Consider the following 44,847-nt stretch of genomic DNA (forward strand, 5'->3'; position numbering starts at 1 on the left):
AGCTCTACGGCCGTAACGATGCTGCAAGTTTAGCAACTCGTTTACGTGCTCGTTATCTGCAGCGTCACCGCCAATTACGTAAGAGCCGCACTCTAAGTAGCCAGTTGGCTTATCGGTGTACTTTGCAACCGAATCAACCAATTCCTTATACATAGTTGCAGACTCAAACATAAGAGGATACAACGCTTCTTGCTGATATTGCATTTCTGCGGTAGGAGCTAACATGCCAGCAGCATGGTGAGAAGCGCCCGAGACTGGATCTGGATCAATTATGCTAACTTTTACGCCAGCTTCCGTAAGTCTCCACGCTGTTGCTAAACCAATAATACCTGCACCAATAATACGAATATTTCGCATAATACTCCTTCCCTACGGCGGCATTACCCGCATCAGGTTTACGGTCGGCTTTCGCCCTCTCAGCCTGTATAGAACAAGCTCCCGCGTTTCGTAGCTTTGACTTTCAAAACTGCGATTGTAAAGCTGTAATATTGCCAACTTTAGCGATATTACAAACGCTACAGATAGACGCAACGAAAATATGTGATTTTCGTCACACTACCGTGTAGTATTCTAGCACTTCTGTGAAAAATTGGTTAATTGAGATGGCATGTCAAATCGCAAAACTAAGCAATTTCGCTACTGACGCAGTACGGTTTCTGCGCGAGTAACGTATAACTCCGTTTTTTCGTTACTGGCGCAGACAGCGCTCGCGCGGATTACGCTCGCGCGCGAAACTCGCGTTGGAAGTCCACTGGACTTCCAACTTAAGCGAGTTTCCGCTCCGAGTTGCCTTCGCGCGCTACGCTCTATGCGCTCAGGCAGGTCGTCGCGCTCGCGCTGACGGAATTACTCAACCGAGCGCAGCAAAATCTCCTCAAGCGCGTGCTTTACCGAAACAGGCAGTGTGCAACGCCATTGCGCCCACTTAACTACGGAAGGCTGGTCGGTTGCGTAAGCGTTAAGCATATCAACGCTGTTGCGATACTTTTCTGCTTCCGATTCGTTCTCGTATTCAAGAGTTGAGATTTCAGCAATAGCACTTGCACTTCCGCCAGAATCTCGCACTGCATCAAAAGCCATTTCCTTGCCTCTGTACGGCACTTGCGCTTGAAGCAGGAATCGGTAAGCGTCGCCAACTTTAGGGTCGGCAGCGATTTGCAATCCACCGTCAACAATTACGCAAACTTCCGAACGAGCTGGCACGTCTTTCACAGAAACCGACAAGCTCAAAGTCGCCTCTTCGCCTTCGTAAGAAACCGCAAACTCGCTTGCGTTAAGCTCTCGGCTCCCAACAAACACGCGCACGTGAGCAAAATCTATGCAAGCAACTCCTCTAAATACAACGTTCCAGTTGCGTTTTTGCGGCACAGATTCTACGGCAGCATCACATCCTGCAACACCGGAAATAATAAATTGCGAAGAACCATTGCCGTCTCGCCACACAAAATTCATACGTGTATTAGCAGTATTTCCAGCAGACGCGGCAGCAAAATCGCCGTTATCTTCTCGCATCACAAATTCGCCGTCAGCTCCAGGGAATGCAAGAACTCGCAAAGCCCGCGGATTTTCAATGCTATTAACAGATTCAGCGGCCTCAGCACTACGCTCGCAATCTGCAACTTCCGGCAAAACTTGCAGAGGTACAATCGCTCCAGCGCGCGCAAAAGCCGGCACGCGGTCAAGTGAACGCCACGCTTCAAATCTGCGGCCATTCCAGCCGCGAGACACATACCTGCGTCCGTCAAACAAATCGTACCAATCGCCTTCCGGCAACCAAACTCCAGCACATCCGCGCAAAGCAGCCGCATCGTTAGACGAAACAATCGGTGCTACTATAAGCTCGCTTCCAAAACGGTATTCGTTAGGAATTTCGTAAGCCATGCCAACTTCCGGCGACTGCCAGTACATTGGCTCAATAATCGGCCTGCCTTCAAAAGCTGCACGATAATTCATCGTATAAACGTATGGCAAGAGTTCCGCGCGCAATCGAAGCATTTTCACCATTGCTTCGCGAGTTTCCTGAGGGAAATTCCACGGCTCTTTTCCAGCAAACGGTGAGCAAGTCGAGTGCAAACGATTAATAGGACTAAACGCGCCGAAAGCGTACCATCGCGCTTCTAACTCGTTATTTCTAACGCCAAGCATGTGCCCGCCAATATCGTGACTCCACCATCCGTAGCCAATATTTGAAGCTGTAGAAGTGAAGTACGTTTGGAAAGCAAGGGAATCCCAAGTAGTAACGGTATCTCCCGAGAATCCAACTGGGTAGCGATGCGAACCAGGCCCAGCATAGCGAGAGAATGTAAGCGGCCAGCGGCCGTCGCGCGCAGCATCCTCATAATGCATGTGGTTCAGCATCCAAAGCGGATCCAAACCAGGCTCGCGCGTAACTCCGCCCTGCTGCCAGTCAATCCACCAAAATCGCACACCTTCATCTTCCATACGATGATGCATGTTGAAGTAAGCTTCAACAAACTGCGGGTTCGTTAAATCAAATTCCACAGCTTTGCCGCTTGCCGGATCAATGCCAGCATCTTGCGCAACTTGCGGATAATCTTTTTCAAACGCACGCACGCCGTCGCGCGGATGCAAGTTCAAAGTTGGAGCCAATCCAGCCGCGTTAAGTTTACGCAAAAAAGCACGATGATCCGGGAAAAGTTCCTCGTTCCACGTGTAACCCGTCCAACCGGAACCATACTTCGAATCAACGTCCGTCACATGCCAATCCATATCAATAACAGCCGTGCTAAAAGGTATGCCTTCGCGCTTAAAACGATTATGCAATTGCAAATATTCGTCTTGACGGTAGCGATAGTATCTGCTCCACCAATTACTTAACGCAAAACGCGGCAGTAGCGGCTGAGCGCCCGTAAGCTTATAAAAGTCTTGAATTGCTTGAATGTAGTGGTGCCCGTAGCCGAAGAAGTATAAGTCTTTATATCTTCCTGATTGCTCGCTAACTTTTTGCGCACGCGACTTAACCCAAGCCCCATACGGGTTTGGTTTGCCATTTATTTCCTCAGCTGGCACAATTTCGCAAGTTGCAGAATCGTCTAAAACAGACCATCCGTCGCGCGAAAGTATTCCTTTACCAAGTTTTACTGGGCCGTTCGCCTGATCCAAAGTTCTAAAAGTTCCAAGAAGATTTCCCGGGCAGTCGTCGCCGTAATGCCACGTGTTAAATTGAGTACACGGCACTCCGCGCACAACAATACTTAATCCTTCTTTACTAAAAGCTTCGCAATTATAAGTAAGATGCAGCTTTTCAGTTTCGACTTCCAGCCATCCGTTTTCGTTTTTGCGCGCACTAAACTGCGGCTGAGTATCCGAGCTTTTCTGTGCAAAATTGCGACAGATTACAGTTTGCGTAGGATTGTCAACAAACTTTCCGTCGTCACTCCACTCAAGACGAATAAGCGAATCTGTAATAACCGTAATTCGCCACTTTTCGCCCTTAATTACCTGACTATCCTGCGCCTTTGCATTTGAATCAGTTGCGTACTTATAAAAAATTCCCAACTTGGAAGAGTCCATACTACTGCACATCTCTGCTGTTACCTTGCAACTTTGCTTATTAACAATTTTATGTATTATTTTATGTATTATTTTGTTTGCTTACAACTTATAACTTTAATGAATGTATACTGCAAACACTGACGCAATGATCAACATCAGCGGATACCACGCATACATAACACAACGGAACGTCGTCGAGTTTTTAGGACCATCACCATAAGGGCTACGATAATGCAACACAGCTACACCAATACCAGGTGTAAGCATCGACATAGCGCCGAACATTCCTGCAGTCATCTCCATAGTAATTTCGCGCTTTTTTAATAATTCAAAAAGAAGTACGAAAATAAGCAAAGTTACGCCGCCGAAGAAAATTCCATGCTGCACAAAAACTTTTCCTATCAAATTCCAAAGAAGACCCGCAATGATAAGCACGGTAATAGCAAAACCTTTACTAAATCCGCTTAAACGTTCCCTAATTGTATCTATACTCGAAAGTACGAATAGGGAAATAACCATTGCAAATACAGGATTTTGCGAACGCATGTCGAACAAACATTTTGAATTCACCAAATCGTATGGAACTTCGCAAACCACTGCTAAAATCAGCAATCTCAACATGTAAAGATTCAAATTATGCGTGTTATGGTATCCGCGTACTAGTATCCACGCATACCATGGCACTGCAGTCCAGCTTATAAATTCACAAACTAATATGACTGTCAATGCAAACATATTATTGGTTACTGTTCCGCCGAACATTCGTGCAATTACTGTGTTACTAAATGCACCTAGCATAAGCATAAAAGCGCCGAGCATTTTGAGTTTATTGAGCGTGATTCCAGTTTTTATGTTACGGTCAGCACGAATTGGTTTGCCGTTTGCATCAAGCATTTCCTTATTCGCGTTACCGCTATCACGCATTATTGCTTTACCACTATTAATACTCATTGCACGTCCTTGTTTATTTGCGCATACCTAGTTTATATAAACTTTATCCGTAGTCGCGTATCTACCTAACCTGTAATTTACATTCCAAACACTGCAAAACTTTGAGCGCCGAGTGTTAAGCAATCACCATCAACTGATATTTCTCCAATTTTCAGTAATGGATTGTAAGCAGATTCTTGCGTAAGATTCGCTAATGCTTCTAATGAAACTGTTTCACTATTTACACCTGGGTTCATAACCACAATGCTTCGTTCCACAGCTGATTCTCCTGCGCCACCTTTTGCGCAACGCTCGTAAGCAAAGCCGCGGCCGTCAACCGGAGCATACAAAACTCTCCAAGACGCGTCAGCTTGCAAAGATTTGCGACTATGGCGAAGCGCAATAAGCGAGCGCACCCACGAAAGGAAGGAATCTTCGCAATTAATTTGCGCAGAAACAGTTGGAATTTCACCACTTTCCACTGCTTGTTTTCGAGAATTTGCGCAAGTTCTTCCGTCTGCTCGCGCTTCAACAGGCAAGTATAATTTAGATTTTGCAGCCATTGAGAAGCCAAAATTCTTTGCATCATCCCATTGCATTGGCGTACGAGTGCCCGTACGAGCGTAGCCGCCTTCTTTTGTTGGAATATCGCGATATTTCATGCCAATTTCGTCGCCGTAATACACGAATGGCACGCCTGGCATAGTGAGTATCATGCCAAAAGCCACGCGACGCTCACGATCGTCAAGACGCGGAGCAAGACGCGGCGTATCGTGATTGCATGTGATGAAACTAAAGTAACCTTGGTTGCAGGTTGACTCATATTGTGGGTAATAATCGTCTAAAAATGGGCAAATACTGCCGCCACCGTGCGCATTAAAGTAGCTGTGATCGCGCTCAGAATTGTTATCTAAAGCGTTATCAACGTCACGAAGTAAACGCGCATAACCATTAGGATTGCCATCCCAGCGCCAATTCAAATAGAAGTCCATGTCGAATCCGGCAGCAAGAGCCTGACGCGGTCTGCCCCATTCGGACACAAAAGCAGCCTGCGGATACTCTTCTTTTACAGTGCCAAGCATTTCCTGCCATGCGCGAATTGTATTGTCTTTTCCAAGACTTCCTTCGCCATTATTGTCATCGTTTTTTACAAGCGAATCAGCCATATCAACTCGGAATCCATCCGCACCAAGCGAAAGCCAAAATCGCATAATATCAACCATTGCAGCGCGAGTTTCTGCCGCTTCTTTGGAATCTGGAGCGGATTGCCAAGCTCTATCCCTATGTGCAAAACCGTAGTTTAATGCAGGCTGACATTTGAAGAAGTTTAGAATATAAGTGGCGTCACGCTCAGTTTCACCACCAACAAACGGCATAGAATAGCCGCTAAACGCACTGTCGGTCCAAATGTAGCGCTTACTGAACTCGTTTTCTTGAGCTTTTGAACTTTCGCGGAACCATTCATGTTCTTCACTAGTGTGACCTGGCACTAAATCAAGCAATATGCGGATTCCTTGATTGTGAGCTTCACTAAAAAGCTGCTGCAAGTCTTCGTTAGTGCCATAGCGAGCAGCTACTTTTTTGTAGTCGCGCACGTCATAGCCCGCATCTTTAAAAGGCGAGTCATAGCAAGGATTAAGCCAAATTGCGTTGCAGCCAAGCGATTTTACATAGTCTAACTTTTTGATAATTCCTTGAATGTCACCTATGCCATCGCCATTGGAATCACAAAAACTTTGCGGATAGATTTCGTAAAAAACCGCGTCTTTAAGCCACTGAGCATGATCGTATAATGCCATTATTTCACCCTTCTAGCGTTGTGCTATTTAGTTTACACGCAACCACTTGAAAAAATTTATAGGGCGAAATATACAGATTAACCCGCCACTCATTTGCAAACGACACGATATCCGTGTATACTACACAGTGCTTACGAACGGATTTGTGAGACTTGTGACGCTGCTCTACGCAGCAATCGCGATGTTGCGCCACAACGGAGTCCGTTACTACGCCACCAAATGATATGCCAGTTTTTGGCATGATATAGGAGGTCAAGGATGACGAATATTAAGAAGATGCTGGGTGCAGGTCTTGCAGTTGCTACTTTGTTTGGATTTGCAGCTTGCGGTTCAAGCACTAACAATAGCGCTAAGAAGGCTGCTGATTCAGCACCTGTTCAGCTCACCGTTTGGGGTTCTGCTGACGATCAGAAAGATGGCGGCTGGATTAAGACTGTTGAAGCAGAATTCAAGAAGGAAAATCCAAACGTTACTTTCAAGAACGCTGTTGTTGAGCCACCAGACGCTGCTAAGGCTGTTAAGCAGGATGCTAAGGCTGCTGCTGATGTGTTCCTCTTCCCTAACGATCAGCTCGGCGACTTGGTAAAGGCTGGAGCAATCGGCGAATTAAGCGATGACGCCACAAAGCAAGTTAAGGAACAGAACGAAGATACTTTGATCAAGTCTGTTACCGCTCAGGACGGTAAACTTTACGGCGTTCCTTACACCGGCAACACTTGGTTCATGTACTACAACAAGTCCAAGTTCTCCGCTGATGACGTTAAGTCCCTCGACAAGATGCTTGAAAAGGGCAAGGTTTCATTCGATCTTGCTAATGCTTGGTATCTCCCAGGCTTCTACCTCGATGGCAATATGACGCTCTTCGGCGAAAATGGAAACGATGCTAAGGCTGGCATGAAGCTCAGTGATAAGGCTGCTGAAGTTACCAAGTACATTGCAACAAAGCTCGTTGGAAACGAAAAGCACTTCGTACTTGATGGAAATGGTCGCGGCTTGGCTGGCTTGAAGGACGGCTCCGTTGATGCAATGTTCTCCGGTTCTTGGGATGCAGCCAAGGTTAAGGACGCCTTGAAGGATAACTATGCTGCAGCTGCTCTTCCAACCTTCAAGACTGAGTCTGGCGAGCACCAGATGAAGTCCTTCGCTGGTTCTAAGGCTGTTGCTTACAACACCAACACCAAGTCTCCAGAGATGGCTGCTAAGTTCGCTGCATTCTTGGGCTCCAAGAAGTCCCAGCAGATTGCTTTCGAAAAGGAAGGTGCAATTCCTTCTGACAAGTCCCTTGCTGATAGCGTAAAGGCAGAGCCAGCTGCTGTTGCTCAGATGGAAACCATTGCTAAGACTTCTGTCTTGCAGCCAGCAATTCCTGAAATGGGTAAGTTCTGGGATCCAGTTCAAGCATTCGGCACTTCTATCTCCACCGGTAAGATTACTGGCGATAATGCTGCCGCGCAGACCGCAGAATTTGCTAAGGGCTTAGAGAAGTAAGTAAACAAAACTTACTCTAGCCAACAAATCTAAATAGATGCATAAGCAGTGTTTTATGCACTTTGAGTAAAACAATGCGCCCCAGCCCCCGCTCCGGCAAGGGGTGGGGCGCATTGTTTATCTTCTACAAAATAATTTTGTTTACATGAAAGGCATGTCATGACTGGCACGACATCCACAAAGCGAGAAAGACGCCAGAAGAAGACGTCAACTGCAGAACGCTTTGCTCCTTCACCTTATTCACTGAAAGAGGCTGCAAAACATGCGGACATTCTTTCATGGATTTCTGTTGTCATATTTGGCTTTGGCAATTTTATCCGCAAGCAATACATCAAAGGCGTTATATTCTTAGCGTGCGAAGCAACTTTATTCGTATTCTTATTTACAATTGGATTGGATTATCTTCCAAAAATCAACACTCTTGGCACAGTAGAACAGGGCAGAGTTAAAGTCAACGGATTCTGGCGATACAGTGCAGGCGATAATTCTGTAGAAATTTTACTGTATGGAGTTATGTCGATATTAGCGATTGTATTGCTTGTATATCTGGCAACTCTCGCTCTTCGCAGCGCGTACAAAGCGCAATCTGTAATGGCAGACGGCAAGAAGCCACTTAATTTCATTGATGATGCGAAGACTCTTCTTGACGAAAAAGCACACGTCGGTTTTATGACTCTTCCAACTGCTGGCATTGTGTTATTCACAATTTTGCCATTGTTCTTCATGATTTCTATGGCTTTCACAAGCTATGACGAGAATCATCAACAAAAATTCAGTTGGATTGGGTTAGACGTTTTTTCTCAATTCTTAACCGGAAAAAGTGATTTAATTAAAGCTGACGTATTCTTTGACGTATTAATCTGGACTCTTGTTTGGGCATTCCTTGCAACCTTCCTGAACTTCTTCCTCGGCATGTTCATTGCAATGATAATCAATAGAAAGTCCACTCGTCTTAAGGGATTGTGGCGAACTTGCTTCTCCCTTACAATTGCAGTTCCACAGTTTGTTTCATTGCTTATTATGAACAATATGCTTAGCCAGAACGGTGTTATTAACATTGTCTTTAAGCAAAACGGTTGGATACATCAGGAGCTTCCTTTCCTTACGGATGTAACTTGGGCTCGAGTGACGGTAATTCTTATCAATCTTTGGGTTGGTATTCCATTCACCATCATGCAGATTACAGGTATCTTGCAAAACGTTCCTGCAGAACTTTACGAAGCTGCAGAGCTCGATGGCGCAGGTTGGTGGCAACGTTTCATGAACGTCACAATGCCGTACATCATCTTTGTTATGACTCCATATTTGATTACTACCTTTACTGGCAACATCAATAACTTCAACGTTATTTACCTCTTAACAAAAGGTGGTCCAGCAAGTAGCAAAGTCAACAGTGCAGGCGGCACCGACTTGCTTATCACATGGCTCTACAAGTTGACTGTTGACCAGCAAAACTACAACGCAGGTGCAGTAATTGGTATTTTGACGTTCATTGTGCTTGCTGTCGTAGCACTGATTACGTATCGCAACTCTGGATCTTACAAGAATGAGGAGGGATTCCGGTGAGTGATAAAACTACAACTAAGAACGAAGAAGCTGTTGTAAAGAGCACTCGTAGTGTTTCTTTCCTTAAAGATCAACATGTCAGAAGAGTAATTGGAGATACTTTCTCACATTTGTTCTTGCTGGTGTTGTCAGTTATTTGGCTGATTCCAATCTTGTGGGTTTTGTTAGAAAGCTTCAACAAGAACACTGGTTCCTATCAGAAAACCTTCTTCCCAACTGAATACTCACTAAATAACTATATAAAGTTATTTACCGATACCGATGACATTAATTTCCCACGAATGTTCCTCAACACTTTGATTGTGTCAATTTTCGTGTGCATTATTTCTTTGGTGTTTGTGTTAGCAGTGTCCTTCTGCATGTCTCGTCTCCGTTTCAAAGGGCGCAAGACATTCATGAATCTTGCTCTGATTCTTGGTATGTTCCCAGGTATCATGGCTGTTATTGCTATCTACTTCATTTTGAAGGCTCTTGGTTTAACAAAAGGTTCGATTGTATTAATCGCACTTATTATCGTTTATTCTGCAGGTAGCGGTGCTGGCTTCTACATTATGAAGGGCTACATGGATACTATTCCAAAGTCTTTGGATGAAGCTGCATACTTGGATGGATGCACAAAGTGGCAAGTATTCTGGAAGATTATTGTTCCAATCTGCAAGCCTATGATTGTATTCCAAGCAATTACTGGATTCTTGGGACCATGGCTAGACTTCGTTATGGTGAAGACAGTAGTGAGAGACAATAAGGAAAACTACACAGTTGCTTACGGATTAATGGAGATGCTTACCAAAAAGTATCTACCTGATTGGTACGCTGCATTCGCGGCAGGTGCTGTGTGCATTTCCATACCAATCGTAATCCTGTTCATTATTATGCAGCGCTTCTACGAAGAGTCCATGTCTGGCTCCGTTAAAGGCTGATAATTTACAGGATATAAATCTACTGAAGGCTGAGACGCTTTCGAGCGTTTCAGCCTTCTCTTTCGCTAGACAACACGAACACATAAAAAATAAAAAATAACTTAACACACTCGCCGTTTGACTTAATACGATAATGGCTATCGCATAAACCCTACCGTGTTTAGCCAAATAGTGCCACAAAACATAAAAAAACTTGATAACAGAACAATAAGTAAATAATAAAATTTAAAAACTGTATAATTACTAATACGATTAAATAATTTAGAAAATTTAGACAATTCGCAAAATAGCGAAGGAAGAAGGATACCCTATATGACGACTCCATCTTCGGCAACATGGCCTGTATACGAAGGACCTCTTGGATTTACTTTAAACGCAAAATCTACAACATTTGCTGTATGGGCACCAACTGCACAGAATGTGACGTTAAGACTTTTTGAAACTGGAAACAACAGTGAGCCAATTCAAACACACGAATTGAAACCGTTGCATGACGGAGCTTGGCGGATTAATTTCCGTAAGCGTTTAGACGGCATATACTACGATTATCTTGTTACTTTCCAAGATGGCACAGTAAATCGAACTAGTGACCCTTGGGGTGTAGCAAGCGGTGTAAATGGTGAGCGCAGCCTTGTCATAGACGATGAGCGAGTGTCTCCTGCCAATTGGCATAAAGATAAGTCTCCTAAGTTTGTGCGTCATGCAATGGTTGTGTGGGAAACGCATGTTGCAGATTTCAGCAGCAATCCTAATGGCGGCTTTAAGCCAGAGCATAGAGGCCAATATCTCGCTTTTACTGATGAACATACATCTTTGCAAAATCCAGATTCTTCTGAATGCAACTTCCCTACTGGCTTGGATTATTTAAAGCAGCTTGGCATTACTCATGTGCAACTCGAACCTATTTACGATTTTGCAACAGTTGACGAATCCGCAATCGACAATGCGCGCAAAAACGGTGCTTCAGCAGAAGAATTAGATTCTCTATACAACTGGGGTTATGATCCTCACGCTTACAACGTTCCTGAAGGTGCTTATTCTAGCAATCCTTACGACGGCACTGCGCGAATTCGCGAATGCAAAGCAATGATTGCGGCATTACATGCTAATGGCCAACGCGTAATTATGGATGTTGTTTATAATCACATGTACAAGTCTGCAGAAAACGCTTTCGAATGCATGGCTCCTGGGTATTTCTGCAGGCGAGACTCTGACGGATTTTTTGCTAACGGCTCTGGCTGTGGAAATGAAATGGCTTCTGAACATCCTATGTTCCGCAGGTTTATTATTGAATCTTTGCTGCATTGGGCACGCTGCTATCACATTGATGGCTTCCGTTTTGATCTTATGGGATTGACTGATACTGAAACCTTAAATCAGGCACGAGCTGCATTAGATGAGCTTCCTGGCGGTAAAGATATTGTTATGTATGGAGAACCGTGGAGTGCTTCGGATCCTGCTGTTGATGAAAAAGTTCCGATGGGAGATAAAGACGGCAGAAGCACTCTTAACGAGCGCATAGGCTGGTTTAGTGACGAGTCTCGCGATTCCCTCAAAGGCAACGTCATGAACCATCTCGACCGCGGGTATGTAAATGGCAATGAGCTCTGGTGCTCAGATGCGGCTCGCCAAACTCTTAATGCATGGCGTGATACTCCTTCTGCAGGTAAAGAAGTTGGACAGATTGTTCAATATACTTCTGCTCACGACGATTTGACTTTCTGGGATAAGCTTTGTATCTCTATGCGCGAGAATGCTAGCGATTTTGAGTTTGACGCTCAAGATGCACAACAAGTTGCGGATATTTTGAACGCTAATATGTTTGCAGCTGGAATTGTTTTGTGCTCTGCAGGCACGCCGTTTATGCTAAGCGGAGAAGAGTTTGGACGTACTAAGCACGGTTGCGATAATTCTTATAATCGCGGTGTACTAATGAACCAGCTTGACTGGGCGCGCGCTGAACGTTTCAATCCGCTTGTTCAATGGTATCGTGCACTTATAAAGCTTCGCGCTGAATATAGCTCATTGTATGATGGCAAACGCAAACAACTTGAAACGTCTAACCATACTGTTTTGGCTACGCGCATTGGCAATAATTTAATTGTTTGCGCAAATCCTATGTATCATGAAGATGCAACTATTCAGCTACCTGCTATTCATAGCGCAAAGGCTCAAGAGTGGCATTGCGTACTTAATTCAAGTGATTATTTTGCTAAGTGGACTGGAAAACAACCTGACACCGCGGTAAATATTACAACTGAAAAAAGCGCTGCTACCCTACACTTGCCTATCAGAACTTTTGTTGTGCTTAGCAACAAGTAATTGCGTTTTAGTAAGTAAAAAAAATAATAAACTGTCAGACGATTGCAACTAAACATGAGTAATCACAACACTTGTGTTTAGTTGCAATTACTTATAAAAACTAGCAAATATGTCGCAACGCTAATTTGCAAACGATGTCAGGTATTTATATAATTGACAGGCAGGGTGTATTTCAATCCAGAGATGTATTGATTTACACGCTATCGCCATAGTTGCACATTTGGCACGCTTACGACGATGTTAGGAATGTGCCAAATCATAAAGTAGAAGGAGCACCATGACAACAACAGCTACTGGCAAAGCTGATGCTGATAAGCCTATGGAAGAAAGCGCAGAACGTCTTGCACGTCCACTTATTAAGCTTGCTAAGGCGTGCGGCGTTGCCACTTTTTATATTGATCAGCAAGGAAGCTACACCGAAATTACAGATGAAGCATTAGTTGGAGTACTTGATGCATTAGGCATGCCTGCCGACACTCAAGACAATATTGCAATTTCATACGAGAAGGTTCAGCGCAAACGCTCTAGCGAGTTATTGCCACCAACTGTCGTTTCGTTTAATGGCGCAAAAACTTGCGTACCAATTCACGCAGGAGATGCCAAAAAAGAGCAAATTCACATTTCTCTTACACTCGAAGATGGAACAGATTATGAAGACTCGTTAGGCGATATTCAATCCGAAGACGATGGAGACTTGTTCATTGAACTTCCGGATGATTTGCCAATGGGCTACCACACTTTGCATGCCAAAGTAATCAGCGCGAATGGCGAGACGGCTCAACATGCTGATGTCACATTGATTGCCGCACCTGCGCGTATTCCATTGCCTGAAAGCGTTAAGCAAAAGCACCGTTGGGGATTCATGACGCAAATGTATTCTGTGCGTTCAAAAGATTCTTGGGGAATTGGCGATTATGGCGATTTGCGTCGCCTACTTAAGGATGCTGGAGAAATCGGCAAGGCTGATTTTATGCTGATTAATCCAATTCATGCGTGCGCTCCAGTAACACCTCTTGAGCCTTCACCGTACTTGCCTGAGTCTCGTAGGTTCTTGAATGTCACTTATATTCGTCCGCAAGATATTCCGGAATATGCTGAATTAAGTGGCGAAGATCTTGCTAAAGTAGAGCAATTACATGAGTCTATTGCTCCTCAAAACAATAATCCAAATCCTATAGATATCAACGCTGCATGGGATGCCAAGCTTCCTGCGTTGCGTATTATTTTCAAGCAACCTCGTTCTACCGAGCGCGAGCGCGAGTTTAGTGAGTTTAAGCATCGTTCTGGTGAAGATCTTGACGCTTTTGCAACTTGGTGTGTTGCGTTTGAGGTTTGGGGTGCTCCTTGGGGCGAGAATTTGTGGTTTGACACTACAGGCAAAGGCACTCCGCAAATTGAGCGACTTAAGCGCGAACATGCTGACTTGTTTGAGTTCCATCGTTGGCTTCAGTGGATTGCTGATGAGCAAGTTGCTGCAGCTCACGCTGAAGCTAAAGCTGCTGGTATGGCAATTGGTCTTATGCAAGACATGGCAGTTGGCGTACACGGCTACGGTGCTGACGTTTGGTGGAGTCCGGAACGATTTGCTAATGGTGTAAGCGTCGGTGCTCCTCCTGATTTCTACAACCAGCAAGGTCAGGATTGGGGTCAACCTCCATTCGATCCAAATTATTTGGATGAAACTGGCTATATTGCTTACCGAGACATGGTTCATAACGTGTTCTTGCATGCAGGAGCTGCTCGTATTGATCACGTTCTTGGATTGTTCCGCTTATGGTGGATTCCACAAGGACAGGGTGCTAGAAACGGCGCGTATGTGTACTACAACGTAGATGCAATGCTCGCAGTTCTCACTATTGAAGCAACTCGCGCAGGCGGTGTTGTTATTGGCGAAGATTTGGGCACTGTGCCGAAGTATGTTTCTAAGGTTCTTGCATCTCATGGCGTGCTTGGCACTGTTGTTGAGTGGTTCACCCACGACGACGAAGCTGAAGCCACTACTAAGAAGGCTGGAAAGAAGCAAATTATTTTTGCTAATCCGTCTACATATCGAGAGTATGCTCTTGCTTCCGTTACTACGCACGATATGCCACCTACAGCTGGTTATCTTGCCTTTGAGCATGTCAAGCTTCGCGAGCAACTTCATCTGCTTACAGACTCCGTAGAAACGTTCCAGGAGGCTGCTCAAGCTGAACGCGATGCAATGATGAAGATGCTTCTTGAGAACGGTTGGATTAGCAAAGATGCTGCTGAGGATGTTGAAGGTCATGTACAAGAGATTGTGGAAGCTATGCATGCAATTATGCTCACTTCCCCATCTTTGCTTTTGCAAGTAGCTTTGGTTGATGCTGTCGGCGAGAGGCGTTCACAGAATCAGCCTGGAACTAGTACAGAGTATCCAAACTGGCGTATTCCACTTGCTGATGCTGATGGTCGTGTAGTTCACACCGATGAAGTATTTAAGTCACCACGAGTGCTATCTATGACGGCAGTTATGCGCGGCGAAAATACACGGAAGCATGTATAATTTAATAGTTGGTTTACCGATGAACTGACTCTATTCCCCCCCTCTCGTAAGGAATATGATTTGCATAGTAGCAAATCAAAATATTTCTTACATGATGTCCTATGTGAGGCGAGCATCTATAATAGTGCTCGCCTCATTAATTATGGGGTTATGGGGGTTATGGAGTAAGAAGCAAACCCCCTGCCTCAACACCGTTACTCGCGCAGTACGTAATCTGCGTCAATAACACAAATAAGCAGCAACACTCGCGCGCTAAATCGCAGCGCTCAAGCAGGTCATCAGCGCACACCAGTCACAACCTAATTTCTAAAGCACAGCCACACAAACCTGCCCTGCCTTCGTCTTTATTGACGAAGGCAGACCCCGCTTGCGTTGAAAGCACACCGTGCTTTCAACCCTAAGCAAGCTCGGCATTCCGAGTTGCTTTCGCGCGCACAATGCTGCGCTCAAGCAGGTCGTCACGCCATAACGCAGAAATTACTTCTTAATATACTTTGCAAATACACGCTCTAAAATCGGAGTATGCAGCATAATAAGCGATCCCCAACCAATGAATACCAACAAAGGCAAACCCTGCGGCAAATATACGATTGATGCAAATATTAACACAATAAACACTATATCTAGCAGTGTCATTATAAGAGTTTCTTTCCAATACGAAATACCAAAAATAAGAGAATTAGCCACTGTTTTATCAATTGAATTTTTAAAACGCGCTTGTAATGCAAACACCCATTCGGCAACAATAACCCACAATATGCTCAGAATAAATTTAATAATTAAAAGTGGAGTAAACCACACGCAAAGCCATAGCCAAATAATAGCAAGCAAAACTGGTCCCATTACAGCCCAAATAATAGTAGATTCCAAAAAATTGCTAGCAAACGCGCGAAAATAAGCTGCAGTAATATGTCCTTCACCTTGCTCTGTACGTCTTGCAGCATCATGACCGGCACAAAGAGAAGCACCGATAGTAATTAAAGGAATGCTTGTTAAAATCATCAATATTGTAAGCCACACGGCATCAGCAAATGTTTCCATGCTTTGCGCAAACTTTGAATCTGGGCTTCCAAACGAGAAAATCATTCTATACTATCTCCTGGTTTTATGACGCAATTCCTATGCTTTACTATCTATAGATACTCTAATAACGAACTCTACCACCTAATTACAAACTAACGTAACTATTAAAAATAATGACGGTGTGCACAAACGTAATAGTATGCACACACCGCCGCTTTCACTGCCACTTGAATTTTGGAGGAGAATTAATTTATCCCTTTACTGCACCAGACATAACACCTTTAATAATGTACTTCTGGCAGATGAGGTAGAAGATTATGATTGGAACAATTGCCATAACCAAGCAGCCCATCATTGCGCCCATCTCGACAGATCCATAGCCGCCCTTCAAATACTGAACAGCTATAGAAATAGTCTTATACTTGTTGAGATCGAGCGTCAAGAATGGAAGCAGGAAATCATTCCAAATCCACATTGCCTGCAAGATTGAAACCGAAATAATAGCAGGTCGCATAATCGGCACAATAATCTGGAAGAATATACGTGGCACAGAAGCACCATCAATCATTGCAGACTCTTCGAGTTCTTGCGGAATACCCTTAATCACACCAGTGAAAATAAACACTGCAAGTCCTGCACCAAAGCCTAAGTAAATAATCCACAATCCCCATGGAGTATTCAACTTCAAAGTGTTCGTAATGTAAGCAAGGGTGTACATAACCATCTGGAATGGCACAATCATGTTAAACAGGAACAAAACGTATAGAAGTTTTGCTGCCCAATTGTTCACACGAACAATCCACCATGCACACATTGACGTGCACAGAAGAATGAGAATCACAGAACCAACAGTTACAACAATGGTCCAGAGGAAACTCATCGGAAAATCAGTACGATTTGAGCCTAATACGTAGTTAGACATTCCAACAAACGATTTTGAACTAAAAGTAAAAGGATTGCTGGCAATATCAACCTTAGACTTGAAAGAATTCAGCACTACTAAAGCTATAGGAAAAATCCATAACAAGCTTATAAGAGTGAACAGCACCGTCCATAACGCAGGATGCTTTGTTTTCTCGTTCATGCCGCTACCTCCTTTGACCTAGTGAGCATATTCTGAACCATAGCAATAACAGCCACAACAATGAAGAACATGACTGCCTGAGCCTGACCAACGCCTTCACATCTTGGAGTAGTGAAAGTTCTATAAATATTAAGAGCTAACATCTCTGTTTTCCTTGACGGACCACCGTTAGTTAATGCGAAGTTCTGATCGAAAAGCTTGAAGCCGTTGGTAATTGTTAAGAATGTGCAAACAGTAATAGAAGGCATCATCAATGGAATAGTAATCTTGAATAAAGTCTGCCTTGGACTTGCACCATCGACAGCAGCTGCTTCCATAACATCTCCTGGAAGAGCCTGCATTCCTGCGATATAAATAATCATCATATAGCCAATTTGCTGCCAGCAAACAACAATCACAAGACCCCAGAAACCGAATACTTCAGAGAACGTAATCGTACGATTGAAGTAGCCGAGTATACCATTTAACAAGAGCTGCCAAATATAGCTTAAAACGATACCGCCAATAAGATTTGGCATAAAGAACACGGCTCTGAATATCGTCGTGCCCTTGAACTTCTTAGTAAGCATGTACGCAATTGCAAAAGCAATAACATTAATAATTATTGTTGTAATAACTGCAAAAAGCGTTGTGAACAAAAACGAATAAACAAGATGCGGATCTTTTAAAGCTCTATAGTAGTTACGAAAACCCACAAACTTACCATCAGTCACAGTAGTGAATTTTCTAAAGCTCAAGTACACACCCATAATAAATGGTACTAAGAAGCCAACAATAAACGCAGCAAACGTTGGCAGCGCAAATAACCACCACCATTTACGTATTGCTTTTCCGCTCATACTAATCATGACTCGTCACTTTCTCCTCCTTGAGCGCGACATCCACGTAGACATCGCTGTCCCGAACCAATAACTTCATTCTACTACATGAATTAGCTATGTCAAACGTTGTCATTTTCGATATGTCACTTCAAACAAATATCAGAATTTAATTTTAAAAAATTGCTTATTATCGTTGGCATTCCAGCAAAATTTGCTAAAATAGAAATGTCTGCAAACGTTTGTTTGTTTCGAACTATAAAAGTTCGCACTAAACAATTAAACACAAGGCTGTGCTACACGTTTGTTATACGCGAATAAAGGAGTTCACATGTCGGCAAATATTCAAGATGTAGCGAATAAAGCTCATGTGTCAGTTTCTACTGTGTCGCGTTCATTTACACGACCAAACTTAGTATCTGCATCCACTCGCAATAAAGTATTGGCCATTGCTGAACAATTGAATTTTTCTATTTCGAAATCTGCAGCAGCACTAAAATCTGGTAAAACTTTGCGCATCGCTTTATTGATTAGCGATCAAATTCGTCTATGGTTTTCTGCATCTATTATTCAAGGATTGAATCAAGTATTCCACACAGCTGGATACGATTTGTCAATTTTTCAGATTTCCAGCAGCAAAGAGCGTAGCGAATTTTTCACAATGCTCCCAACTAGACGTAATGCTGACGCCGTTGTTGTGTGCTCCTTTGACGTAAATACCGACGAAATCGCACAACTTAAATCAACAGGTGTACCAATTGTTGGCATAAACTGCTTATATCCACAAAAATGCGATTTTGACGCGACTATCAATATTGACGATGACCAAGGTGCAAGACTTATGGCACGCCACTTAATCGGTTTAGGGCATCGCAATATTGCATATGTGCGCACAACTCGTGACGTTTCACTACATTTCAGCGTATTGCAGCGTTACCATTCTTTTATTGATGAATGCCAAAATAGCGGGATCACACCTACAGAAATTGTGGCACCTGCTAATTCTGATCGCATAAGCGCCATAGTTTCTATGCTTCTTGGAAGTTCAATTATGCCAACAGCAATTGCATGCCAAGAAGATGGTATTGCAATACCGCTTATGTTTCAGCTTGCACGCAGCGGGTATTCTACTCCAAAAGATGTGTCAATTATTGGTTTTGACGATAGTTTTTACGCGCATGAAACTGGCTTAACTACTATTAGACAGGATTCAGTTGATATTGCTTCTACTGCGGCAAATATCACGCTTGCGCTTATAAACGCAGAGGAAGTTGAAGATCCATATCGCATTGTTCCAGCGCAACTTATTGTGCGTTCAAGCACAGCTGCATTATTAAAAGAGTAGACCTTTTATAGTTTTCTAGAAAATATCGAAATAACAAAATCCGCTAGGACTTAGCACTATAATGTGCCAGTATCCTAGCGGATTTGCTTACGTCACCTTTGCTTGCTTACGTCAGCAGGTATAACGTCTGTTTGTTTATTAATGGATCAGTTGTCATCTTCATGAGCCTGAGAATATTCCTTAGCCCAACCATCCACGAATGCTGTCTTGACCTTATCCCACTTGCCGGTGCCCTGAGCGTACTCAAGCAAAGCGGAGCCAAGGTCGTTCTTCCAGTTATCAGATGGCATTACGGTGAAGTTCCAGCTTACTGGAGTCTTACCAGACTTAGCATCTTCAACGGCTGCTTGAGTCAATGGGTTGTCAGACTTGATATCTGCGAAGCTCTTGAATGGAGTAGTGAAGCCCATCTTCTTAGACAAAGCATCCTTACCAGCATCGGAAGTAAGCAACCACTTCAAGAAGTCCTTAGTTGCCTTCTTGTTAGCGTCAGACGTCTTCTCATTTATGCACCAATAGTTCTCAGAACCAGTTGCCAAGCCTTGCTTCTCTTCGCCCTTAGCACCAATATAAATTGGAAGCATACCAAGGTCTTCAGCCTTCATACCAGCCTTGGAGAGGTCACCCCAAGCCCAAGTACCATTCTGGTAGAACACAGCTTTACCCTGGGAGAACTCAGCATTAGCATCTTCACCAGTCTTGGAACCAATCTTTGTTGCTGGTGTAGTGGAATCAGTAATGTAAAGATCGAAAATCTTCTTATAACCGTCAAGGAAGCTACCCTTTACCTTTGCAGGCTGCTTGGTAACATGATCTTCCTTGAACTCATAGTACAAAGGAAGATTTGCAAGGTGGGTCTTAAAACGCCAATCAGAGCTGGAATCAAAACCAGCAGAAGTAAAGGCGCCTTCAACGCCAAGATCTGACTTGTGCTTTTGAATATCATCTGCAACAGCCTTCAACTTATCGAAGGAGTTGATTTCTTCAGCAGACTTTACCTTAGCATCCTTAAGCTCGGTGTACTTCTTAAGCAAAGCCTTGTTGTAAATCAAGCCGTAGGTTTCCATTGCATATGGAATACCAACAACCTTATCTCCATCCTTCAAAGCAATATCCTTGTTCTGAAGTTGGCTATAAAGCTCAGTATCCTTCAAATCAGCAGTGTAATCCTTCCAGCTTGCGTAACCAACTGGACCGTTGATCTGGAAGAGTGTAGGAGCTTCATTACCCTTGCTGATTTCACTCTTCAAAGACTGCTCATAAGTTCCGGAAGCAGCAGTTTGAACCTTAACCTCAACACCTGTTTTCTTGGTGTATGCCTTAGCTACTTCCTTCCACTGATCTGCAGCTTCTGGCTTAAAGTTCAAGAAGTAAACCTTACCTTTAGCAGAGCTGTCACTTGAGGAGGATCCGCAAGCCGCAAGCGCGCCAAAAGCCATTGCCGAGCAAGCTACCAGTGCAATTGTTGATTTAATTGTACGATTCATCATCGAACCTTTCTCCTATGCCGACAATCCCGTCATTGGACTGCCACACCTCTAGGTGTCCTTATCGACAATATTTATTATGCCTCAACTGCTGCAATATTGCAAACGATAGCATAAGTAAATTGACGCGTGTCATTATAAAAACACCACCCACTAATATATTCGATAAAATTAGCACGTATTTTTGGCAATAATTAAAGGGATTGCACAACAATTTAGCAAACGATTGTGCAACCCCTTGAGGATTATAGTTCAAAACAAATTATTTAATTAAACTAACTCTGCCCATGAGCAATCTTATATTCCTTAGCCCAGCCATCAACAAACGCGGATTTAAGAGTAGCCCATGCCTTATTAGCGCCAATAGAAGTCATACCGTCTTTTGTTGCTTGAGCGTATGTAAGCAAATCAGAGCCAACATCGTCTTTCCAACCGTTAGATGGCATAGTAACAAACACCCACTTAACAGGCAATTTGCCAGGCTTAGCAGTGTAATCAACAGCAGCCTGAACTAGAGGATTTTCTGCTTTAGGGAAACCTTTGAAAGGAGCAGCAAAGCCCATTTTATTAGCTAAAGCATCCTTACCATAATTTGTAGTAAGTAACCAATTAAGGAAGGCATTAGTTGCTTCCTGATTCCGCCTTGAAGCCTTTTTATTAATGCACCAATAATTTTCCGAACCGGTAGCCATGCCTTGTTTCTCTTCGCCCTTAGCACCAATATAAATTGGTAGCATGCCAACATCGTCAGGCTTTATGCCAGCTTTTGAAAGATCACCCCAAGCCCAAGTACCATTCTGGTAGAACACAGCTTTACCAAGAGCAAACTCATAAACAGCATCCTCGCCAGTTTTAGCACTTAACTGGCTTACAGGAGTTGTGGAATCAGAAATATAAAGGTCAAAAATCTTCCTGAAATTATCAACATAGTCGTAATTAATTGACTGAGGCTGACCATTAACGTTATTCTTAACGAATTGATAATACAAAGGCATATTTGCAAGATGCGTCTTAAAACGCCAGTCGGAGCTTAAATCAAAACCTGCGGACGCAAAAGCACCGTCAATACCAAGCTCATCCTTGCGCTTTTGCAAATCGTCTGCAACAGCCTTCAACGCAGCGAAATTAGTTATTTGATCTTCAAAAGATTTGCCGTTTTCTTCTGGCTGCAACTTTGCATCTTTAAGATCCGCATACCTAGCAAGCAAAGCCTTGTTGTAAATCAAGCCGTAATTTTCAGTAACATATGGCACAGCAACCGGCTTACCGTTATCCATAAAAGCAAGATTTTTATTGCTAAGTTGCGTATAAAGAGGGGAATTAGTTAAATCAGCAGTGTAATCCTTCCAGTTAGCGTAGCCAACAGGACCGTTAATCTGGAATAACGTAGGCATGCTATCTGGATTATCTTTATATTTCTCAACTTCGGTTTTAAGTCTCTTTTCATACTGACCGCCAGTTGGCGTAACTATGCTTACTGTAACACCAGTCTGTTTTGTGTATTCTTTAGCAACTTCTTCCCACATAGCAGTAGCTTCAGGCTTCAAGTTGAAGAAAATAACCTTCCCATTAGCAGACCTATCGGCATTTGCGCCAAAAGACTGAGAAAAACCAAAAGCAGTAAACGCACAAGCCGCCAAAACAGCGCAAACCACTAGCGCAATAATCGACTTAACCGAACGACTCATCATCGAACCTTTCCATATACTGCTAACCTCTTACGAACTAACTAATTACTGCTATTGAATACTATTTAAATCACCGTAGTGAACTAATATTACAGCAAACGCAAGACTCAAATATATAAATATCTTTGCAAAAAATTTGCGCAAATCGCACTAAAATATATGGAAATATCTGAAATTTTAAACCGTATTTCAACAATTCCAATGCACAATTACATTGTCGCCTTTATACGTGCCCAACACAGAATAATGCGCGGTATCCATACGAAGAAGTCGCGCAAAATCTGGGTTTACTCCAAGCCAGCGCGCAGTAAGAATACGCAACACATGAGCATGCGCAACAACAAGCACGTCCTTACCTAATTTCAATTTAGGCATTGCCGTATCGATAATCTTTTGAGTACGATCCGAAACCTCTTGCAAGCTTTCTCCAGAAGTCCTGTGCACATCCACTGTCTCTCCACTAGGAAGCACTTCTTTAGCATCACTAACCATGTGAGAAGGAAGAACTTTAGGACCATGTTTCCACACATCCCACGCCTCAACTCCACTTAGTTTAGAAATATCAGCGCGCGTGCGACCCTCAGCAGCACCATAATCCCACTCCAGCGCACTATCGCAAATTGTATACGAAGCAAATCCAGCAAACTGAGCTGTTTGCTGCGCGCGACGAAGCGGGCTTACAAGCACACAATCCTCATCAAAACCTTTTGTGAACACACACTGCAATCTAGCACCAGCCTCTTTTGCTTGCTCAACACCAACTTCAGTAAGAGGCAGATCCGTGCGCCCAGTATGCTGACCAGACACACTCCAAGCGGTTTGACCGTGACGAAGTAACACCAAGCAACCCTGCTTCGAGCATTCTTTCTGAGAGGATTCTTTAGTGCCGTTATTTTGCATAGTCTTCACATTCCTCACCAGCGCCATGTACACACATCGCACTGGACGCCTAGCAGCACGATTGCTTTACGTAAGCATTTCTTAACTTGCAGCCACTTTGCCGCAAATCAAGATTACTGTTCCATGGTACCGCCAAAATTGGTATTTCGTTACCACTAACATAGAAAATATGACGCAATTATCATCGGCTAATACTAAAACTCAACGAAACCATCGTGCGACTCAAGCTACCGTACAACGACTGAATGCAGCAAATCGTAAGATTGATGCGCTTCGCGAGCGCCGATTAAAAAATCCAAATACTTTAGGAGATTCGTTGCTTAAAGCCGCACTTCCGTCTTTTGCAACGTTTATAGCTGGACAGATTGCGCACTTAATATGGGAAAAACATGTTGATACTAGAAAAATCAATTTAAACTCTAATAATCGTCCTAACAATCTTTCTAAAGAAAAAATCACACAAAAGCAACGTGTTAAGCAAGAAGAACCATTGCTAATGTCTCTTGGGTTTGCAGTATTTTCTGCGATTCTTACTACGCTTGTTGGTCGCTTAGTAAGTCACGGAACCTTGTCTTATGTTGCGCGAAGGCAAAGAAAGCGACAGTTTCGAAAAAATAAATTCTAATTTTGAACAAATGAAACTAAATGCAGAAATAATCGAAGAATAAGGAAAGTAAGGAATAAGAATAACGTGCAAAACTTACGTCACAACGAAACTATTGATACTCTACTGAACCGCCGATCTATTCGCGCTTTTTGCAACGAAGCAATTGACGAAGATACAGTCGCGACTCTTGAAACCGTGGCTCAACGCGCTGCTTGCAGCCAGTTTTTGAACGACTGGTCAGCGATTAAAATTACGAATAGCTCAATTAAGCAGAAGCTTTCCGAAATTGGCAATCAAACATATATTGCTACAGCTCCGCTGTTGTACGTTTTTATTATTGACCAGCACAGAAACGCTGCAATTGCACAAAAAAATGGCATCGATACAGGCAGCGACGAATTTATGCTTAAAACTCGTTACCGCTTTACTCAAGCTCAAAACGACGTCATTTTGGCACTTCACACCATGGAAACTGCCGCGGAATCTTTGGGTCTTGGTTGCGTAATCCTCGGTTCAATTTTGAACAGTAGAACTCAGCTTATTGATATTTTGAATTTGCCTGAATACACGTATCCCGTGCTCGGCTTGGCAATTGGTAAGCCTGCACAAAATCCGGAATTAAAGCCGCGCATGAGTACTAGCATGCAGATTTTTGAAAACACTTACCCTGCTGACGATGCTGAATTACTAGAGAATCTTGCCGATTTCGACAATCGCGTGCATCAATATTACGATTTGCGAAATACTAGCAGACCGGTTGACGCTTTCAGCGCGCAAATTCTTGCTATAGCAGCAGACGATATTGCCAAAAAACACGAAGCAGAAGATGTTGAGCAGGTTGCAAGGCAAGGTTTTAATGTTGCATAAGATTTAACACCGTTTTAATTTAGTGCCGTTTTAACTTAACGCCGTCTTGGCTTATACCCGCGCTTTCTAGATTTAGGCTTCGTGCTTGCGGATGGCGAGCGCATATCGGAATACATGCGATTTACCGGGTTTTTATGCGTCAAATGCCAGCAACCACAATATTCACAAGCATAAACCCATAACTGTGTTCCACGCTCTCGCAAACTTTGCTCCGCTGCCATAAGAGCCTGCCCTTTATTCTTGTACATGATTTTTTGGGTAGATTCGCAGCGCCTCGGAGTAAAGAAATACATAGCTTTTATGGTAGCAAACCGCTTAACAGTTTATGATACGTCCAATAATTACATATCCACGTTAGCATCAACGTTCATAACGTACACGTTATTGCGCAATTGCCGCTCTTGCATTCGCGTAATATCCCCATCTTCGTACATGTCATGAATTATACGTAACTCTATTGCGTAACTTTCACGCTTTACTTCTTCAATATTTTCGATTAAACGCACACTCAAGCTCACATTAGGTCTAGAACGCAACAATCGTTCAACACTCCTGTACTCGCGCAAAAGTGCAGAACAGTACTCAGCTGCGTATTCCTGATTGCTCATGACATTATATAGTCGTTCAATAACGTGCTGAATAACTTCAATATGCAACTGACGAATATGCACAAAAATAACGTCTTCTTGTAAGAGTGGAGCTGTTCTGCGAATCATATTACTTACTCGCATTATGACTGTTCCAATACGACGCTGTAATGCTCTTAACCTTCCGCGAACATGCCACATGAGGGTTCCCAACTGCCTATCAGTGTGAATGTGACGTAAAGAATTCATAATTTGATCCAACAGACGCTCACAAGCTTCAACCTCCAGCAATTCCTGTTTCGATAAAGAACAAGCTTGCTTCAGCTTACGCAAACGCTGCTTAATATAATCTTTTTCCCAGTTAAGAGTTTCAATGCGCAAATCCAAATATTCTTTGGAGTCTCTATGCCCAATATTTTGCTTTAAACGTTCAATTCGTTCGGTATAAGAGTCAACAACAGACAATACTGCACGACGATTTTCGTTAGTAATACTAGAGGTTAATTCTTCAACCGTACGTCTAAGCACTTCAATGGCAATAGGAGTAACTTCCTCAAGTTCAGTATCGTTCTTTTTGGGAGAAATCATGGGTAACAAGAAGTTCGCCATAAGTAGCGTAACCACGATCACTACTCCCGATATAAAAATAAGTTCATTCCTAAGTGGAAACTTCACCGGTAATGTGAACATTAACGCTAAAGTTAAGGTTCCTTTTGCTCCACCTAAAGTCATAATTACAGCAGATTTTAATCCGCCTGTTAATTTGAATTGAGAAGATCTTGCGATGCGAACCATAGTGACCATCCATAAGAACCTCATGCCAACAACCGCAAGCAACGTTACAGCAATAATAGCCACAAGCAACAGGTTATTAACACCATAATCATTCCAACTTGAACTTACAACTTTTGGCAAAGCAATGCCAAGAAGAACAAAAACTGCACCATTCAGCCCAAACGAAAGAACACTCCACACGCTATTGGCAACAATATTAGTGCGCGAAACATTCGGACCTACTCCAGAACGATCAAATCTTGCTAGTAATCCTGCGGTAACTAACGCTAGCATTCCAGAAGCGCCAACACCTTCAGCACCCATGTAGAGCAGGAACGGCAAAAATAGTTCCATTAATATTCTTGTTTTTGTAGTTTCCCAGCCTAAAGATCTAATCTTTTCAAAAAGCCAGTTTGCAGCTAATCCTACAAATACGCCAATTGCAATTCCACCAAAGAATTTTGATGCAAAACTGCTTAGTGCTGGCGTGATATCGAAAACACCAGACGCAGCAACAAGAACTGCAAACTGGAAGCCTACGATTCCGGACGCATCATTAAACAGTGATTCACCCTGTAGTACGCTAAATTGTTTGTCAGTAAGCGATACTTCATGACTTAACGCACTTACTGCCACAGCGTCAGTCGGTCCCAAAGCTGCCCCTAACACAGCTGCAGCGGCAATCGGTATAAATGACCATATTGCAGGTAAAAGCACAGCAACTGCGACCATAGTTGCCAGTACTAAACCAACAGCAAGAGTTGCTGAGTATTTAAATGAAGACAATAACGCTAACTTATTTATCTCACGCGATTCAAAATAAATTAAAGGCGCAACAATTACGATCATAAAAAGCTCTGGATCGAGAGTAACGTTTGGGAAGAAAGGCAGTTCTGAAGCTATAACACCCATGGTTATCTGCACAAGCGGCACTGAAACTCTCGGTATAAAACGTTCCAAGAATGATGACAGCACTACAACCGCCATGATGTACAGAATTAGCTCAAAAACTGGCATACTATTATAACTTCCTCTATTTATTTACCTTATTTTTCAGCTTATCGAAACATGGCAACTAATATAAAATCTATTGAAATGCAAAATAATTTAAAAATAAAGAGGAACTTGTTCAAAAGTTCAATATAAATTCAAAATAAATTCAATTTTTACTTTGCAAAATACAAATTTGCGCGTAAAATCATCACTAAAAATATAAATAGTTCAATTTAATACTTATATTTTGAACTTTGCTATAAACTTGTTCAATTTATAAATGCCGATTTTACAAGAAAGACAGATTATGGCACAGAATTTTGCTGATGAGCTTAAAAAAGCTATGAAGCGTAAGGGATACAAGCAGATTGACGTAATCGAGCTTGCAGCAAAAAACGGTCATAAACTTGGTAAAAGCCAGTTAAGCCAGTATTTAAGCGGCAAAACCGAGCCTCGCAAAGACGTACGTAACATGCTAGCTGAAATTCTTGGAATCAGCAGCGACGGAATCAAAGGCGGTCATTCTTGTGCAAAAATCGAGCAAAACTGCCAGTCTGCAGAAGAACCACAATTAAATCAGCCACAGCTTACAGAAGCTGAACTTTCCCAAACACTCAAACATAGAACCTTCAACAAATCAACCAAACTCGAGCACGTGCTTTATGACGTTCGCGGCCCAGTTGTTGAAGAAGCAAACCGCATGGAAGCGAACGGAACGCATATTCTAAAGCTCAACATTGGAAATCCTGCGCCTTTCGGATTCCGCGCTCCAGACGAAGTGATTTACGACATGCAACAGCAGCTTATTGACTGCGAAGGCTACTCGGATAGTCGTGGACTTTTCTCCGCTCGCAAGGCGATTATGCAATACGATCAGCTTAAGGGCATTCCAGGCGTGCAAATGGAAGATATTTACACTGGAAACGGAGTTTCCGAGCTGATTAATCTTTCTATGCAAGCGCTGCTTGATTGCGGCGACGAGATTCTTATCCCAAGCCCAGACTATCCGTTGTGGACTGCGTGCGCTAGCCTGGCTGGAGGTACTCCTGTGCACTACATGTGTGACGAAAAGTCGCATTGGTACCCAGATATTGCCGACATTCGCTCTAAAATCACGCCTCGCACTAAAGCAATCGTGATTATTAACCCGAATAATCCTACGGGTGTGCTGTATAGTCGCGAAGTTTTGGAAGAGATTGTTAAGATTGCGCGCGAGTTTAATTTGATTATTTTTGCGGACGAGATTTACGACCGTCTTGTTATGGATGGCAAGAAGCATATTTCGATTGCTTCTCTTGCTCCAGACGTATTCTGCGTAACTTTCAGCGGACTTTCTAAGTCGCATATGATTGCTGGCTTCCGTATTGGTTGGATGAGTCTTTCGGGAGATAAATCCAAGGCTCGCGACTACATTATGGGTCTTAATATGCTGTCTAATATGCGCTTGTGCTCGAACGTTCCTGCGCAGTCAATTATTCAGACTGCTTTGGGCGGATACCAGAGCGTTGAAAAGTATTTGGAACCAGGCGGACGCGTGTATGAGCAGCGCGAGTATTGCTATAACGCGCTTCAAGAGATGGATGGCGTAAGCGTTGAGCGACCAGACGCTGCTTTCTACATGTTTGTAAAGCTCGATCCAAGTCGATACAACATTCACGACGACGAACAGTTTGCGCTTGATTTGCTACGCGATCAGAAGTTGCTGATTGTGCACGGCAAAGGCTTTAATTGGCAGACTCCAGGCTACTTCCGCGTAGTCTACTTGCCGCGCTTGCAAACGCTTCGTGACGCAATGGGCAAACTCGCTAACTTCCTCTCCTACTATCGCCAGTAGAAAAAATAATTTTTATATAAACAAAAAAATTATGCATATAGTGCCACGCTAAAAAAACTTAACGTGGCACTATATTTTTCATAGGAGGAAGGAATCAAAGTATTTACTAAGCAGCCTATTCTCTTATAGATGCTGCTGGGCCAATTGACTCACGCAGCAGCACAGTAATAGGTAGACATACGTGACGGGATGATGCTCGTTCATACCCAGCATTCAAAGTCTCTACTATATATTCAGCAGCTAAACGTCCTTTAGTTGTAACAGGCTGTTTAACTGTTGTCAACGGTGGATTACTACATGCAGACTCATCTAGATCATCAAAACCTGTAACAGAAATATCACGTGGGATTTGCAAACCAAACTGTCTAGCAGCATCCATTACTCCAAACGCAATAACATCACTAAAGCAGATGAACGCAGTTGGGAATGCAGAATTATTTTGTTTAGTTATTTGTGCAAAAGCTTCTTTTCCTCCAGCACGAGTGCATGGCACTTCAATAACATTTTTCTTATCGACCAGTGGGGCTATTCCATTCTCTTCTAAAGCAGAAATCACACCATCAATACGGCGACGAATTGTTCCATGCCAAGAAAGATACCCATCATCATTGCCTGATTCTGGAGAAATCACCACAAAATTGCGATGGCCCAATGAAATAAGATGCTCAGTTAATTCCTTCATAGCGCGCGTCTCATCAATATTGATACTTGGAGCCTGACTATGCACCTCACTGTCAACAATAACAAATGGCTTTCCTTGCTGCATAAGAGCTTCAACTTCACCACGATCTTCTTCTAAACCAGTTACTATAAAACCGTCAACTGCAGCATAAGGAATTGCTTTTAACATAGAATTACGAAGTGGCGGCACTAAAAGAAGCGTCAGTCCCTCTCGCTCACAGATTTGCCCAATACCTTGAATAAATTCCGAATAGTATGAATTTTCTAGCACTCGCCCTAATTGCTGTGGTAGCAACAATCCCAAACTATTTGTCTTTTGAGTTCGCAGCATATAAGCAACAGGATTACGCACATATCCTAGTTCCTTTGCAACTGAAAATATGTGTTCTACAGTTTCTGATGATAAGCGATCAGGAGTATTATACGCAAAGGAGACAGCAGATTTAGAGACACGCGCTGCATCAGCAATATCCTGCATTGTAATTTTCTTTCCCATGTCTCACACTTCTTACTTCTACATTATTTTTACTGTTGAGCTTGCAATACAATCATAGAATTATCTTTATTGGGGCGCCAACTATTTCCAACAGTTACACCATTTATAATTCGCCAATTATGATTTTGCAATTGTTGAGGTAGCTTCGATGAATTATATTCTACCAAATTATTACGTGAAATAATCATCAAAAGAGATTCTTCCTTATGCTCTCGCGAAATAATGACAGTATCTTCGTCAACAGCGTAACAACTTTGCGTGCCTCTTCGCAACGCAATATGATCACGCCGCAATGCATTTAATTGAACAATTGTACGGAATATTTCAGCATTTGCATCAAGACTATCCCACTGCATACCAGAACGGCACCCTGGATCATTATCGCCAACCATACCAAGCTCATCACCGTAATAAATCATTGGAGCACCTTCGCAGGCAAACATGCAATAGTACGCGGTTATGCAATCCTCAGTATTATTTTGATGCGCAGTTAAAACACGCTCAGTATCGTGGCTACCCAACAAATTCATCATTCCATGGTGATATCCATACGGTATGCGCTCCTGCAAACGGTTAATACCGTCAACAAAATCGTATGCATTGAATCGCTTTGTCGCAGTAAAACCTAAAACTAAATCACGCAGAGTATAATTCATTGTGCTATCAGTAGTGTCTCCTTGCAACCATTGAGCAGGGTCTCTCCACTCTTCAGCTATCAAACATAATTCCGAATTTTTTGCTTTAACAACTTGCCTAAAGTCCTGCCAAAATTCTGGATAAATAAAATATGGAACATCAAGACGATAACCATCGATACCTTGATCGATCCAATATCTTGCAACATTAAAATGATGCTCACGCACCTTTGGATTAAACACATTCCACTTCGGTAGATATTCACAACCAGAACAGGTTTTATAATTAGGCACAGGCAATGACTTAACTGGAAAGTTTTTCACTGAAAAATAATTCACATATTCTGAATTCTCTTCATTTTTAACAACATCTTGAAACATCCAATGAGTTTTACCACAATGATTTAAAACTGCATCTAGTACTATACGTATATTCCGCTTATGCGCTTCATCTACCAATGTATGAAAATCTTCAAGCGTTCCTAAAAGTGGATCGATTTTGAAATAATCGTTTGCATCATAACGATGATTTGTTGCAGCAGAAAAAATTGGATTCAAATAGAGCGCGTTGCACCCTAAATCATGAATATAATCAAGTTTTTCTGTAATTCCAGCAATATTACCACCTAAGAAATTCTCACGCGTAGGCTCAGCATCCCATGGATCAAGCGGCACATGACCTTCAGTTAGCATACCGTAGCCTTCACAACGATGGAAACGATCAGGAAAAATCTGATAAAATCTTGCATCAGGCAACCACTGTGGTATAGACATAATAAACCCCATCCTTAATATTTCTACAATTTCTAATCTTTCATACCCGTATTTGCAATTCCTCTAACGAGCGCACGTTGGAAGAAAAGGAACACAATGATACTTGGTATTGTTGCAGTCAAAGTTCCTGCCATCAAATAATTCCAAGAGGTTCCATAACGCCCTACGAAGGATGCTAAACCAATCTGGATTGTACGAGTTTCATCCGTATTCGTAACCAATAACGGCCAAAGGAAATCATTCCACGCAAAGAGAAAACTGAAAATACCAAGCGTCGCAAACGCTGGATATGACAATGGAACAATCAGTTTGAAGAATATTCCAAACCTGCCACAACCGTCAATGCGCGCTGCCTCATCAAGCTCTCGAGGAATTGTTGCAAAATATTGGCGAAGTAAAATAATGCCAAACACATCTGCAAGTCTAGGAACAACCAAAGCATACAGCGTATCAACCCACCCCAAATTAGCGACTATCTCATAGGACGGAATAACAATCACAAAATTAGGAATCATCAATGCAGAAAGCAGCAGAATGAATATTGTTTTCTTCAAAGGAAATTCTAAGCGCGCAAAAGCGTAGGCAGCAAAGGCATCAAATATTAAATGTCCTACAACAATTCCTACTGTCATCAATAGCGTATTCCAGTAATATTGTGCAAACGGCGCAGCTTGCCAAGCGTGAATATAGTTTTCCCAATGCCATGATGTGGGAAAAATTGAAGTATTCGTGTATGTTTCAGCACGCATTTGCAAAGAAGTAGTGAACATCCACAAAAATGGAATGATTACTGTTGCTGAACCTAAAATCAGAATCGCATGACGCGCCAAACGCGACCATAATGATGATTTCATTATTCTTCTCCTTGTGCTCCAGAAACTTTCCATTGAACCATCGTCACGCCTAGCACTAGCGCAAGTGTAATAAACGCTATTGCTGTTCCATAGCCAAAATCACCAAGCTTGAACGCATCCCGATACATCATCATGCCAAGCACTTCCGTGCCTCCGCGAGGCCCACCACCCGTGAGCATGTATGCAAGGTCGAAGGATTGGAAGCTCGTCACCAATGCCTGAACTACTACAAAAAACGTCATTGGAGACAGCAATGGGAAAGTAATCTTCCATAATTTTTGCCACCCAGTAGCTCCATCTAATGCAGCCGCTTCATACACACTTTTTGGCAATGCTTGTAACGCAGTTAAATACAAAATAGCGTTAAAACCAATATTTTTCCACACGGTCAAAAGAATTAATGCAATAAGCGCAAGCCAGCGATTTTGTAACCAATCTGGTCCGTGTATATTGAATTTCATCAACACACTGTTCACGAATCCAGAAGGATCGAGCATATATTTCCACACAATGGCTGCAGCCACAGAAGATGTAACCACTGGAAGGAAGTAAATACTACGATAAATACTCCTACCTTGTATAGGTGCATCAAGCAAAAGCGCGAGCAACAATCCAGTCAGCACACTTAATACACATACACCAGCAGCATAAATAATTGTTACCATTAAGCTGTTGAAAAACTCAGGATCTTGGAAAAGACGAGCATAGTTTTCCAAGCCAATAAATTTCTTTTCTGGAGAGAATCCATCCCACGATGTTAGTGAAATATATACAGCAGACAACACAGGGTACAGCACGAAACCACCAATAATAAGCACTGCTGGCAACAAGAATACCGCAGCACAAATTACCTGATCTTTCTGGTAGTGCCTGTGCGCAGACTTGAGAAAATGACGTTTTTTCATTACATACTCCTTGATGCAAAGAACTCCGATAGCTGAGCCAACTTTATTTCATTCGACCCAGCTATCGGCACAGTATTTATGCAATCAGCCTTTGGCAATCACGTCGTTTACTGCCTTTTCAGCATTCGCAAGCGCTTCGTCAACACTCTGCTCTCCAGCGAAAGCCTTCTCCACAGCCTTTGCAAATTCGAAGGAAATCTTTGGATACAATGGCGTATTTGGACGTGTATGAGCAATCTCCATTTGTTCCACAAACGGAATTAAACGAGGCTGTTCCTTCTTAACCCAATCCAAATACTTATCAGACTTTGCAACACTCTTCGTTACAGGAAGCATGCCAGTCTTTTGCGACCACTTGATCACCTGTTCTGGCTGCAAGAACCAATTCAAGAACTCGCCAGCAGCCTTGGCACGAGCGTCAGAATTGTGGAAGACGATTGCTTGTTCACCACCGAGATTGGTTGCCTCCTTACCATCCTTTGGATGAGGGGCTTTTGCTACACCGAAATCAAATGGTGGATCTGGCGCCCAGATGCCAACCATCCAGCTACCTTCCTGAGCAGAACCACCCTTGCCCTTTTCAAATTCGCCCCACTTAGCATATGGGCTCACGCCGCTCTTGATGAGATCCATCCAGAAGTTCATAGCCTTCTTGCCTTCTGGCGTATTGAATGCAGCCTTAGAATTATCCTTCGTCAAGAATTCGCCGCCAGCTTGCCACAAGTTGACCTGGAAGTTCCAAGTTAAACCTTCGCCGTTATCTCCTGCTTGAGTAAGCAAATCATACCCTGGCTTGCCCGTCTTTTCCTTGATTGTCTTGGCAACTTTCTTCAACTCATCCCATGTTTGCGGTGGCTTGTTAGGATCTAACCCAGCTTCTTTATAAACATCCTTGTTGTACATGTACGCAAGATTATTGGCAGTCACTGGCACAGAAACTTGTTTGCCGTCAATATGACCATAGTCAATCAATGCAGGAGTCACATCATCGAGCGTTTTCGAGCTGATAACCTTAGAAAGATCAGTCAAATTGCCCATTTTTGCAATCTGTGGCACCCATACCAAATCACTTATAGAAATATCTGGCAAGCTCTTCGACGAAGCCGATGCACGAAGCTTCGTCATAAAATCAGAATTCGGGACGCTCGCAGTCTTAATCTTAATATTTTTATGCGAAGCATTAAAATCCTTCACCATTGCATCAAAGGTATCGGCGTTAGCGCCATCCCAATAATGCCAAATGGTAAGCGATGTTGCACCATTAGCGTCGGACGATTTCGTACTACCGCACGCACTTACGCTAACAATCATTGCAGCAGCACCAATCAGTGCACATATTTTTGTAAGTTTCTTCATTGTAACCTTCTTTTTATATTCATACGTTAACTTGCACTCATTTTGCATTTAGAAAATGGATGACGAACGATTCTCTAAAGCATCAGAAAACAAACTAATAATTTTTTTATTCTTTGTTGTATGACTACATAACAAGCAAACAGTTTTTTAATTGCCACAAACACTGGCTCATATAAATCTACATGTCATGTTCATACAGACACCAAAATCAAAAATGCATGCTTGTTTCTACCTCCTCCCCTCCAACTCCGAAGGCATTATCTTTAGACACCCACTGTTTGTCATCAAGCAATGCCTTAAATTGGAACTTTTTACCTTTAGGTATTCTTTCCATTCCAGTCTCCTTTGAGCTGCAATGCTAAACTCTAGTAAATCAATTTACTACATTGTTAAACAAACGTCAATCCCTTAAAATAATTACATGTTATCTACTTGCTACGCTTGCAAACACTTCGTGACGCAATGGGCAAACTCTCTAACTTCCTCTCCTACTATCGCCAGTAGCCGCAGCCCCTGCCTATAAACAGCAATAAAACACTAATTTCACTCGCAGTCCAGAAAAAGGTGTATATCAATAGGCATATATCATTCAGAATATGAAAGACATTCATAACATGAAAGAAAAAAGAGAAGGAAATGAACGCTGCGGCACGAATTCGCACGACTCTTATTATATCCGTTTTATCGCTTAATGCTTTTCTTTTAACAAGCTGTAGATTTGGCGTGAGTCTATATCTTTTAATGCATGTTGACTTATCTCACGCAGCACTTAACGCAGTGTCCGTAGCACTTATGACCTGCATAGCAGCACCACTTGGCGGCATTATCGCAGATAAATATCCACCAACTAGATTGTTTATAGCTCTAACGTTCTGCTTTGCCTTGCTGTGCACTGGATATGGTTTCGCTTTAGTAGCACAGCATAACCTTATTGCTATTATGGTTACGCTACTCGGCATAATATTCGGGTTCTTTACTGCATTTTCTTCACCTAATCAAAAAGTATTGATGGCGTATAGTGTACCAACTGGCGAAAAAACCAAATTTTTAGCAAGCATGCGCATATGGATTAATCTCAGCAGGCTTGCTGCACCTGCAATCACTGGCATATTTGTTGATATATGCAATCCTCTCATTTTCTTTACGAGCATTGCTATTGTGATGATATTAGCGGCGCTACCTCTACTGTTAGTTAATCTAAACCAGCAAGCACAAAATAGCGCAAACAATACGAAAACAGGAAGCAATAAAACTGCTGGTTTTGCAGCCTCTCTACACTATATGAAATCTACACCATGGTTAATAGTCTTAGGAGCAGTATCAGCATTACAATCTGGATCATGGCTTGCTGCATTTAGACTAATGGGAGCACACCATTGTCTCACGCTTTTTCATTCGGCATCCACATGGGGATCAATAGTCAGCATATTTAACATTGGCATGATTGTAGGTTCAGTATTATGCAAATATATTGTGCTACATTATGAGATTTTATACTCCATTTTATTACCTGGATTCCTTTCTATTCCTTTACTTATTTTCGCACTTAATAATTGGATTGCTCTTTTTCTTTGCTCTGCTTTCATTGCAGGTATTATTTTTGACGCCACTATTGTCTATGGGCAAACAGCTCTTCTCGACGGCATACCAACACGCATTCTCGGCGCAACTACTACTTTTACTTCTATTATGGAGCAATGCGGCATTATCGTAGGGTATGCAAGCGTACTAGCATGGGGAAATCTAAATTCATCATTATTCATAATGATTGCTTCTGGCGTAATACTTATTTCAACAGGTATAGCCTTATGGATTATTCAAGCTCGTAAACAAACATACCCATCAATGCTTACCAAAGATTATTGGACACCATCAACATGGGTAAAAAGAAGCATATAACAAGCCATTTAGCGCGACAGCGCAACAAAGCTATACAAATGCAATTACATCACAGGACAATTAGTTTGCACATCCTGTTGGAATCCTGATGGATCTCCAAGTTTTGCTTTACGCATGTGCTCTTTGAAAAAGTTTCGCGTTGCATCATCACAACGATCTGGACCCATAAACGGCATGCTAGGCACTTTTTCAAGCTCATGCAAAGCTTTACTTGCCGCTTGTTCATCACTAGCATACGTGTCTAGCCATTGCCGCTCCCAAGCACACTGATAATAATTAGATGCTTGCGTATCGCCATATCCACTCTGGAACTGACTGTCTTTTTCTTCTCCAACCAAGTTTGCAGGAGCTTTATATTTTTCAGGCCAACTAAGCTTTGCCACAGATTCCTGATATTCCTTCTCTATATGAGCAAAATCAACAATCTCTCTAGGCGAACTATTTTGCGAGCGCGCGCCACCCATACCACTCGCATTATTGTTGTCTACTCCTCCACAAGCATTGAACATAAGAAGCGCACTAAGCACACCAACAATAAGAGTTGCTTTACCAATAGTATGATTATTCATTATTCCTTCTTTCTTATTTTTTGAAAATTAACGCAATGCTAATGCTGGTTGTAAACGCGATGCTTTTATTGCCGGCACCACACTTCCAGCAAGTGCTGTGATAAAAGCCGCAATAACAGCTCCAATAGCGGCTTCATATGGGTAAACTGGCGGACTAACTGGGCTTGATGCATCCCAAAAACTTGATGCTATAGACACAAGACCAAAAGAAACAGCGACGGCAGCAATAGAAACTATCAACGCTAAAATAATCGCACTGCCTAACACGAGTGAAGCAATCGACCATCTAGTAGCACCCAAAGCTCTGCGTATAAGAAGTTCATGTGTGCGCTGCTCCAACGATGCTAAACCAATATTGATTAAACCTAGCGCGGAAACAAAAAGCAATAATGCTGCTACGATAGCAAAACTTAATTGCAATACTGTTATCACATTCTCGTAATCATCACTATTATCATGTCTTCTAATTTCGTTTACTTGCCCACCACAACAGTCATAAAGAGCATCTGAAACATAAGATTTAATTGATTTTTGAGAACGATTTTCTTTATTTAACCAGTAGATTGAGCCGTGAGTTTCTTTTTCAGAATATTCCCAAAGAGTTGGAGCGTAACGTAACAAGCCTAGAATATTCACGTATGCTTTTGCTGAGTCTACGCCATCGTTCACAACTCCAACAATCCTTATAGGACTCATTTGTGTTGTTTTGCGAGAAGTAATAAATGCTACTTCACCAATCTTGTATCTTTTGCTAGCAGATTGGTTTACTACCATTTCTAATGCGTTGCTTTTAGCGCTATTACTAAACCATCTTCCACTTACAATAGGTAAGTTATAAACTTTATTGTATCCTGACGTAGTGTAAACAGCATCAACATATTGAAGATTGCTAGTTTTATATTCTTCGCTTATTTTTACGCTCTTCAAAGCTGGCATAGAAGCGCTAAACAGTAGCCCAGTGTTTGGTTGTAGCATAACGTTAGCGTTACGATTTGCGGATTCAATGCGATTTAAGAATTTGTTAAATACTGAATATTCGTCAAAATTTTGTGCTGAAAAAGTAATCTCGTATGTTGATCTACGACCGTTTAGCTGTTCGTTAGTTGCAATAAGATAGTCCTTACCAACCGTGCCAATAAGCACTGACGCAATAACGGCAATGATGCCGATAAACATTGAAAAACCTGTAAGGAAGGATCTCATAGGAGACAGGCGCAAATCTTTAAGCAGCATGATCATAAAGAACACCGCCTTCCATAGTAAAAATGTGAGAGCAAGAACGAGCCACTTTCATATCATGAGTGACTAATAGTAATGTTGTTCCAGATTCTTGAACACGATCATGCAACACTTGAAGCACTTTTTCTCCCGTGCTACTATCGAGCGCACCAGTTGGCTCATCGCAAATAAGTAATTCGGGATTAGTGACGAGAGCACGCGCTATCGCGACTCTCTGCTGTTCACCGCCTGATAGCCTTCCAGGGTATTCATTTAGTTTATCTTGCAATCCAACAGCACATAATGCTTCTTCTATCGTTTTCCTTCTTGTCTGCTTGCTTTGTTGTAGCCCTGCGTACAAAAGCGGCAACTCAACATTTTCTCTAATGCTTAAATGCTTAATAAGCGAATAGTTTTGAAAAACAAAACCAATATTTCTAGCGCGCATATGCGATACTGTAGCATCACTACACTTTTGGATTGATTTGCCAGAATAATAGTATTTTCCAGTAAAATTTTTATTCAAAAATCCAATAATAGAAATAAGACTTGTTTTGCCGGAGCCAGACCTGCCAACTACCGCGTATGTTTCACCTTGATTAAGTAACATAGAAGCAGAGTTGACAGTGGTAAGCCATTCGCCATTGCCTAGTTTTACACGCGCTGACACGTCTTGTAGTTCAACCAGTGGAACAGGATTGTTCTCCATAATCATTGCACTCCTGGAATGAGATCAGGAGAAACACCTGCTACAACATCACCCTCATGCAAACCAGACGTAATTTCAATATTAGCGCCGTCACTGATTCCAAGACCAACTTCTTTACGCTCCCAATTATCGCCTTTCTTGTATGAGACTAATCCTTTTTGGACTCTTCCAGCAACTGCACTAACAGGCAGAGTTAGAACCGATTGTTTATGCTTGCCATTAAAAACAAGCGTCGCATTTTGGCCTGATTCTACTTCTGTGCTTTTATCTATTAAACACGTTAAAACTTTTGACGATACACTAGGCGTACTTTGCGCACTCGACTCATCTGTTTGAGTTGAATCAGCATTATCATTCTTGCTACTACCCGAAGCTGCAACATCTGTAGAAGTTCCACCGCTTTGTACTATTTGCAAACAATTGGTTGGCCCAACACCATCTTCAACTTGGAAGCGACCTTTAACATCTGCAATATCCGCAGAACGAAGTAAAGCTTTTGCGTTAAGGCTTATTGAAAAACCTTCATATTTAAGAGTAAATAGCGGGAAAGATTTAGGCACGTCCGCAGATGATTCAGCCACTGACACAACTTTAGCGTCTACTGGAGCAATAACTTTGTTACCAGCATTGTAGCCTAAAATACTTCCAGCTTTTACAGCACTTCCTGCTTTTACCGATGGAGAAAAATTCCCTCTACTTACAGCAGTGATAACAAAGGTAGACGATTGTTCTATTGTTGCTTTACCCGACACAACTTGTGTTAAAGGCTGTTTTTTGACTGAAATAAGTGGAACTGAATCATGCGATGCCTGCTGTTGACTATCATCAACTGCTCTACCAGCGCATGCAGTAAGCAAACACGCTGGCAGAGCAGCTAACAAGAATACTTTCGTAAACTTACGCATAACACAAAGTTCCTTACTCTCCAAACTCGTAGACACATAGGATGCGTCGAAACAAGCCTCTCAAACTGATCCAAAATAAATAAAAGGCTCGGCAATGCTGCAATTAACGCTTTTATGATTACCACTTCATTTAGAATTTCAGCTCTTGGTTAATAGCTTATAATCGCCGTAAAGAGTTTGCATCATACTAAATGATGATTTTATTTATGATTATTGGAGCTTGCGTAATACCAGAGAATGATTTATTTTGCATAGAGTTTATACACTACTGAGCAACTTGCTTGCGCATAGACGCAACCACATTGTGATTAAATCACTAAGCTTTAATCGAACTTATTCGCTGCGGAGTAACCCCCCGTAAGCTCCAGTAACTACCTTTATACAATCTGCTTTGTAAAGGTTTTCCTAGACAAGATATTCATCATACAAATTCAAGTACTATTATTACTTAAATAATGCTTTTCTAAAGGAGCAATATGATAGCAAAGCATATTACTGTTGGCATTGTTGATGATGATTGTTTTTGTCTACACGGCCTAAAAACATATATTGAGCAGGTTGTTCCGTCCTGCAGTATTTGCTGGTTATCCGCGTACGCCAATCAAGCAATTCAATTTTGTCAAAATCAATGCCCAGACGTGCTGCTAATTGACATGTATATGTCTGGGGTTTCGGGAATTAAAATATTATACGAATTGCGAAGAAGATACTCACTCCCAATAATAATTGCTATAACTTCATTCCCTATAAACGATTATGCTTTAAAAGCATCAACAGCAGGCGCACAAGGCATTGTTGGAAAGAACCACCCAGAAACTATTTGCGCCATGCTTAGCAGTATTGCCCATGGCACATTCAAGCCACAAATAATAGGCAATCTTCATTTTGACGACACGACGACAGCATTTCAACGTTTGCAAAATAAGCCAAAAAATGGACGCCTTGCTTTAACGGATCATGAGACTGAAATTGTAAAGTTGTGCAGTAGAGGAATGACTAATGCGCAAATCGCTAAACGTTTATTTGTTGAAACTTGTACTGTGGAAACTATCCTTCGTCGCGTGTTCAAAAAACTGAATGTGACGAATCGTTCACAACTTATTACTACATGGCTGCATGATGAATATTTAGGAAATGATACACAATGATTATTTTCTTAATGCGTCGTTTACGAGAAAAGCTTATTGACAATAAAACATTTTTACTATTGGGATGTTTGTCGAGCGCAATGGATGCGTATATTTACTCGAATAGCGACAATAGCACAATACAACTTGTTATAGTTTACATGATTCTTGCTGCTATAAATCTGTTCCTTTGCTTGCTTCCGCATTTTATGAGCATGTGCTATATTTTTGTGCATCTCAGCATTCTTGCTATTCCTAGTCTGAATCTTCCACCAGTAACTTTCGGGCTCATCATATCATTTGTTTTTATTTCGTATTTATATCCGATTCAATTTACACTACCTTTATTCTTAGTAATAGACGCATTACACTACGTTGCATACCGATACCTATCAACTTTATCTTTCAAGTATCTTATTGCTTACCTTTTAATAAATATATTTTGCGTTTGCACTGGTATTATTTTGCGTATTTCTCACCAAAAAATGGTTCTTTATGAAAAAGATAAGCAAACAATTAATAATCTTCATCTGGCTGTGCGAATGCACGATAGATTAACTAATAAGATTGCAGATATTGCACTACAAAGTAAAATAGCATTACTTGACAAGTCTATTTCTAAAAAACAGCGAAGTGCTATTGAGGCAATAAATGATTTGGCAGATCAGGCTTTTGAAGAAGGACATAATATTATCGACATTCTACGTGGAAATACTGCTAAGCAAGATGCTCGAAGCGAGTTCATTCAGCACATCGAAGATACACTACAAATGAACGACTCAATCAATACATCTTGTGAATTAAAAGGAAGATCCATATGCAATATATCTAGTAACGATATTCCTGAAGACATTAGCGATGAAATCATCTGTGAAGTTATTGAATTAATCGAAGAACTATATTTGAACATGCGAAAATATGCTTCTTTAGTTTATTACATCAGAATTTCGATACGTAAAAAACAAATTGTTATAAAACAGTTCAATGTTCGATTTTTGGGCGGAAAAAGTAAAGATGCAATTCGCTCAGTATCTCAAAAAGGACTTCTGCTTCATCGCGATACCATAAAGCATTTAGGCGGTTCACTCTATTTTCGAGCCTTTGGTAAGTATTGGGAATGTAATGCAGTTATACCTTTAAAAAATGAACATAACTGTATAAATAGTATACTTTACTGATTCAGTTTAAAAGATTAATGAATCTTGAGTAGTTTTAATTAGTAATTATTTGTAAAGGTTTTCATATACAAGATATTGTTTACCTTTTAGCGCGCCATTAATTTATAAATTGTAAAGGTTTTATATACGCAATTATTTTCTTGTATTAGAAGGAGAAGAATATGAGTAATTTAGAAGATACAAAAGCACAAATTCCGTCCGTATTTTGGACAATAGCCAATGGCGTATTTCTTGCTAGCGGAATTGCGCTGATTGTAATGCGTAATGATTATCTATGGGGAGTGCCTCAAATTATCGCTGGATTATTTGGACTTGCAACCATGTTTCTCATTAAAAAACCGTGGTGCGCGCAACTATATTTTATCGTATCCTCACTAGCTGTAATAGCAAATGGGCTTATGGAAATATTCGGCATAATCCACGGATCTGGATACGGTTATGTTCCGCTGATTATTGGTATAATCGTGCTTTTATTTATAGGCCTTGACAAGGATGAAAGTTCAAAAGCTCTTGGAATTGCCAAGAATAAATAAAAGCATTAGATTGCGATTTTAACTTAAAAACATATCGCAATTTTCAAAGGTCAAGTTGTAGCCATGCATCCTACGGCTTGACCTTTACTTATTTATCCGTTATTTATTTGTTTTGCATAGAGTTTATACACTACTGGGGTTATAGGTCAAAAAGTGTGTAAAACTAAGCTGATGAGTATTCTGTGGCATAAACTAGTCTCAGCACTGTTAAAAACTCAGTCAAGTATCTTAAGAAAGTAACGGTTATATGTTACTGGTGCAGTACGTAATCTGCGTTAGTAACAGCCTTTGACGATTTATTGTTAAATACTCAGCTAATACATGCTTCGAACGCCGCTTAACATAAGAAATAACCCACATTCGATATACTGCGAGCCTTACTGCTATAAGGGTTATGAGCTTATTTTTACACACTTTTTGTCCAGGTGGCGAATGTGCAGAAAACAGATTCGATTACCGCAAAACCCTTGTATTGCAAGGTCTAAGACATGATTTCTTACACACTTTTTGGCCTATAACCCCACTACTGAGCAACTTACTTGCGCATAGTCTCAACCACATTGATTTGAATCACTAAGCTTTAAGCGAACTTATTCGCTGCGGAGTAACCCCCGTAAGCTCTGCAACATCACGAACCGTCAAGCCCTGATTCCTTAGTATGTGAACCGTTTCACGCATAAGCATAGATGCCTCTTGCTGAGTTTTTATAGCTGCAGATTTTGCATCTAGCATGCGCTGAAGCATAAGCTCATCTTGCTCACTAAGTTTCGGAGTTACTTTCACGCCATTGACTTTAACATTTAAAGTTGCAGCAGCGTCTTTTACCATTGCTGCAACCTGATCAAGTCTACGTACTTGAGTAAACAATCCTGGTATTTCTGGCACTTCTATAGCCCACCAGCCATCGCATCTGCGAGCTATAGCGGTCACCATTTGCAAACAAGTCGTTGCATTATCATGCTCAGTAGCACTCATTGATTAAGTCTTTTCTCCAACTCTTTTCGCTTCACGCATATAAGTGTGTGCCTATTTATCAATTCAGTAAATAGGCGTTGCATACAAAAAAATCGTATAAATCCATAACCGCAATGTGCGCAATTCTATCTGATATTTTCCAAAGTACTTTGGATTTTGCAAAATAGATTGGTTTGTGCGAAGTTACTTTTCCTGCGCAAGCTCGATTGGCGGATGCTCCGCGCGGAAAGCATTTACGTGCGCTCCAGACGCATACCCTAACGCAAAACCAGTAATCAGCGCATACTCCGGCGGAATGTCGAATACTTCGTCAAGCGGCGAACGCCATGTAGCAAGAACTCCAAGCGGGCATGAATCTACACCTTGCTCTTTGGCAGCCAACAGTAACGTTTGCAGCATAATTCCAGCATCCAGCGCAGCAAACGGCAGAAAATCACGGCGCACAAGCACAAATCCCATAACTGGCGCACCGAACGCCTGGAAGTTGCGCAAAGTGTGAGCATTTCGAGCAGGAAAATCTTTGCAATCAATATTTAAATGTTTATACAACGCCAATCCTAAACGAGCGCTGCGTTCTTTAAGCGATTGTGGATACGGAGCCATTACAGGAAAATCTCCATCCGGCTGGCTCATTTTCTGGGCTATAAGGCGTTCTTCTTCGCTAAGGGTAGCGTCTTTAGTGCGAAACATTGCTTTGCATTTTTGCACATATGCGTCGATTAGCTGCTGCTTGCGTTCTCCTTGAGCAATAGCGAGCATGTAGCCACGCGTATTGGACCAGCTCGGTGATTGTGCAGCTGTTTGCAAAATAGTTTCAAGTATTTTAGAATCGACGGGCTTATTTAGAAAATCACGTGCAGAAAATCGCGACTTTGCGAGTGCTTCAAAAGTTTGTGTAGTCATGCTTTTAGTATATCGCACCAAATATGCACGCAGTACTTTCCTGGCGTTTGCGCGA

37 protein-coding genes (1 of these 37 running past the window's edge) are annotated in these 44,847 nt (G+C 42.0%); 13 read left to right on the top strand and 24 right to left on the bottom strand.

Annotated features, from left to right (window positions below; all coding sequences use genetic code 11):
* From thiO to HXT37_RS06580, 4 genes are all read right to left on the bottom strand, one after another.
* Positions 1–357: the 5' end (the start) of a glycine oxidase ThiO gene (thiO, locus tag HXT37_RS06565; RefSeq protein WP_004104781.1), read on the bottom strand. Its footprint begins 714 nt before the window's first position; only the first 357 of its 1,071 coding nucleotides appear in the window; it begins with the start codon at positions 355–357; its stop codon lies beyond the left edge, outside the window.
* 489 nt (positions 358–846) lie between these two features.
* Positions 847–3,534: a TIM-barrel domain-containing protein gene (locus HXT37_RS06570; protein WP_102703473.1), complete on the bottom strand. Its 2,688-nt coding sequence runs from the start codon at positions 3,532–3,534 to the stop codon at positions 847–849.
* A gap of 96 nt (positions 3,535–3,630) precedes the next feature.
* Positions 3,631–4,467 (bottom strand): TraX family protein, encoded by an 837-nt coding sequence (locus HXT37_RS06575; protein WP_004108130.1) that lies wholly within the window; start codon positions 4,465–4,467, stop codon positions 3,631–3,633.
* Between the two features lie 77 nt (positions 4,468–4,544).
* Positions 4,545–6,245, bottom strand: coding sequence for an alpha-amylase family glycosyl hydrolase (locus tag HXT37_RS06580; RefSeq protein WP_102703474.1), 1,701 nt, complete (start codon positions 6,243–6,245; stop codon positions 4,545–4,547).
* A 258-nt stretch (positions 6,246–6,503) separates the two neighbouring features.
* Between HXT37_RS06580 and HXT37_RS06585 the strand changes: the two genes are divergently transcribed.
* The 5 genes from HXT37_RS06585 to malQ all read left to right on the top strand — a co-directional run bounded on the left by HXT37_RS06585 (position 6,504) and on the right by malQ (position 15,068).
* Complete coding sequence (locus HXT37_RS06585; protein ID WP_004108134.1) at positions 6,504–7,733, top strand: extracellular solute-binding protein; 1,230 nt, start codon at positions 6,504–6,506, stop codon at positions 7,731–7,733.
* A 159-nt stretch (positions 7,734–7,892) separates the two neighbouring features.
* Positions 7,893–9,299, top strand: coding sequence for a carbohydrate ABC transporter permease (locus HXT37_RS06590; RefSeq protein WP_421779489.1), 1,407 nt, complete (start codon positions 7,893–7,895; stop codon positions 9,297–9,299).
* Positions 9,296–10,219 (top strand): sugar ABC transporter permease, encoded by a 924-nt coding sequence (locus HXT37_RS06595; RefSeq protein ID WP_004104797.1) that lies wholly within the window; start codon positions 9,296–9,298, stop codon positions 10,217–10,219. Before HXT37_RS06590 ends, HXT37_RS06595 begins: the two co-directional genes overlap by 4 nt.
* Positions 10,220–10,531: 312 nt before the next feature.
* Positions 10,532–12,541: a type I pullulanase gene (pulA, locus tag HXT37_RS06600; RefSeq protein ID WP_102703475.1), complete on the top strand. Its 2,010-nt coding sequence runs from the start codon at positions 10,532–10,534 to the stop codon at positions 12,539–12,541.
* Between the two features lie 277 nt (positions 12,542–12,818).
* Positions 12,819–15,068, top strand: coding sequence for a 4-alpha-glucanotransferase (gene malQ, locus HXT37_RS06605; RefSeq protein WP_102703476.1), 2,250 nt, complete (start codon positions 12,819–12,821; stop codon positions 15,066–15,068).
* A 477-nt stretch (positions 15,069–15,545) separates the two neighbouring features.
* On the opposite strand, the gene HXT37_RS06610 is transcribed toward malQ, so the two are convergent.
* The 3 genes from HXT37_RS06610 to HXT37_RS06620 form a co-directional block, all read right to left on the bottom strand.
* A complete protein-coding gene (locus HXT37_RS06610; RefSeq protein ID WP_102703477.1) occupies positions 15,546–16,154 on the bottom strand; it encodes a DUF624 domain-containing protein in 609 nt (202 codons plus the stop codon).
* 187 nt (positions 16,155–16,341) lie between these two features.
* Positions 16,342–17,175 carry a carbohydrate ABC transporter permease gene (locus HXT37_RS06615; RefSeq protein WP_004104804.1) on the bottom strand — a complete coding sequence of 278 codons (834 nt, stop codon included), beginning with the start codon at positions 17,173–17,175 and terminating at the stop codon, positions 16,342–16,344.
* Positions 17,172–18,023: a carbohydrate ABC transporter permease gene (locus HXT37_RS06620; RefSeq protein ID WP_004108156.1), complete on the bottom strand. Its 852-nt coding sequence runs from the start codon at positions 18,021–18,023 to the stop codon at positions 17,172–17,174. Before HXT37_RS06620 ends, HXT37_RS06615 begins: the two co-directional genes overlap by 4 nt.
* Positions 18,024–18,324: 301 nt before the next feature.
* Here HXT37_RS06620 and HXT37_RS06625 point away from each other — a divergent pair, with 301 nt between their 5' ends.
* Entirely contained in the window at positions 18,325–19,338 is a 1,014-nt protein-coding gene (locus tag HXT37_RS06625) for a LacI family DNA-binding transcriptional regulator (RefSeq protein WP_102703478.1), read from the top strand.
* A gap of 146 nt (positions 19,339–19,484) precedes the next feature.
* Here the strand turns inward: HXT37_RS06625 and HXT37_RS06630 are convergent, their stop codons facing one another.
* From HXT37_RS06630 to HXT37_RS06640, 3 genes are all read right to left on the bottom strand, one after another.
* Entirely contained in the window at positions 19,485–20,828 is a 1,344-nt protein-coding gene (locus HXT37_RS06630; RefSeq protein ID WP_012914535.1) for an ABC transporter substrate-binding protein, read from the bottom strand.
* Positions 20,829–21,100: 272 nt separating this feature from the next.
* Complete coding sequence (locus tag HXT37_RS06635) at positions 21,101–22,516, bottom strand: ABC transporter substrate-binding protein (RefSeq protein WP_102703479.1); 1,416 nt, start codon at positions 22,514–22,516, stop codon at positions 21,101–21,103.
* 186 nt (positions 22,517–22,702) lie between these two features.
* Positions 22,703–23,413, bottom strand: a complete 711-nt coding sequence (locus HXT37_RS06640; protein ID WP_102703480.1) for a histidine phosphatase family protein — start codon at positions 23,411–23,413, stop codon at positions 22,703–22,705.
* 169 nt (positions 23,414–23,582) lie between these two features.
* Here HXT37_RS06640 and HXT37_RS06645 point away from each other — a divergent pair, with 169 nt between their 5' ends.
* Both HXT37_RS06645 and HXT37_RS06650 read left to right on the top strand, forming a co-directional pair.
* A complete protein-coding gene (locus HXT37_RS06645; RefSeq protein WP_004108175.1) occupies positions 23,583–24,038 on the top strand; it encodes a DUF4235 domain-containing protein in 456 nt (151 codons plus the stop codon).
* A gap of 66 nt (positions 24,039–24,104) precedes the next feature.
* Positions 24,105–24,887 carry a nitroreductase family protein gene (locus HXT37_RS06650; protein WP_004108178.1) on the top strand — a complete coding sequence of 261 codons (783 nt, stop codon included), beginning with the start codon at positions 24,105–24,107 and terminating at the stop codon, positions 24,885–24,887.
* A gap of 35 nt (positions 24,888–24,922) precedes the next feature.
* Here HXT37_RS06650 and HXT37_RS06655 read toward each other — a convergent pair whose 3' ends face one another.
* Positions 24,923–25,180 (bottom strand): hypothetical protein, encoded by a 258-nt coding sequence (locus tag HXT37_RS06655; RefSeq protein WP_076003106.1) that lies wholly within the window; start codon positions 25,178–25,180, stop codon positions 24,923–24,925.
* Positions 25,181–25,228: 48 nt separating this feature from the next.
* Complete coding sequence (locus HXT37_RS06660; protein ID WP_421779494.1) at positions 25,229–27,265, bottom strand: cation:proton antiporter; 2,037 nt, start codon at positions 27,263–27,265, stop codon at positions 25,229–25,231.
* A 283-nt stretch (positions 27,266–27,548) separates the two neighbouring features.
* Between HXT37_RS06660 and HXT37_RS06665 the strand changes: the two genes are divergently transcribed.
* The gene (locus HXT37_RS06665; RefSeq protein ID WP_012914541.1) at positions 27,549–29,075 is read left to right on the top strand and encodes an aminotransferase class I/II-fold pyridoxal phosphate-dependent enzyme; all 1,527 of its coding nucleotides are present in this window, start codon (positions 27,549–27,551) and stop codon (positions 29,073–29,075) included.
* Positions 29,076–29,190: 115 nt separating this feature from the next.
* Here HXT37_RS06665 and HXT37_RS06670 read toward each other — a convergent pair whose 3' ends face one another.
* The 6 genes from HXT37_RS06670 to HXT37_RS06695 form a co-directional block, all read right to left on the bottom strand.
* Positions 29,191–30,252, bottom strand: coding sequence for a LacI family DNA-binding transcriptional regulator (locus HXT37_RS06670; protein WP_421779496.1), 1,062 nt, complete (start codon positions 30,250–30,252; stop codon positions 29,191–29,193).
* Between the two features lie 29 nt (positions 30,253–30,281).
* Positions 30,282–31,661: a glycoside hydrolase family 13 protein gene (locus HXT37_RS06675; RefSeq protein ID WP_076003109.1), complete on the bottom strand. Its 1,380-nt coding sequence runs from the start codon at positions 31,659–31,661 to the stop codon at positions 30,282–30,284.
* 32 nt (positions 31,662–31,693) lie between these two features.
* Positions 31,694–32,515, bottom strand: a complete 822-nt coding sequence (locus tag HXT37_RS06680; RefSeq protein WP_004108195.1) for a carbohydrate ABC transporter permease — start codon at positions 32,513–32,515, stop codon at positions 31,694–31,696.
* Positions 32,515–33,420 (bottom strand): carbohydrate ABC transporter permease, encoded by a 906-nt coding sequence (locus HXT37_RS06685; protein WP_421779498.1) that lies wholly within the window; start codon positions 33,418–33,420, stop codon positions 32,515–32,517. The genes HXT37_RS06680 and HXT37_RS06685 overlap by 1 nt, the downstream gene beginning before the upstream one ends.
* An 84-nt stretch (positions 33,421–33,504) precedes the next feature.
* Entirely contained in the window at positions 33,505–34,776 is a 1,272-nt protein-coding gene (locus HXT37_RS06690) for an ABC transporter substrate-binding protein (RefSeq protein WP_033888414.1), read from the bottom strand.
* Positions 34,777–34,984: 208 nt separating this feature from the next.
* A complete protein-coding gene (locus HXT37_RS06695) occupies positions 34,985–35,110 on the bottom strand; it encodes a hypothetical protein (protein WP_116995007.1) in 126 nt (41 codons plus the stop codon).
* 302 nt (positions 35,111–35,412) lie between these two features.
* Between HXT37_RS06695 and HXT37_RS06700 the strand changes: the two genes are divergently transcribed.
* The gene (locus tag HXT37_RS06700) at positions 35,413–36,675 is read left to right on the top strand and encodes an MFS transporter (RefSeq protein WP_421779500.1); all 1,263 of its coding nucleotides are present in this window, start codon (positions 35,413–35,415) and stop codon (positions 36,673–36,675) included.
* Between the two features lie 44 nt (positions 36,676–36,719).
* On the opposite strand, the gene HXT37_RS06705 is transcribed toward HXT37_RS06700, so the two are convergent.
* The 4 genes from HXT37_RS06705 to HXT37_RS06720 are packed head-to-tail and all read right to left on the bottom strand — an operon-like array spanning position 36,720 to position 40,076.
* On the bottom strand, positions 36,720–37,244 hold the full coding sequence (locus HXT37_RS06705) for a hypothetical protein (protein ID WP_102703483.1): 525 nt from the start codon (positions 37,242–37,244) through the stop codon (positions 36,720–36,722).
* A gap of 27 nt (positions 37,245–37,271) precedes the next feature.
* On the bottom strand, positions 37,272–38,483 hold the full coding sequence (locus tag HXT37_RS06710) for an ABC transporter permease (RefSeq protein WP_421779502.1): 1,212 nt from the start codon (positions 38,481–38,483) through the stop codon (positions 37,272–37,274).
* Positions 38,467–39,177 (bottom strand): ABC transporter ATP-binding protein, encoded by a 711-nt coding sequence (locus tag HXT37_RS06715; protein WP_102703485.1) that lies wholly within the window; start codon positions 39,175–39,177, stop codon positions 38,467–38,469. The genes HXT37_RS06710 and HXT37_RS06715 overlap by 17 nt, the downstream gene beginning before the upstream one ends.
* Complete coding sequence (locus HXT37_RS06720) at positions 39,174–40,076, bottom strand: efflux RND transporter periplasmic adaptor subunit (protein WP_102703486.1); 903 nt, start codon at positions 40,074–40,076, stop codon at positions 39,174–39,176. Before HXT37_RS06720 ends, HXT37_RS06715 begins: the two co-directional genes overlap by 4 nt.
* Before the next feature lie 476 nt (positions 40,077–40,552).
* Here HXT37_RS06720 and HXT37_RS06725 point away from each other — a divergent pair, with 476 nt between their 5' ends.
* The 3 genes from HXT37_RS06725 to HXT37_RS06735 all read left to right on the top strand — a co-directional run bounded on the left by HXT37_RS06725 (position 40,553) and on the right by HXT37_RS06735 (position 42,914).
* Positions 40,553–41,224, top strand: a complete 672-nt coding sequence (locus HXT37_RS06725) for a response regulator (protein WP_004108214.1) — start codon at positions 40,553–40,555, stop codon at positions 41,222–41,224.
* The gene (locus HXT37_RS06730) at positions 41,221–42,381 is read left to right on the top strand and encodes a histidine kinase (protein WP_421779503.1); all 1,161 of its coding nucleotides are present in this window, start codon (positions 41,221–41,223) and stop codon (positions 42,379–42,381) included. Before HXT37_RS06725 ends, HXT37_RS06730 begins: the two co-directional genes overlap by 4 nt.
* A gap of 161 nt (positions 42,382–42,542) precedes the next feature.
* A complete protein-coding gene (locus HXT37_RS06735) occupies positions 42,543–42,914 on the top strand; it encodes a hypothetical protein (RefSeq protein ID WP_004112863.1) in 372 nt (123 codons plus the stop codon).
* 573 nt (positions 42,915–43,487) lie between these two features.
* Here HXT37_RS06735 and HXT37_RS06740 read toward each other — a convergent pair.
* Both HXT37_RS06740 and HXT37_RS06745 read right to left on the bottom strand, forming a co-directional pair.
* Complete coding sequence (locus HXT37_RS06740; protein WP_116773608.1) at positions 43,488–43,889, bottom strand: XRE family transcriptional regulator; 402 nt, start codon at positions 43,887–43,889, stop codon at positions 43,488–43,490.
* A 183-nt stretch (positions 43,890–44,072) separates the two neighbouring features.
* The gene (locus HXT37_RS06745; protein WP_421779505.1) at positions 44,073–44,792 is read right to left on the bottom strand and encodes a nitroreductase family protein; all 720 of its coding nucleotides are present in this window, start codon (positions 44,790–44,792) and stop codon (positions 44,073–44,075) included.
* Positions 44,793–44,847: the final 55 nt, after the last annotated feature.

The organism is Gardnerella sp. DNF01151 (assembly GCF_049244235.1).
GTDB classification, from domain to species: Bacteria; Actinomycetota; Actinomycetes; order Actinomycetales; family Bifidobacteriaceae; genus Bifidobacterium; species Bifidobacterium swidsinskii.

Bases quoted from the DNA above. Each gene is read 5' to 3' on its own strand.
- HXT37_RS06620 (WP_004108156.1), bottom strand. From the start codon at position 18,023: ATGATTAGTATGAGCGGAAAAGCAATACGTAAATGGTGGTGGTTATTT.
- HXT37_RS06685 (WP_421779498.1), bottom strand. From the start codon at position 33,420: ATGAAAAAACGTCATTTTCTCAAGTCTGCGCACAGGCACTACCAGAAA.
- pulA (WP_102703475.1), top strand. From the start codon at position 10,532: ATGACGACTCCATCTTCGGCAACATGGCCTGTATACGAAGGACCTCTT.
- HXT37_RS06675 (WP_076003109.1), bottom strand. From the start codon at position 31,661: ATGTCTATACCACAGTGGTTGCCTGATGCAAGATTTTATCAGATTTTT.
- HXT37_RS06585 (WP_004108134.1), top strand. From the start codon at position 6,504: ATGACGAATATTAAGAAGATGCTGGGTGCAGGTCTTGCAGTTGCTACT.
- HXT37_RS06580 (WP_102703474.1), bottom strand. From the start codon at position 6,245: ATGGCATTATACGATCATGCTCAGTGGCTTAAAGACGCGGTTTTTTAC.
- HXT37_RS06630 (WP_012914535.1), bottom strand. From the start codon at position 20,828: ATGATGAATCGTACAATTAAATCAACAATTGCACTGGTAGCTTGCTCG.
- HXT37_RS06690 (WP_033888414.1), bottom strand. From the start codon at position 34,776: ATGAAGAAACTTACAAAAATATGTGCACTGATTGGTGCTGCTGCAATG.
- HXT37_RS06710 (WP_421779502.1), bottom strand. From the start codon at position 38,483: ATGATCATGCTGCTTAAAGATTTGCGCCTGTCTCCTATGAGATCCTTC.
- HXT37_RS06645 (WP_004108175.1), top strand. From the start codon at position 23,583: ATGACGCAATTATCATCGGCTAATACTAAAACTCAACGAAACCATCGT.
- HXT37_RS06655 (WP_076003106.1), bottom strand. From the start codon at position 25,180: ATGTATTTCTTTACTCCGAGGCGCTGCGAATCTACCCAAAAAATCATG.
- HXT37_RS06570 (WP_102703473.1), bottom strand. From the start codon at position 3,534: ATGGACTCTTCCAAGTTGGGAATTTTTTATAAGTACGCAACTGATTCA.
- HXT37_RS06740 (WP_116773608.1), bottom strand. From the start codon at position 43,889: ATGAGTGCTACTGAGCATGATAATGCAACGACTTGTTTGCAAATGGTG.
- malQ (WP_102703476.1), top strand. From the start codon at position 12,819: ATGACAACAACAGCTACTGGCAAAGCTGATGCTGATAAGCCTATGGAA.
- HXT37_RS06590 (WP_421779489.1), top strand. From the start codon at position 7,893: ATGACTGGCACGACATCCACAAAGCGAGAAAGACGCCAGAAGAAGACG.
- HXT37_RS06680 (WP_004108195.1), bottom strand. From the start codon at position 32,515: ATGAAATCATCATTATGGTCGCGTTTGGCGCGTCATGCGATTCTGATT.
- HXT37_RS06745 (WP_421779505.1), bottom strand. From the start codon at position 44,792: ATGACTACACAAACTTTTGAAGCACTCGCAAAGTCGCGATTTTCTGCA.
- HXT37_RS06670 (WP_421779496.1), bottom strand. From the start codon at position 30,252: ATGGGAAAGAAAATTACAATGCAGGATATTGCTGATGCAGCGCGTGTC.
- HXT37_RS06695 (WP_116995007.1), bottom strand. From the start codon at position 35,110: ATGGAAAGAATACCTAAAGGTAAAAAGTTCCAATTTAAGGCATTGCTT.
- HXT37_RS06635 (WP_102703479.1), bottom strand. From the start codon at position 22,516: ATGATGAGTCGTTCGGTTAAGTCGATTATTGCGCTAGTGGTTTGCGCT.
- HXT37_RS06660 (WP_421779494.1), bottom strand. From the start codon at position 27,265: ATGCCAGTTTTTGAGCTAATTCTGTACATCATGGCGGTTGTAGTGCTG.
- HXT37_RS06575 (WP_004108130.1), bottom strand. From the start codon at position 4,467: ATGAGTATTAATAGTGGTAAAGCAATAATGCGTGATAGCGGTAACGCG.
- HXT37_RS06615 (WP_004104804.1), bottom strand. From the start codon at position 17,175: ATGAACGAGAAAACAAAGCATCCTGCGTTATGGACGGTGCTGTTCACT.
- HXT37_RS06720 (WP_102703486.1), bottom strand. From the start codon at position 40,076: ATGCGTAAGTTTACGAAAGTATTCTTGTTAGCTGCTCTGCCAGCGTGT.
- HXT37_RS06730 (WP_421779503.1), top strand. From the start codon at position 41,221: ATGATTATTTTCTTAATGCGTCGTTTACGAGAAAAGCTTATTGACAAT.
- HXT37_RS06610 (WP_102703477.1), bottom strand. From the start codon at position 16,154: ATGATTTTCTCGTTTGGAAGCCCAGATTCAAAGTTTGCGCAAAGCATG.
- HXT37_RS06625 (WP_102703478.1), top strand. From the start codon at position 18,325: ATGTCGGCAAATATTCAAGATGTAGCGAATAAAGCTCATGTGTCAGTT.
- HXT37_RS06735 (WP_004112863.1), top strand. From the start codon at position 42,543: ATGAGTAATTTAGAAGATACAAAAGCACAAATTCCGTCCGTATTTTGG.
- HXT37_RS06665 (WP_012914541.1), top strand. From the start codon at position 27,549: ATGGCACAGAATTTTGCTGATGAGCTTAAAAAAGCTATGAAGCGTAAG.
- HXT37_RS06700 (WP_421779500.1), top strand. From the start codon at position 35,413: ATGAACGCTGCGGCACGAATTCGCACGACTCTTATTATATCCGTTTTA.
- HXT37_RS06715 (WP_102703485.1), bottom strand. From the start codon at position 39,177: ATGATTATGGAGAACAATCCTGTTCCACTGGTTGAACTACAAGACGTG.
- HXT37_RS06640 (WP_102703480.1), bottom strand. From the start codon at position 23,413: ATGCAAAATAACGGCACTAAAGAATCCTCTCAGAAAGAATGCTCGAAG.
- HXT37_RS06705 (WP_102703483.1), bottom strand. From the start codon at position 37,244: ATGAATAATCATACTATTGGTAAAGCAACTCTTATTGTTGGTGTGCTT.
- HXT37_RS06725 (WP_004108214.1), top strand. From the start codon at position 40,553: ATGATAGCAAAGCATATTACTGTTGGCATTGTTGATGATGATTGTTTT.